Below are 57,671 nucleotides of genomic sequence, written 5' to 3'. Positions count from 1 at the left end.
GACGTGGAAGCAGCAGAGATTCAAGTTATTGAAGCTTTCCTGCCTACCCCTCTTACAGAGGCGGAAATCGCGGCGCTCATCGATGCAACTATTGTAGAAGTAGGTGCATCCGCCATGGCGGATATGGGCAAAGTAATGGGAGCATTGAAATCTAAAGTGCAAGGACGTGCAGACATGGGCGCTATCGGCGCTATGATCCGTGCTAAATTGCAATAATTAGCGTTTCACTGTATGAACAAGCCGTGCCTATGCGCGGCTTGTTTGTTTAAATTCGCGCAAGGCGGGATTTTAAGCACTCAATGGCAATACCTCGTGATTTTATCAATGAGCTAATCGCTCGCACTGACATAGTCGAACTTATCGATCGTAAGGTGCCCTTGAAAAAGGCGGGTAAGAACTACTCGGCCTGTTGTCCTTTTCATAGCGAAAAATCACCTTCGTTTACCGTCAGCCGTGATAAACAGTTCTATCATTGCTTTGGCTGCGGTGCTCACGGCAACGCCATCGATTTTGTGATGGAGTATGACCGACTCGATTTTATTGATGCCATTGAAGATTTGGCGGGTCAGCTTGGATTAGAGGTTCCTAGAGAACAAGGCACAGGCAAACGACATGATGACGGTTTAAGCCGTGACTTATATCAACTCATGGAAGAAGCGAGCCTTTACTTTCAAAACCAACTTAGACAACACCAAGATAAACAAAAAGTTATCGATTATCTTGCCTATCGCGGTTTATCCGATGATGTAGTAAAACATTTTGGTATTGGCTTTGCGCCAGACGGTTGGGATGGCTTATTGGGCCGCTATCGTCAGAATCAAGATGCGCAGGATAAGTTATTGACTGCGGGGATGTTAATTAGCAACGACAGTGGGAAACGTTACGACAGATTTCGTGACCGCCTCATGTTTCCTATCCGCGACAGGCGCGGACGAGTCATTGGTTTTGGTGGCAGAGTTTTAGGTGATGGCACACCCAAATACTTGAATTCTCCAGAAACGCCCATATTTCATAAGGGCAATGAGCTTTATGGTCTCTATGAACTAAAGCAGCGCTATCGCGATCCAGACAAAGTACTGATCGTTGAAGGCTATATGGATGTGGTGGCATTGGCGCAATTTGGCGTCGATTATGCTGTCGCATCATTAGGCACCTCGACCACAGCAGAGCAATTTCAGCTTTTGCTGCGCAGCGCTAAAGAAGTGATTTGCTGTTACGACGGCGACAGAGCAGGTACTGAAGCGGCATGGCGCGCCTTAGAAACAGCATTGCCATTATTAAAGCCGGGCGATCAAGTGCGATTTATGTTCCTGCCTCAGGCCGAAGATCCTGATTCTATGGTTCGTAAAATTGGTAAAGATGCATTTGAAACCTTAATGGACTCTGCCATTGCACTACCCGAGTTTCTATTTGACACGTTAGCGACAAAATACGGTACAGATAAAGGCAACTTAGCGAAACAAGCTTTTATCTTAATTGAAAAAATTCAAGACACTGTGCTGCAAAATTTACTGCTTGAGAACTTAGCTCACAAGTTAGGAATGAACAGCTCAGAAGATATGAAAAAGAAGCTAGGCTTTAGCGTGAAACAAGCTAAACCAATGGCAAGTAAAGGATTAAAAGGACGCGGTACACCATTGCGACTCGCCATCGCACTGTTAGTACAACATCCTAAACTGGGTATGGGTTTACCCCCACAACCCGCACTCGCCCACTTGCAGATGCCAGGCATAGAATTGCTGCCACTGTTATTGGAGATGACTCGAGAGCAAACGTTAAACAGCGCACAACTACTTGAACAATTCAGAGAGCACCCCTACAGCGGCACTCTCCATAAATTGGCCCAATGGGACCATCAAGTGGCGGATGAAAACTTGCTCGAAAAGTTTAAACAAACCCTGGTTTGGTTGAACAATCAATATATTGAACAACGATATCAGGAATTGAGTCTAAAGCAGACTCATACAAAAGAAGAGAAGATGCAGCTCTCGAAGCTGATCTCAGTCATGAAAGGGTTAAACTGAGGCAAAAATGTCCTCATTCGCTACCCCAGTGACTAGCACAGACATGTGCACACGGCTATAATTGACGATTTGCGCGGCACTTGGCTTATGCTAAGTGTCCGTCGTTGTAACAGTTTCCCAACTTGGATGATATCTATGGATCATACTCCGCAGTCGCAACTTAAGCTGTTGCTTGCCAAAGGTAAAGAGCAAGGTTACTTAACCTATGCAGAAGTGAACGATCACTTACCTGCAGACATGGTCGATTCTGACCAGATCGAAGATATTATCCAGATGATAAATGACATGGGTATCCGGGTGTTCGAAGAAGCCCCCGATGCCGATGACATGATGATGTCGGAAGACAACACAGACGAAGATGCAGCAGAAGAAGCCGCCGCAGCACTGGCAACAGTAGAAAGCGAACTTGGCCGCACAACCGATCCCGTACGCATGTACATGCGTGAAATGGGTACCGTTGAGCTTCTGACCCGCGAAGGCGAAATTGTTATCGCCAAACGCATCGAAGAAGGCATCAACACAGTTCAAAGTTCAGTCGCCGAATACCCACAAGCGATCGCTATGATCCTTGAGCAATTCGACCAATTTGAAGCCGACGAACTGCGCTTATCTGATATTATCTCTGGATTTGTAAACCCGGACGAAGATGACGTCGCCCCGACCGCCACTCACATCGGCTCAGAATTATCTGAGGAAGAACTGGACGATGAAGATGACGAAGAGGATGACGATGACAGCGAAGATGAAGAAGAAGGCAACAAAGGGCCTGATCCTGAAGAAGCTCGTGAAAGATTCGGTCAACTCAGAGCCGCTTACGAAAGCGCACTGAAAATTATCGAAGCTAAGGGCCGTGAACACCCAGAATCGGTAAAAGCCCTCTTCGAAATCGGCGAAATTTTCAAAGAATTCCGCTTAGTGCCTAAGCAGTTTGACCGTTTAGTCAAAAGCATGCGCACTATGATGGACCGCGTGCGTGTTCAAGAACGTTTAGTATTAAAACTGTGCGTTGAACAAGCCAAAATGCCGAAGAAAAACTTCGTCAAATTCTTCACTGGCAACGAAACCAACCTCGATTGGTTCAACACTGAGAAAGCCTCAACGAAGCCTTATGCCGAAGGCCTAAGAATGGTTGAAGATGACGTCATTCGTTGTCGCAGTAAACTTGCAGCAGTAGAAGAAGAAACTGGCTTAGCGATTTCTGCCATAAAAGACATCAACCGTCGTATGTCAATCGGTGAAGCCAAAGCACGCCGTGCGAAGAAAGAAATGGTTGAAGCGAACTTACGTCTGGTAATTTCTATCGCGAAGAAATACACCAACCGTGGTCTGCAATTCTTGGACTTAATCCAAGAAGGTAACATTGGCTTAATGAAAGCCGTGGATAAATTCGAATACCGTCGTGGTTACAAATTTTCGACCTATGCAACTTGGTGGATCCGTCAGGCGATTACCCGTTCTATCGCCGACCAAGCGCGCACAATTCGTATTCCAGTACACATGATCGAAACGATCAACAAGCTGAACCGTATCTCTCGCCAAATGCTACAGGAAATGGGCCGTGAGCCTTCACCTGAAGAACTGGCTGAGCGTATGATGATGCCGGAAGATAAGATCCGTAAGGTACTGAAAATAGCTAAAGAACCTATCTCCATGGAAACCCCAATCGGTGACGATGAAGATTCGCATTTAGGTGATTTTATCGAGGATACAACCCTCGAATTACCACTGGATTCTGCGACCAGCGAAAGCTTGAAAAACGCCACTCACGAAGTGTTAGCAGGTCTAACCGCCCGTGAAGCGAAAGTACTGCGTATGCGTTTTGGTATCGATATGAACACTGACCACACACTTGAAGAAGTGGGTAAACAGTTCGACGTGACCCGTGAACGTATTCGTCAGATTGAAGCTAAGGCACTGCGCAAACTGCGTCACCCTTCACGCTCAGAAATCTTAAAATCATTCCTAGATGAATAGGCCGTTATAAACCTAAAGTCATCTAAGTAAGATCTGAAGCCCTGCCCATGCAGGGCTTTTTATTACCTTTTCAACACCAATATCTGCATAAGCACGGCATAGAAGCATTAAATTTAAGCGACGATAGCGTTTAAGTTGATTAACAGATAAGCAATTGAATCAGTTGCGTGAATTTCCAGCCAAAACACGGGTGACAAGCGTAACTAAGCTTAGTATACTTCCTCCCGCTTCAGGTAATGACGATTACCTTAAGTCGGCCCCTTAGCTCAGTTGGTTAGAGCACACGACTCATAATCGTTAGGTCCACGGTTCAAGTCCGTGAGGGGCCACCACCCGATTCAACGAAAAAGCCCATTGATTCAATGGGCTTTTTTGTATCTAAAAACTGATCTCCGCTAGTTATCACACAATATCCGTGTATTTACACATTCCCCTCGCTGAACTGTTTTAAATTTTTAGCCTATTCGATGTTATTTAAATATCCATAAAAATAGGCTCTTTGATAAGTGTTAAGCAGCTACACAATCAAAGAGCCTATTTAAAATCAATGAGCTAATTCCACAAATATCTGAGTGCTAGGTTTTTAACTTGCCTAACTGCTCATGTTGCTGCTTCACTAAGTTTGCTAAAACTACACTGCTTTGCTGTGCTTCACCCGCAAGACGCGCAAGTTCAGAAGCCGAATCAGAAATGCCTGTAATATTGCGATTAACCTCTTCAGTCACCGCGCTCTGCTCTTCTGCTGCTGCCGCGATATGGGTCACTTGGCCCGAAATTTCTTCAATCTGACTCACCATAGAGTTCAATGAGTTCAGCGCTTGCTCAGTTTGAGATACGGCCATTTGTGCCCGTTCAGCGCCTTTATCTATGATGCCAGAAGCACTTTGAACTTCTTTTTGCAGTGCATCGATAAGAGTACTAATATCATTCGTCGAGCTTTGAGTCTTAGATGCCAGCGCACGGACTTCGTCCGCCACCACAGCAAAACCCCGTCCTTGTTCACCCGCCCTCGCCGCCTCAATCGCCGCATTTAGTGCCAGCAGGTTTGTTTGTGCGGCAATAGAGCTGATCACCTCAAGAATACGGCTAATATTCATACTGCTGTCTGCGACTTTACTCACGGCCAGCTTAGCTTCCATTGACTCTTTAGACATAGTCGCCACAAAGCCCATCGCCTTAGTCAGACTTTCTTCACTGTGACGAATGTTGCGTGACATAGCTTCTGTTTCTGCAGCAGTTTGCTCAGACGCCTTAGCAACCTCAAGTGCGGTGGCACTCATTTGGTTTACGGCCGTTACCACACTCTCAATTTCACCATATTGACGATTGACACTATCACGCGTGAGCTGGGCAATTTTCGCTGAAGCTTGGCTTTCTTCCTGAGAACGACTCGCGAGGGTTTTAAGCTCGGCAATCAAGTTTTTCAGTTTATAAATAAAGGAGTTGAAACCTTTTGCTAACGCAATCAACTCTGCATGGGAGTCCACTTCTATTGATTGCGTTAAATCGCCATCAGCGCTTGCCAAGTGTTCTACACGGCCTTGGATCATCTTTAAGGGTGAAATAATGCTACGGATCACTAGGCTAATCGTAATCACAGCAGCAATCGACACGACAACACCGACCATGAGCAACAAACTCCCCAAGGAAGTTGCCATTTCATCCATATCATTATTCAACACAATCGAACTCTTGTACGCCTGCGCAGTCGGCACTTGGATCACTAAGGACCACTCGGCATTCGCTAAAGGGATCTTAATTGGGTAGGCAACAATAATTTCATCATCGTTAACCATGTAACCCGAGTTCTTATGTAACGAGATGATTTGTGAAGCAATAGCTGGATTTATTGACTCAGCTAAAGGGCGTGCCTTTTTACTGTAATGACTTGCTGCAACCACTAAACCGCGGGTACTTAATAAGGTCACTTTTGCTTGCCCATCGTAGAGGCTCTTAGATAACTTATCGATAAGGGTTTGAAAGACGGGTAAGTTTAAATCAACACCGACCACACCGATAAACTGTTTACGCTTAAGCACAGGCACAGTTAGCGAGGTCATTAATGCTTTATTACCGGGAGTGATTTCGTATAAATACGGCTCCATTAGACAGGGCTTTAAGGTTTCTTTACCGCATAAATACCATTCTGCATCACGGATCCCAAATTCATTTAGGCTAGTAAGGTATTTTTCTGACGAATCTTCAACCTGTTGATGTGCAACAGTGCCATTGTCATCACGGGTATAGTAAACCTCTAGGGCACCTGATGTCGTGACACTGTGGCTGGAATTAATATTCAGAAACTCAGTATCGAGCCCATCATAACCATTAGGTTCAAACTGGGCATACATGGAGGAAACTTGCGCATTTTTCTTAAGCACAGCCGCCACAGTGAGTTCTAAACGATCACGCTTTAAGGGAAGTTCTTCTGCCGTACTCTCCACCATACCGGCAAAAGAGTAAGGAATACGATAGGCTTCGTTAATAAATCCAGCGACCATTTCGCCATATTCACCAGCGCGGGCTTCGAGTTTATCCCGCGTTTCAGTTTGTAGGGTATTTTGAACTTGATCCGATAATTGCGCGTTTTGAGCCGACAGTGTCCACCATAAACTGATAGATAAAATAGCCACTATCGATAAAAATAATGCTGATGTAATCCACAACAACTTAGTACTGATGGACAAATGCTTCATCTAGTAAACTCCCAAGAGAACGACAATAGCGTAATTATTTTGATCTACTTTATTTTTATACTTTCTATACAGCATTAAAAATAGCACTTAGGGTAAGAATTACCAGTACTTAAGATAAAGAGTTGTCAATGGAATGTAAAACTTTTGAATGACTAAATCAAAAAAGGCCAAATTCAAATAAATAAATTCAGCCTTTAATATCAAACACTATTCTTGATTGAGTCTAGGATTAGCGTCCCCACAACCAAGCGGCGCCACGCACTCCCGATGAAGCACCATAATAATTTTTAACAACGGGAGTGTGGCACTCTCGGCCGACCACATATAGCGGCAAAATTTTTGGTAATTCGGTGTAAATAGCATCAATGTTAGACACACCGCCGCCAAGGACGATAACATCAGGATCCATCATATTGATCACATGGGCCAATGAACGGGCTAAACGGTCAATAAAACGGTTAAATGCTTGAGTTGCCAGCGGATCTCCCGCTTGCATCATTTGGGCAATTTCAATACCGCTGTCAGCAACACCGCCCGCAGCGCGAAAGTCGCGAACAAAGCCTGTTCCAGATATAAACGTTTCGATACAGTCTCTATTACCACAAAAACACGTCGTGGTATTAAATTCATCTGCTTTCATCCACGGTAAAGGATTATGACCCCACTCACCACCAATACCATTGCCACCATCATGTACTTGGCCTTTGATGGCGATACCAGCACCACATCCAGTTCCAATAATGGCACCAAATACAACTGACTTTCCTGCGGCAGCGCCATCTACCGCTTCTGATACGGCAAAACAGTTCGCATCATTAGCAATTTTTACTTTACGATTTAATCGAGTCCCCAGATCCACATCAAGTGGATGACCATTGATCCAAGTTGAATTAGCGTTTTTTACTAGGCCAGTAAAAGGAGAAACAACCCCAGGAATACCTATTCCGATAGTGGCGGTTTGCTGCAGGCTGTCTTCGACTTCAGTTACCAATGCAACCAAAGCATTGACTGTCGCAACATATTCTCTCGGCGTCGGGATGCGTTTACGAAAGACTTCGTTACCATCGCTATCTAATGCGACTACCTCGATTTTTGTGCCACCAAGATCGATACCAATTCGTAACATTCATATACTCCGTTTAAATATATTTAACGCAAAGCGGTGCATTAACAACCTGATGCATATCTGCAACTGTAGAGACGCTGCTAAGTAGAACTTTTCGTTTTAAAGTGATCTACATTAGAATTTCCAAGCGCACTATGCCTGTTGGACAAACAGCAATCAACCTCAATGTATTTAAATACACCATAGCGCATAACCGCACATGCCATTATCTGCTTATCCGATAGTACTGCGAATGTTCCTTGATTTATCCGCAGCAGAAAAACTTGGATAGAACTGTCCCCACTTAAATCCACCTTAAAATTGATAAGGTCATTTGTAACAAAGTCTGTTTTTGCCTATGTCTGCCATTGGTTTGAATTGGTTATCGCCTTATACTTTTGAGCTCAAATATTAAAACAACAATGTTGGAAGCAAGCGATATGACTATTGGGACTGCTCCGGTAAGTAAAACACATTCATTTATGACTGTGTCTCTTATCGAATTATGGGAACGCTTTGGTTATTACGGCATGCAAGCGCTGATTGTGTACTTTATGGTGCAGCGCCTTGGCTTTGATGACTCACGTGCAAACTTAGTATGGAGTGCCTGTGCGGCACTTATTTATGTATCACCGGCAATTGGTGGCTGGGTTGGGGATAAAATCCTCGGCACCAAACGCACTATGCTGCTCGGTGCGGGGATCCTCTCTCTGGGTTATGCGCTAATGGCCATACCCACTGAAAATACGTGGTTTATGTTTTCAGCGCTCGGCGTGATTGTGGTCGGTAACGGCCTATTCAAGCCGAATGCGGGTAACTTAGTCCGTAAGATTTACGAAGGTGACGATTCTAAAATCGACAGTGCGTTTACCATCTATTACATGGCGGTAAACGTGGGTTCGACCTTCTCTATGTTGCTCACGCCTTGGATTAAAGATTACGTTAACGCCCAATATGGCAACGAATTTGGCTGGCACGCGGCCTTTGCTGTGTGCTGTGTCGGTATATTGGTGGGGTTAGGTAACTATGCACTCATGCGTAAGAGTCTAGTCCATTACGGTTCTGAGCCAGATACTCGCCCTGTGAACAAGAAAAACCTCGCGATTGTATTGGGTCTATCCGCATTGTCGGTTGTCGCTTCAGCCATTATTCTTGAATACGAAGCTGTTGCGCGCGTCTTCGTTTATGCAGCAGGCGTAGCCGTATTGGCAATCTTCTTCCACTTGATCCGCACCAGCGAAACCAGTGAAAGAGCTGGACTGATTGCAGCACTGATCCTTACGGTGCAAACCGTGTTCTTCTTTATTTTCTATCAACAAATGTCAACGTCACTCGCGCTGTTTGCCCTGCGTAACGTGGATTGGGATTTTCAAGTTTTTGGTACCCACTTGTGGACTTGGTCACCTGCCCAGTTCCAAGCATTAAATCCATTATGGATTATGGTATTAAGTCCAGTACTCGCATGGAGCTATTCGTGGGCTGGACGCAATGATAAAGACTTTTCTATCGCGGCGAAGTTTGCCCTCGGTTTTGCCGTTGTGGCGATAGGCTTCTTTATCTATGGCTTTGCGGGCCAATTTGCAGTCAATGGTAAAACCTCTTCATGGATCATGATCTGGGGCTATGCCTCTTACTCTTTAGGGGAATTGCTGGTGAGTGGTCTTGGACTTGCCATGATTGCTCGCTACGTACCTGCACGCATGGGCGGTTTTATGATGGGTGCCTATTTCGTCGCATCAGGTATTTCACAGTATCTGGGCGGTGTAGTTGCTAACTTCGCCAGTGTACCCAAGGATTTAGTCGACCCACTGCAAACCTTACCCGTATACACAAGTCTGTTTAATAAACTAGGTATAGCCGCTGTGGTCTGTACCTTTATCGCACTTGCGGTATTACCTCTGATGCGTCGCCTGACTGAGACTCACCATTCACATAACAATGCTGCTGATCATGATCTTAATGAAAGTGCTGCAGCATCGCTACGGGATGTGAAAGCCGAGCAGTAATACTCGACTGACAATAGCGATTTTTCTATTGCATAACATTAACTGCCGATAGCCCTGCTATCGGCAGTTTTTTTATCACTTCATTCAACATCGTTTATACACTTATATTGCTACTCATAACCAAATGAACTTTAGCAAAAGTCATCAATCCCACTGTGACTGGCTTAGCACTGAGTTGCTGAGAATAAGAACTTCAGTTCCACATTATCGGCCCTCACACGCGGATGACTTCAGCCGCTCAATTTGTTACAAAGCGAGTACACACTCAGTTGTATGGCGCTGCTCAAGTGCAAACTCAAATTGACATGACTAATGAAATAACGAAGGGTAAAGAGTTAGCGGTTCAAGCTTGAGAAGCACGGAACTTAGCCCCATATCAATAACACTGAATACCTTTTATTCATCAAGGCTGAGCCGTTAACGCTTTATCTTAGCAATGAGCCTAGCAACAACAAAACGCCTAACACTGTTAGCGCCTCTTGTTGTTGCTAGCAAAAACGGCAGTCACTTGGAGACACTATGTCACAACAGACATCAATATTGGCCGATATTCCCTTCTCGCTATTGGAACTCGCGCCTATGCGCCAAGGCTCGACTGTGGGTGAAACGCTGCACAACAGTTTGCAGTATGCCAAGGAAGCCGACAGACTCGGCTTTAATCGTTTTTGGTTTGCCGAACACCATAATATGCCCGGTATCGCTAGCGCGGCGACCTCGGTATTAATTGGCTATATTGCTGGCAATACTCAGCGTATTCGCGTCGGCGCGGGTGGGATTATGCTGCCAAACCATGCGCCTTTAGTGGTCGCCGAACAGTTCGGTACCCTTGAAAGCTTATATCCTGGTCGAATCGATTTAGGACTAGGCCGTGCGCCCGGCAGCGATCAAATTACCAGCCGAGCACTGAACCGTGATACCAGTCGCGCCGAACAATTCCCTGAAGAAGTCAGTGAATTACAAACTCTACTTGGCCCTTACAATGGTCGTCATGCGGTGCGAGCGATTCCCGGAGAAGGTACTAATGTGCCAATTTGGTTATTGGGCTCGAGTCTCTTTAGCGCACAGTTAGCGGCGCAGCGCGGTTTGCCCTATGTGTTTGCGGGCCACTTTGCCCCACGTTTTCTCTACGATGCGATTGAAATCTATCGCCGCGACTTTAAACCTTCTCAAGTGCTTGATAAACCCTATGTGATGCTTGGCTTACCGTTAGTTGCCGCCGATACAGATGAAGAGGCGCAATATTTGGGCACGACCTCAAAACAGCGCGTGCTGGCACTTATCCGTGGTCACGAGTTATGGCTAAAGCCACCAGTTGATACTATGGATGGCTTATGGAGTGCGCAAGAAGAAACCTATGTCGATAACTTCTTAGGTTTATCAGTTACTGGTGGCCCAGCGACGATTAAGCATCGTTTGGAAATGATCGTCAAAGAACTCGGCGTGAATGAGTTTATCTTCACCAATGACTTGTATGATCTTGATAAACGCAAAAAAGCATTACAGATCCTAATGGAGATTAAAAAGTGGTGATTCATTTAACTAATGAGTGCTGAAAGTCACTGGCAGTAAAAACAGCCAATTCCAAAACAATCGCCCCCAATAAAAATCCCGCCGAAGCGGGATTTTTATTATGCAAAACTGTCATCTAAAACCGTTTTATATCAAAGCAATATTAGCTTTTCAGTACGGCATTAAAGCTGGCGCTAAGAATACCAAGGCCTGCATCAATTTGTGCATCCGGCGCCGTTAATGGCACCAAAATGCGCAGCACATTACCGTAAGTACCGCAGGATAATAAAATCAATCCACGGTCACGGGCATCGCTCAACACTTGCGCGCAATAGTGCGGCGCAGGTTTACCTTCTTCCATCAATTCAATGGCGATCATAGCGCCTAAACCACGCACATCGGCGATTTGCGCATGTTCGACCTGCATTACATTCAGGGCAGACTTAATGCGCTCACCAATGGCATTGGCCCTTTCTAGCAACTTTTCTTCTTCAAACACTTCAATGACAGCAAGCGCAGCGGCGCACGCTAACGGATTACCACCATAAGTACCGCCAAGACCACCGGGACCCACTGCATCCATGACTTGGGCGCGGCCGGTAATACCTGAGAGTGGAAAACCACCCGCAATAGATTTGGCAAAGGTCGTGATATCTGCAGCAACACCCATTTGCTCCATAGCGAAGAAAGTGCCAGTACGGCCCGCGCCTGTTTGCACTTCATCGGCGATCAGCATAATGCCTTCACGGTCGCATAGTGCGCGTAAACGTTGCATAAAGGCGGGCGATGCGGCGTAAAAACCGCCCTCGCCCTGCACTGGCTCTAAAATAATGGCGGCGATATCACTCGGCTCGGCATCATTTTTAAAGATACGTTCAATCGAGGCCATAGCATCATCATCGGACACGCCATGCATTTCGCACGGGAACTCAGCGCGGAACACATTCGCCGACATCAGTCCCATACCTTTACTGTAAGGCGCGACTTTTCCGGTCAATGCCAAAGCCGCAATAGTGCGACCATGGTAGCCCGAGGTAAACGCAATCACGCCAGCACGTTTGGTATAGGCACGCGCCACTTTAACTGCGTTTTCAACCGCTTCTGAACCACTAGTGAATAGTGCCGTCTTCTTGGCAAAATCCCCAGGAACCAGTTGATTGAGCTTTTCACATACTTGGATATAGCTCTCGTAGCCGAGCACCATAAAACAAGTGTGGGAGAAATTATCCAGCTGAGCCGCAACCGCCGCCTTCACTTTAGGGTGAAGATGACCGGTATTAAGCACAGCAATGCCGCCCGCAAAATCGATAAACTCGCGACCTTCAACATCCCACACAGTCGCATTTTCGGCGCGGGCGGTAAAAATAGGGTGAATTTGCCCGACACCACCCGCAACTGCGGCTTGGCGACGTGCCATCAATGAATCATTGGTTGTTGTCATTTAGTCTTCCTCACTCGCCAAATCGGACCGTATTAAACGGACATGCAGATGTATTTGATTTCTAGATATTCTTCGATACCGAACTTAGAGCCTTCACGGCCAAGCCCTGAAGATTTCATCCCACCAAAGGGCGCGACTTCCGTCGAAATCAAGCCAGTGTTGACCCCAACCATGCCGTACTCCAAGGCTTCGGCGACTTTCCACACCAATGAAATATCGCGACCATAGAAATAGGCGGCGAGGCCAAATTCAGTATCATTAGCTTGTTTAATCACATCGTCGACATCGCTGAATTTAAACAGCGGCGCGAGTGGACCAAAGGTTTCTTCGCGGGCAACAAGCATGCTTTTATCGACATTGGTGAGCACGGTTGGCTCGAAGAAATTACCGCCAAGATCATGAACTTTGCCGCCCGCGAGCACAGAGGCGCCTTTGGCGATAGCATCGATAAGGTGACTCTGCACTTTTTCGACTGCGGCAGCATTGATCAACGGGCCCGTAGTGATGCCCTCGTTGATGCCCTCTCCAACCTTAAGCTTGCCAACAGCAGTGCTAAGTTTTAAGGCAAACTCGTCGTATACACCGTCTTGCACATAAATGCGGTTAGCGCAGACGCAGGTTTGTCCGGCATTACGATATTTAGCTATCATGGCGCCTTCGACAGCGGCATCGATATTGGCATCGTTAAATACGATAAATGGTGCATTGCCGCCAAGCTCTAGCGACAGTTTTTTTAAGGTAGGCGCACATTGCGCCATTAATTTAATACCGATATTGGTTGAGCCAGTGAAAGACAGCTTACGCACTATCGGGTTGCTGCACATTTCATTACCAATCTGCACCGCATCACCCGTTAACACACTAAATACGCCCGCAGGAATACCGGCACGCTTAGCAAGTTCAGCCATCGCTAATGCGGTAAAGGGTGTTTGGTGCGCAGGTTTTACCACCATAGTGCAACCCGCAGCTAACGCTGGAGCGGCTTTGCGGGTGATCATCGCGGCAGGAAAGTTCCACGGCGTAATCGCGGCGGTTACGCCGACAGGCTGCTTAATTACCATCAAGCGCTTATCTACTTGATGCCCAGGAATGGTATCGCCATAAATACGTTTCGCTTCTTCGGCAAACCACTCGATAAACGAAGCGGCATAGGTTACTTCACCTTTCGCTTCTGCCAGCGGTTTACCCTGCTCAGTCGTCATGAGCAATGCTAAGTCATCACTGTTTTCATTGAGTAATTCAAACCAACGCCTTAACTTAGCGCCGCGCTCTTTGGCTGTGAGCGCTCGCCATGCAGGTAAAGCCGCTTCTGCCGCCTTAATCGCCATTTCAGTTTCAACTTGTCCCATATTAGGAACGTAGCCAATTACGGCATTGGTTGCGGGATTAAACACCTTTAGCGTGTCACCAGAAACGGCATCACACCATTGACCATTAATAAAAGACTGTTGACGTAGCAAACTCGGATCATTTAATTGCACAAGGATTTCCTCGTATTGTGAAGCTACCTAGCTTCTTAAAAGTGATGATGTTAGAGACCTAGTTTGTCTCTTAACGTGTAATACCAAGCTCCGATAGCACTAAAAGGGACGCGAAGTGCGTGACCGCCGGGGAAAGGATAATGTGGCAATGCAGCGAAGGCATCGAAGCGCGTGGCTTGGCCGTTAAGCATTTCAGCCAGTAACTTGCCTGCCAGATGGGTATAAGTGACACCGTGACCACTACACCCCTGTGAATAATAGATGTTCTTACCAATACGACCGACCTGTGGCAGGCGCGACAGCGTCAGTAGGAAGTTACCCGTCCACGCATAATCGATCTTCACATCTTTTAATTGCGGGAAGGTTTTGAGCATGTTAGGAATAATGATCGATTTGATATCCGCCGGATCGCGGGCGCCATACACTACGCCGCCGCCGTAAATCATCCGCTTGTCACCAGACAGACGGAAATAATCGAGCAGATAGTTACAATCTTCGACGCAGTAATCCTGTGGTAATAAGCTCGCAGCCAGATCGGCACTCAAAGGCTCTGTGGTAATCACTTGCGTGCCGCAGGGCATAGATTTCGCCTGCAGCTCAGGCATTAACTTACCTAAATAGGCGTTACCCGCCACCACCACAAACTTGGCTTTCACACTGCCCTGCGCCGTATGCACAACAGGGCTATCGCCCTCATCGACACTCAGCACTGCTGAGTCTTCATAAATCTTACCGCCGAGGGATTCGACCGCGCGCGCTTCGCCAAGAGCTAAATTAAGCGGGTGAATATGGCCACCGCTTTTATCCAGTAGACCACCGACATAACGCTCAGTATTTACCACACCGCGAATACCTTTAGCATCGAGAAGTTCGAGCTGATTAACATGGCCGTGGCTTTCCCACAGTTGTTTTTGATGGCGTAAATGGCCCATTTGCTTTTCGTTCATCGCGGCAAACACGCCGCCATCTTTTAGATCGCATTGAATATTATACTTAGCAATACGATCGCGGATGATTTGCCCGCCCTCAAAGGCCATTTGGCCAAAGAGTTTACCTTGTTCTTTACCGACTGTTTTTTCAATAGTATCAATGTCACGGCTATAACTATTAACGATTTGTCCGCCATTACGGCCCGAGGCGCCCCAGCCAATGCGAGCGGCTTCTAACACCACCACACTCATGCCCGATTCTAATAAATGCAGCGCGGCAGAAAGGCCTGTATAACCTGCGCCAATCACACAAACATCGGCTTCAATCGATTCCTGTAGACGCGGACGTTCAACCTTATCGTTGGCCGATGCCGCATAATATGATCCAGCGTGAGCTATGGCAGACATGTTGTTCCCTTGAATTCTAATGTTCATTATTTTAAACAGCCATCACATCCTACACCTTCATAAAACGAAACACTAGCCAGAAAAGCGCAATAATTTACATTTTGTTTGATATATCAAACACGAGATTATTTTTAGCTCAGTGATTCAATTCTGGTGATCTTGAGTAACAGGACTAGCCTGCAAAGCAAAGCGGGTGATGGGAGCGGTGACAAATATCAAGGATGGCTTTGGCAATACCAAAGCCATCCCAAAATTAAGCTAACTAGTTCATTGGTGTACGGTCGCGTTTCTCTGCCCGTCTTGCCATATACCAAGAAAGGAAAGCGATGAGTGAAACACACAGTATGATCAGCGTCGCTAAGGCATTGATCTTAGGAGAAACTCCTAAACGTACCGAAGAGAACACCACCATAGGCAAGGTCGTTGCACCAGGGCCTGAGGCAAAGCTTGCGATCACTAAATCGTCTAAAGACAAACTGAATGACAACAACCAACCCGCCACCAGCGCTGGCGAAATCATAGGCACAGTGATCAAGAAGAAAGTCTTGAGCGGTGTTGCCCCTAAGTCCATTGCCGCCTCTTCGATTGACATATCAAGCTCGCGCAATCTTGAAGACACCACCACAGCCACATAGGCAGCACAAAATGTTGAGTGTGCAATCCACACTGTCATCATGCCACGCTCCCTAGGCCAGCCCAACAAATCTGCCATGTGCACAAACAGTAAAAGCAAAGACAGACCAGTGATCACTTCAGGCATTACCAGCGGTGCAGTAATCATGTTCGACAGGGTCAGTTTTGCCCATGAACGCTTAAAGCGTGTCATCACAAAGGCTGCCATAGTGCCGATAATGACCGCCATAGTTGAGCTATAAAACGCTATCCGCAGGCTGGTCCATACTGCATCTAAAATCTGTTGGTCTTGAAATAACTCGCCATACCATTTAGGTGAAAATCCACCCCATACCGTCACTAATTTAGAGTCGTTAAAGGAATAAATCACCAGCACTAACATAGGTGCATACAAGAAAAATAAGCCAAACCAGAGCATCACTGAAGAAAAGCTTAATTTTTTCATAGGTCTTTCTCCAAACTACGCGCCTGATAGCGATGGAATAAAGTGATCGGAATAATCAATAGACCCAACATCACAATCGCCAGTGACGAAGCCACAGGCCAGTCGCGGTTATTGAAAAACTCTTGCCATAACACTCGACCTATCATCAAGGAATCGGGACCACCGAGTAGCTCTGGGATCACAAACTCACCCACGGCAGGAATAAACACCAGCATAGAACCAGCAATCACACCACTTTTTGACAGCGGGAAAGTGATTTTCCAGAAGGTATTCAAACGGCTTGAACCTAAGTCAGACGCAGCTTCAATCAAACTCATATCAAGTTTCACTAAGGTGGCGTACAAGGGCAGAATCATAAAGGGTAAATACGCATAGATAATGCCGATATACACGGCAATATTGGTATTGAGGATCTGTAACGGCTCAGAAATAATCCCCAACCACATCAGTGAATTATTGATGATCCCTGTGTTACTTAAGATCCCCATCCAAGCGTAAACGCGGATTAAAAATGAGGTCCAAGAAGGCAACATAACTAACAGCAGCAGCACGGTTTGCAACCGCGCAGGGGCACGGGCAATGGCATAGGCCATTGGGTAGCCAATAATCAAGCAGCCCAAGGTCGAAATTAACGCCATTTTCAATGAGCTGAGATAAGCCATGTAATATAGCGAATCATCAAGCAACATCAAATAGTTACCCAAATGCAGGAAGATATTTAATACATCGTCAGCATATTGGAATGTTGCTTCATAGGGCGGGATAGCAATCGCCGCCGTCGAAAAACTCAGTTTAAGGACAATCGCAAACGGTAAGGCAAAAAACAGCAGCAGCCAAGCGTAGGGAATACCTATGGTCCAGAAGCGGCCCTTAAGCCACTTTACTTTAATGGGTTTCTTCATGATCTCAACACCACGCCACTGGTGTCCTCCCAACTAATGAACACTTCGTCATCCCATGTGGCATGATCAGCGCGGCGTTCACGGTTAGTCATACTGCACTGTACGATTTGACCATTCTCTAAACGAATGTAATAGACTGAAATACCGCCTAAATACGCGATATCATGCACGATTCCTTTCGCCCAGTTGTACTGACCTTCAGGCTGCTCACGGCTAATAATGGTCTTTTCGGGACGCACTGCTAGCCAAACATTCTTATCTTCAACGTTAGTCGTGACGCCATAACCGACATAGAAAGGTTGGGCCAAATCATTAGACTTAATGATCAGATGGTCGACTTCATCTACTTCAATCGCGCCACCAAACAAATTCACAGTACCGATAAACTCAGCAATCATGCGGCTGTTCGGGCTTTCGTAAATATCCATTGGCGAGCCAGTTTGAGCAATCCAGCCATCACTCATGATCGAAATTCGACCAGCCATTGTCATGGCTTCTTCCTGATCGTGGGTCACCATCACGCAGGTCACGCCGACACGCTCAAGGATTTCAACCACTTCTAGCTGCATTTGGGTACGCAGTTTTTTATCTAATGCGCCCATAGGCTCATCGAGCAGTAATAATTTAGGTCGTTTCGCCAATGAACGGGCCAGTGCAACACGCTGGCGCTGACCACCAGATAACTGATGCGGTTTACGCTTACCATATTGCTCCATATGCACGAGTTTCAGCATATCTTGCACACGCTGTTCAATTTCGGCTTTAGGCAGCTTGTCTTGCTTCAAACCAAATGCAATGTTTTGTGCCACTGTCATGTGGGGAAACAAAGCATAGGATTGAAACATCATATTAATGGGACGTTCGTATGGTGGTAAATCGGTGATATCTTCCCCATCAAGGAAAATACGGCCAGAGGTGGGCTTTTCAAAACCCGCCAACATACGCAATAGTGTTGACTTACCCGAGCCCGAGCCGCCAAGTAAGGCAAAAATTTCGCCTTTATTGATAGTTAATGACACATCGTCGACAGCCCGCACGTCATCGAATAATTTGCTTACCCGCTCAATCTTGAGCAGTACTTTTTCTTGCGTCTTTGTTGTCGGTTTATTGGTGACGCTCGAGGTGATTGCCATAGTACTTCTCCACCCGAAAATGAGGCGTAGATACGCTCAAACTCTAGGTTCAACACGATTAATGAATGAAAAGTGGTTAAACAAACTGTGTCAAATCCTATACGTGGATTAACTATGCATAAGATTGGACATAGAAGTTTGCCAAGCTGGGGGCAAGCTAGGCTTGCCCCCTATCGACTATTGTCCTGACTTCACTTTGGTCCAAACACGGGTTAATACGCGCTGAATTTTCAAAGGACGAATTTCACCGATATAAAGTTTGTCTAACACTTCTTGTGGTGGATAGATCGCAGGATCGGTACGGATAGCCTCATCAACCAGAGGTTGAGCGGGATCGTTCGGGTTAGCATAGGCCACATAGTTAGAGATAGGCGCTATGACTTCTGGACGTAGAAAATAGTTAATCAGCGTGAGTGCATTATCGACGTTCGTTGAATCAGCAGGGATAGCTAACATATCGAACCACAGATTGGCACCTTCTTTTGGAATGGAGTAGCCAATCTTATTGCCATTTTTTGCTTCTTCAGCACGGGCCTTCGCCTGGAATACGTCACCGGAGAAACCGTAAGCGACACAGATGTCACCGTTCGCTAAGTCAGAAATATAACGTGAAGAATGGAAATACGTCACATAAGGACGAATTTTTTCCAGTAACTCACCCGCTTTTTCATAGTCTTCAGCCTTAGTACTGTTAGGATCTAAGCCTAAATAAATCATCGCCTGTGGCACCATGTCGTCGGCAGAGTCCAACATAGCAAAGCCACACTTAGAAATTTTTTCAGCGTATTTAGGATTGAAGATCAGTTCCATTGAGTTAAATGGCGCATCTTCCCCCACAGCGGCTTTCACTTTATCGATGTTGTAACCAATGCCATTGGTTCCCCATAAATAAGGCACGGCATATTGGTTACCCGGATCGGCTTTTTCAAGCAACTTCATCAGGGCTGGATTTAAATTTTTAAAATTAGGTAACTTAGCACGGTCTAAAGGTTTGAAAGCACCCGCTTTGATTTGCTTAGCGAGAAAGTGGTTAGAAGGTACAACGATATCGTAGCCACTACGACCAGACAGTAATTTAGCCTCAAGCACTTCATTACTATCAAATACATCGTAAATTACCCTAATGCTCGTTTCTTTCTTGAAGTTTTCTAAGGTATCTTCCGCGATATAATCTGACCAGTTATACACGCGAACCACTTCTTCCGCTTGGGCCACTGCGCTTGCAAATACGCTCGCAGTTACCAGCGCTAATGTGGTCATCTTATTAAATAGCTTCATGCTTTCTCCTTTCTCGGGTAGCAGAACTGCTTAAGCAAATTCTGACATTGTGTCACCGGGCTGCCCGGATATTGTTGTTATTTTCGACCAATGCTACACCTTAAAAACCGCATCGGCAGTCTCTACGGCATGATAACCATGCCTACTTTATATCTTGCTGCAATTTGTTAAGTATCAGGTTTCGTGCCAAATTTTCGAGGCATCGGTATTGCATTAACACTCAAAAAAATAGACTAGATATGACACTGCTTGTACATTTTGCAACATTAAGGCAAATGCCTCAAGTCCCTAAGCAATCGCAAAAAAAAACTTAGATAAACACATTTTAAATATGACTAACAATTAGTTAGTAACGCTAGTAAGCGAACAACCTAAAATTGTTAAGCCTATTTTACTTCCCTTGCAGACAAGCAATGGAATTGAATAATCACTTTAACGGACAAGCCATTAAAAACCATCATATTATTTAACAAGCGAGTTGCACCAGTTAAGTGCAACCTCACTAAAACAGTGCACGCATCAGTATCGTTATGGCCAACGTTAACCCCTTATTCCTTGAGTTAACGCGGCAACACGGTCAGTGCAATCAATCCAAAACATTACACAGTGAGTAATAGGAATTCACGTTCCCATGAGCTGACAACACGGCGGAAGTTTTCAAGTTCAGCCTGTTTTACCGCAACAAATCCAGTGGTGAAGGATTCGCCTAAATATTGCTTACAGGCATCACTTTCTTCCATCGCCGCTAATGCTTCCTCTAATGTCAGCGGTAAACAATGGGTATTATTGCTACGGCTTTCATTGGCTTTACCTTGCACAGGAGTCGAAGGTTTTAGCGACTCAACCATGCCGATATAGCCACACAACAAGCTCGCGGCAATCGCCAAATAACAGTTAGCATCGGCGCCGGGAATGCGGTTCTCAATGCGACGGTTTTGTGGTGAAGATTCTGGAATGCGTAAACCACAGGTACGGTTTTCATCGCCCCATTCTAAGTTTACAGGTGCCGAAGTGCCGGGGAGGAAACGACGAAACGAGTTCGCATTTGGCGCCATCAGTGGCAGCAACTCAGGAATGAATTTTTGTAAGCCTGCAATATATCCCAAGAATAGCTTGCTCTTAGTACCATCTTCATTGGTGAAAATATTCTTGCCCGTCTCTTTATTGATCACGCTTTGATGAATATGCATCGCACTGCCAGGTTCATCCGTCACGGGTTTTGCCATAAAAGTGGCGCACACATCGTGCTTCAGCGCGGCTTCCCGTAAAGTGCGTTTAAAGATAAACACTTGATCAGCTAAAGATAATGCATTGCCATGACTGAAGTTAATCTCCATCTGTGCGGGACCATCTTCATGGATTAAAGTATCGATATCTAAACCTTGAAGCTCACACCAATCGTACATGTCTTCAAACATAGGATCGTATTCGTTGGCAGCATCAATAGAGAATGACTGGCGACCCGCTTCGGGGCGACCTGAACGACCAATTGGAGGCTTTAAGGGTAAATCGTGGTCGTCACTACGACGAGTCAAATAGAACTCCATTTCGGGAGCGATAACAGGTTCCCAGCCCTGTTCGTCATAGAGAGACAACACTTTTTTCAATACGTTACGTGGTGAAAGCTCAATAGGATTACCCATTCTGTCGTAGCAATCGTGGATAACCTGTGCCGTGGCTTCGATGGTCCAAGGCAACATAAAGACGGCATTTTCATCGGGTACACAAACAAAATCGATGTCGGCTGCATCGAGCAAACTGTAGTAAATCTCTTCGTCGACAAAATCACCCGTCACAGTTTGCAACAACACACTTTCGGGCAAACGCATGCCTTTTTCATCGAGAAACTTATCGACTGGAGCAATCTTGCCGCGGGCGATGCCAGTCATGTCACTGATAACACATTCGACTTCTGTGATTTTTCGTTCTTTTAAAAAAGCGATTAGCTTATTCATTATTATTTCACTCGAGTTGTAGCCCTACGTCGGCATGCATCACCGAAGGCATTGAAAATGGAGAGGTAAAACGGATTCTCGCTCACCTTCCACTCTGGATGCCATTGCACACCGAGGGCAAATTCTTTAGTACCAATTACGGAGAAAGCCTCCACTAACCCATCTGGAGCATAAGCTTCTGGCCGCAACCCAACACCCAGGCGCTCCACGCCTTGAGTATGTACAGAGTTAATCTCTGCAGAGTTACGGCCCCAGGCCTCGTAAATAAGCCCCCCGGGCTCAACAGTAATACTGTGAGAAGCCCCATACTGCACATCTAAGGATGTGGTTTTATCTTCTCGATGTTCAATAAAGCCACCCACCTCATGGAGCTTCTGATGCAAACTGCCACCAAAAGCCACATTCATTTCTTGAAAACCGCGACAAATACCTAATACAGGTACCCCAGCAGCAATAGCAGCGTGGATCAGCGGCAAAGTTGTCGCGTCACGTTTAGGATCATGGTGTGTACCAAGCTCACTCGGCTGGCCTGCATAAAGATGGGGTTCTACATTAGAAGGAGAGCCAGTAAACAAAATACCGTCAAGACGCTCTAAAATAGCGTCTATCGGTAAATCACTACCTAAAGATGGGATCACTAACGGCCAGCCTTTCGCGCCATTAACTACACCTAAAAGGTATTTTTCACCAACAATATTAAAGGGGTGTGATCCCAATTGTTGATTGCATGCAATAACACCTATGAGGGGTAAATCGGCTGACATATCTCACCTTTAGAATAGATTTTACTAGCATAACGAACACTTTGCCTTTAAATGTTCATTTTTTCACACAGTACACCGAAATTTAGCACTAGGCAAGAGGTTAAACACTTGTTAAAGGTTATTTAATCCACTTATTCTTAATAAGCATAGATAACATGTAGTTAAATGTATATTTACCCCATTTCTCGCTAATTCATGTATATAAACCAGCGGTTACACCAGCATAAAGCTCACTTTTTACAGGGTAAATTAAACCGTATTCGAACCAAATTTGAACCAATATTATTTACACAAAGAAGAGGATATATAACCAATATGACAGGGTTAGAAAGTAGGTAATACCAATCGTATTAAATATCTGTTCATTCAGCGGGAGTTCAACGCGCTTTAGACAAGGCGAAGGCTTGAAGGCATAGTGGTGCTCTGTCGAAAGCCTTAAACGCAGTATAAAGTGCGTTGAAACCCGCCCTTCGGGAGCCTCACAGGCATCCCACTCCCGTGTTGCATTGACTTAAAAGGGAATGACCATTTCTGCGTCAATGCGCCTTGGATTGAAATGCCTGTGAGGCTCTGAACTGATTAGATATTTAATGTGATTGGTATAAATCCGCAGTAATGTTGAATAACAGTATTACGCCACTCACTTTTAGTGAGTAAGTGGCCTAATATGTTGAATAATAGGGTAAGTTAATGACTTAATTAGAAGTTTGCAGGTGTAGTCGCACTCACTAGGCGACAAGGTTCATCGAAGGGATTGCGGAATCTATGGGGCAATTCACTGTTAAAATAATAACTGTCACCCGCTTCCAAAATATACACTTCATCCCCAACAGTGAGTTCGAATTTACCTTCTATCACCATAGCGGCCTCTTCACCTTCGTGCTTTAGCATCTCTTCACCCGTATCTGAACCGGGTGGATAAATCTCATTCATCACTGACATTGCGCGGTTCGGGTAATCACGACCGATCAGTTTAAATTCAAGTGGTCCAGTACCGATATTCAGTAATTCATTGGATCGATAGACGACCTTTTGCTCACTATCCGTTGAGGCTTCAATGGAGAAAAAGTCCACTAAAGACATCGGGATACCCGACAGCACTTTTTTTAAAGAGCTGACTGACGGGCTAACACTGTTTTTCTCGATCATTGAAATCGTACTGTTAGTCACACCAGCACGTTTGGCTAATTCTCGTTGAGATAAGCCTTTCATTTTTCGAACAGTTTTGAGGCTGGCTCCAATATCCAAATTTCACATCCCCCTAAAGGCTCGGGTCAATCCCGATAGATGACGAACAGGTTGTTCAGGATAAACACCATCCAGAACGCATTTTCGCCCAAAAAGCGCGTGTTTTACTGCTTTCATTGTATTCTACATAAAAAGCGTGTTAAATAAAACGAACACTTTTTTGCGTCATGTTAAAAGTGTGATGAGTATACTGAGACAAGTCCAATTTACAATAAAAACAATTTTTGGGAGCCATAATGGCAAGCAAACCTCCAGTGCACAGCGAACAGTATCCACACTCTTATTATGTTGATACTGCTAAAGAAATTTACGCGCACCCACAACTCGAAGGCAATATCAGTGCCGATGTCTGCATAGTGGGCGGCGGCTTTAGCGGTATCAATACCGCCATAGAACTCGCACAGCGCGGTATGAGTGTCGTGCTGTTAGAAGCGAGGCGAATTGGCTGGGGCGCATCGGGGCGTAATGGCGGCGAACTCATTCGCGGCATAGGCCATGACCCTGCACAATTTCAAAGTGAAATCGGCACTGAAGGTGTTCAAGCAATTCAACAGATGGGCTTTGAAGCCGTCGAGATAGTGCGAAATCGCATACGAGAACACAGTATCGACTGCGATCTGCAAATGGGTTATTGCGACTTAGCGGTTAAACCTCGTCACATGGATGAGCTTGAAGAAGAATTTAGCGCACTCAAGGCCATGGGTTATCAGCAAGAAATCAAGCTGTTAACTAAGGCGCAATTAGGTGAAGTCATAGGCTCAGATTTTTATCAAGGCGCGCTAGTTGATATGGGTAGCGGTCATCTGCACCCACTTAATCTTGCCCTAGGTGAGGCCCGCGTCGCCCGTAATCTCGGCGCTAAGTTGTTTGAGTACAGCGCTGCTGAAAAAATCATTCAAGGCGCCAAACCTAAGGTCATTACCGCTAAGGGCGAAGTCACATGCCAATACTTAGTGCTGGCGGGCAATGCCTATATCGGCCACAAACTTAATAGCTTTGTAGGGGGAAAAGTATTACCTGCAGGCAGTTATTTATTGGCGACAGAGCCCTTAACTGAGGCCCAATGCGCGAGTATTATCCCGCAAAACATGGCCTTCGCGGATATGCGAATTGCCCTAGATTACTTTCACTTATCGGCAGATCGTCGTTTGCTATTTGGCGGCCTTTGTACCTATTCGGGTAAAGATCCGAAAGACATTGAAGCGGCACTAAGACCGAATCTTGAGAAAGTTTTCCCGCAATTAAAAGGGGTACGTATCGATTATGAATGGGGCGGCATGATAGGTATCGGTGCTAACCGTATGCCACAAATTGGTCGCCTTCCTGATGCAAATAATATTTTTTACGCCCAAGCCTATGCGGGACACGGCGTGAATGCCACTCACATGGCGGCAAAACTGCTTGCCGAGGCCATTTGCCAACAGGCGGGACATTTCGATGTATTTGCTAAAATCAAACACATCACCTTCCCCGGCGGCCCGACGTTCCGCTCACCTATGCTCGCTGCAGGCATGCTATATCACAGATTTAAGGACTTGTTTTAAGTCGCTTGTTACGCCTTGCCCACAGGATAAAAGGGATAGACCCAAGATAATGCACGACTAAAGCCACCAAGACGCCAAAGCCAATACCACTAGAAGTTAAAGGTATCCCTGGCTTAAAGTTACTGATGGTTTTCTCAAGATAATCAAAGCGAACAGGGTTAAACATATAGGCAGTTTTCTCAAACAAATTGCCCGTATTAAAAATCGCCACGCCCTGTGTTAACGCTTTATAAAGCGCCAGTGTCTGTACCTTTTGCTCAGCGTCGGCACGCACACTTGGCTCCTCATTTTGCTGGTGGCGGGCAATCATGGCATCAACATCGGCGTAATGATATTCCTTAGCCGTTGCCTCGTAACCTTCTACCTGCCATCGAGTCGATTCATAAAGGCCTGATAAAAATTGCTGATAATGATCAGCCAGTTGTGGTAACTGTAAGGCAATCACTAAAATAAATCCAAATACCAATTTATCGATCAATCTCGCTATCAAAGGTTTCTCCTTGGCATTTCGCCAAACGACGTAAAAGTCACATGATGTTCAACAAAAACCACGGCTAACTTAATTAATCTACAGCACTAATTTCAATGGTGATACTCAATTAACACTTATCGGCAGATCGTTACGGCTGCCCCAATCCGCCCATGAACCGTCATAGAGGATAGGATGTGTATGCCCCGCGGCGACCGAAGCTAAGATCAAAATACACGCCGTAATCCCAGAACCACAGCTGAATATCCTTGCGGATTTATCCGCTGCTAGCCCTTGATAAATAGACTGTAGCTCACTGACCGTTTTGATTTTATTACCATCGAGCACTTGAGCGAAGGGTAAATTAACCGAGCAAGGAATATGTCCTGAGCGCACACCTGGGCGCAGCTCACTCACTTGCCCTAAAAAGCGTGGCGCACCACGGGCATCGACAATCGCCGTTCCGGCATCTTCAATTCGTGATAACACGGCCTCGGCATCCATCACAAGCTCGGGGTGGTATTGCAGCACATCCGCCAAAGTATCGATATCCGTCGGGCCATAATCGACGCCTTCGGCTTGATAACGCGATGAGGTAATGCGGTCTTCTTCAATCCATTGAGGCAAGCCACCATCGAGTACATAGACTCGATTAAAGCCCATGACTTTAAAGGTCCACCACGCCCGTGGGGCTGAATAAATGCCTTGGTTATCATAGATAACGATAACACTGTCGGCTTCAATCCCAAGTTGCGCTATCCCTTGGCTGAATTGCTCAAACGTCGGCAAGGCATGGATTTGAGTTGAAGTTTTATCGCAAAACACATTTTCCAAGTCGAATCGACGTGAGCGCGGAATGCAAATAGGCTCATCGTAAACTAGGGGTTCTTTACCAATAACGGTTTCCATACTGGCATCGAGTAAGACTAAATGGGGATCGGTGAGGTGTGCTTCGAGCCACTGCGTACTAACAAGTGGGTATTCCATAGCGGGTCCTTTTACTGTTATCCAAATCTGCCGATAGTCTCTCACCAAATGCCGTAAAGCCCAAATATCAGCTTAACAAATTGTCTGCTTTGGGATTTTATTTAAAAGCGCCGACTCGGTTTTATGCGCTCAATTATTAGTGCATTCAATCATTAGATTGCAGCGAAGCCGTGTTTTGAAGAGAGTGCTTTCAAACTGCTCATTTTTAATGATGCCGCTTTCAAAACGATCCTGTCGATATGGCCGTGTTCGAGATAGCCGTTTTCGCAACAGTTCTTTTCGAGACAACTGTTTTCAAAATAGCCGCTATTTAATGACTTCTATTTTCACGTCAATCAAGCCAGAAGAAGTATTGCCTATACTACTGAACGCCGATTTAGACAGATCAATAATGCGGCCACGCACGAAAGGCCCTCTATCATTGATTTTCACAATCACACTTTTGCCATTATCGACATTGGTGACCTTAACACTCGAGCCAAAGGGTAACTTTTTATGCGCTGCTGTCTTTAATTTATGTTTGTAAAGTTCACCGCTGGCCGTCTGCTTATTCTGATGTTTATCCCCATAAAATGAAGCCTGACCAGCTTCCGTGAATCCCACCCAGTTTCCATTCTCACCCGTCTGCAGTGAAGAACAGCCAGCCAAAAAACTTAACAATGCCAGCACAGCTAGTTTGACGACATTGAACTGCCTAATTGGGTTTTGCAGTGCATTCACATGACACCCTCTCTAATGAGTGAACGCTTTGCTGACGAGCGAAAGGCTCAGCAAAAGTCTCGGGGAAAATAACCAACAACCTTAGATGGCAAAGCTCTAAGCTTGCATCCTAAAAGATCAAAATAAGAAACAATAAATTTCCACGAGGCTACAGCAGTTGCACGCTAAAATCACGTATTTACAGGTGAATGCTCTTACGTTGAGATAAAATATGCAGTCATAACGAGGCTTTGTTTCCTAATTTAGATCGGTAAACAAAGCCCTAACGAGTTAACACTTTATGGATAATCTCAAATTTGGGTTCTTTACCACTTGGCCATGTAGGTTTCTTTATGGGGTTTTCAAAGGTGGTCAGCCAAATATCAAGATCACTGGAACCAGACAAACAACCCATAAACGCAAAATACATTCCACTATTTATCATGTGACGGGCAAACTGAATAGCGTCTTCAAGAGTGCCCTCTTCCCAGTTATGTGTGAACGTTTCATCATCCCATACCCATTTAATGGGGACTCCACTTTCATCACAAGCGAAGAACCTTACATTTCGATAACCTTTACTTGCTGTTTTTAGAGAATTTAAAAAACTTTCTCTGGTGTTATCGAATCTTTTTTTGAACTCTTCAATATCTAGATCTTTGCTAATAAAGTTCTTCATACTTGCCCTAGAGGTAAATACTACCAACGGTATGACATAACCACACACAAAAAATTCTATCCAATGAGCCCAGTGACTGATGTCGTTTAGCTCTGTTAGAAGCTAATTATGCCAAAGATTGGTATTCATTGCTGCCATTATGAAATAACCTAATTTCGATACATTTTATTTCTTTTTTAGAGGAATTTAATTGCTCCACCAACCAAATATAACCGATTTCATATAGCTTATTTTGTAGGGAGAACAAATCATCTTCTGGCATATTATCTATATCAACATTCAATAATTGATACCAATTAAAGGCTTTAAATTCAGAAGCATCCTCAAACTCACATACTGCGGTTAAAAGCCATGCGCCATTCATCATAGAGGCTATATCGACAAAAAAATCACAATATGCTTCACCTTTATTTTTACAAGAAATCGCATATTCCCTAACAAGTTCCATAAAATCGGATTTGTAACTATCGAGGGCTTTACTGACGATTGCCCCACACTCTTCTACATTGTGCATACTTGCCTTCTTATTCAATGCTCTAAGCACCCTATAATATCACAAATAACTTACAACACTTTTCACACTATAACTAAATGCATTAATGGTAATGTTTGAAAGCCACAAATTTATAAGCGATAACTTACGATATTTATGAAGCAGATAAGAATGGAAGTAAATTGAGATATTAATGGGAGTGTTTAAAGTCAATATTCTATCGGGTATGAGTGAGCAACAATATAATGAATCAAGACTGTAACATCTTATCCACAGCAGCAGATACAGATTTTACAAGTAAAATATGGCTTAGAAAAAATGGGGACGGCTTGAGCTCCAAAAAATAAAAAAACTCTTTCCATGTACGATGAAAAGAGGTTTTAGTATTGAGCGAAAGCGGCTCCTTCTCTTATATAGACAAAAAAGAGCGGTTATAAAAATAGTCCGCTTATAGCACGATCCAAGTCGCTTTCAGTTCTGTGTATTTGTCGAAGGAGTGCAGAGATTTATCTCGGCCATTACCAGACTGTTTATAGCCACCGAATGGCGCTGTCATGTCGCCGCCATCGTAATGGTTGATCCATACCATACCAGAACGCAGGGCTTTAGCGGTTTTATGGGCCTTGCTGATATCCGATGTCCACACGCCAGCGGCTAAACCGTAGATGGTATCGTTGGCTATTGATATCGCTTCTTCCATGCCATTAAATTCAATAACAGATAACACTGGGCCAAAGATTTCTTCACTGGCAATTTTCATCTGATTGTTTACGTTAGAAAATACCGTTGGCTGCACATACACACCGCCAGTGTCGGCCATAACTTGGCAGCCACCGTGGACTAAGGTTGCACCTTCATCTTTACCCGCTTTAATGTAACTGAGCACTGTGTCTAACTGTTGTTTATCAACAACGGCGCCGCTCACAGTGGCAGGGTCGAGTGGATGCCCTGGATGCCATGAGGCTAGCTCCTCTGCGATAAGCGCGATAAGCTCATCTTTCACCCCGGACTCCACCAGCAAACGCGAACCTGCGGTGCAAACTTCACCTTGGTTAAAAGCAATGGCTTCGGCAGCAGCAACAGCAGCGGCTTTGAGATCTGGCGCGTCATTAAAGACGATATTAGGGCTCTTGCCTCCCGCCTCTAGCCACACGCGTTTCATGTTCGAGTCACCAGCGTAAATCATTAATTGCTTGGCAATTTTGGTGGAACCTGTGAAAACCAGCGTATCCACATCCATATGCAACGCTAAGGCTTTACCCACAGTATGACCAAATCCTGGCAACACGTTGAGTACGCCTTGTGGGATCCCAGCTTCGATAGCCAATTGCGCCATACGGATAGCCGTTAAGGGTGACTTTTCAGAGGGTTTTAACACTACACTATTACCCGTGGCCAGCGCGGGCCCGAGCTTCCAACACGCCATCAGCATTGGGAAGTTCCACGGAACAATCGCGGCCACAACCCCCACAGGCTCACGGGTGATCATGCCAATTTCATTGTGAGCCGTTGGCGCGAGTTCATCGTAAATTTTATCAATCGCTTCACCAGACCAGCGAATCGCACGGGCAGCCCCCACTACATCCACCGCTTTAGAGAAACGAATCGGTTTACCCATGTCGAGGGTTTCTAACAGCGCGAGTTCATTGGCATTTTCTTCCAGTAACTCGGCGAAACGTATCATCACTTGTTTGCGCTTTACCGGAGACTGCTGCGACCAAACACCAGACTCAAATACGCTGCGGCCATTAGCAACCGCAAGATTGGCATCCGCCAGATCGCAACTCGCCACTTTTACCAACAAGCGACCATCGATAGGACTAATACAATCAAAGGTGTTACCCGAAACGGCATCTTGGTATTCGCCATTGATAAACGCCTTACCATTAATAGACAGGCTGGCAGCCAGACTTTCCCATTCGCTGCGTTTCTTCGGTGTGCTCATGATGACCTCTTAATAATTCGTATAGGTGTGGTTTATCGTTCATCGACAAGAAAATAGTGGTCTGTGACGACTTTAACGCAAATGCTAAACATCATCACAGTCATAATCCGAGCTTCAGGTTACGCTGTTTAAGCAATAAAATTCAATATTTTTTACAAAAATAGCTTTTTTGCCACAAATAACTGCACACGGCTCTTCCATGTTCATTATTTCTAACATAGCATAGCAAATATTAGCCACCCTAAAACAAGACCTGAAAATACAGGACAAGGTAGACACTATGGCCGATTTGCCGCTCAATTCCTCAAGCGCACCCTCACTTGAACATTTCTGGATGCCTTTTACCGCCAACCGCCAATTCAAAACCAACCCGCGGTTACTCACCAAAGCGGAAGGCATGTATTACACGGATATTGATGGTAATAAGGTATTAGATGCCACCGCCGGTTTATGGTGTTGTAATGCAGGCCATGGTCGCAAAGAAATCAGCGAAGCGGTCAGCAAACAAATTAAAGAGATGGACTACGCGCCCTCCTTCCAAATGGGTCATCCTATCGCCTTTGAACTTGCCGAGCGGTTAGTCGAGCTCAGTCCTGAGGGATTGAACAAAGTCTTCTTTACTAACTCAGGTTCTGAGTCCGTCGATACTGCGCTTAAGATGGCACTTTGCTATCACAGAGCCAATGGTCAAGCCTCACGCACCCGCTTTATCGGCCGCGAAATGGGTTACCACGGTGTCGGCTTTGGTGGCATCTCTGTGGGGGGATTAAGCAATAACCGCAAAGCATTTAGCGGCCAATTATTGCAAGGCGTCGATCACTTACCGCACACCTTAGATATCCAAAATGCGGCATTTACCCGCGGACTCTCGCACTTTGGCGCTGAAAAAGCCGAAGTATTAGAACAACTAGTGACCCTGCATGGCGCCGAGAATATTGCCGCCGTGATCGTTGAACCAATGTCAGGCTCAGCAGGGGTGATATTGCCGCCACAAGGTTACTTAAAACGTCTGCGTGAAATCACTAAAAAGCACGGCATCCTACTGATTTTTGACGAAGTCATTACCGCTTTTGGCCGCGTTGGCGCCGCTTTTGCGAGTCAACGTTGGGGCGTTATCCCAGATATAATCACCACGGCTAAAGCCATCAATAACGGCGCCATCCCTATGGGCGCAGTGTTTGTGCAAGATTTTATCCACGACACTTGCATGCAAGGCCCTAATGAACTGATTGAGTTCTTCCACGGCTACACCTATTCCGGTCATCCAGTGGCTGCGGCTGCGGCGCTTGCCACCCTATCAATTTATGAAAATGAGCAATTATTCGAACGCAGTTTTGAGCTTGAACGCTACTTTGAAGACGCAGTACACAGCCTCAAAGGATTGCCGAATGTGATTGATATTCGTAACACAGGGCTCGTCGCTGGGATTCAATTCTCCCCTAACGCTCAAGGCGCGGGTAAACGGGGTTACGGCGTGTTTGAACACTGCTTCCGCCACGGCACTTTAGTACGAGCCACGGGCGACATTATTGCCATGTCACCGCCACTGATTGTCGATAAACGCGAGATTGACCAAATGGTTAATAGCCTAAGCGATGCCATTAACGCCGTTGGATAATAGCATCAGCGGTTCGTTCCACTCTCACATTTAACACCCCGCTGCGGCGGGGAACTTCAAAGGTTAACTATGCTCAAGATCACTCATTTTGTTAATGGTCAGCACACCCCTGCCAGTATAAGAACCCAAGATATTTTTGAACCCGCTACGGGTGAGCTACGTGGCCAAGTCTCACTGGCAAGCGAAACCGAAGTCGGTGAAGCCATCGCAATCGCTAAAACCGCCTTTGAAACCTGGTCGCAAGTCACGCCGCTCAACCGTGCTCGAGTGCTTTTTAAATTCAAAGCCTTAGTTGAGCAGAACCTAGATGAAATGGCGCAGCTTATCACCCGCGAACACGGCAAAGTGATCGACGATGCTAAGGGCGAGTTGATCCGAGGTCTCGAAGTGGTCGAATTTGCCTGTGGTATTCCGCACTTGCTTAAAGGTGAACACACCCAGCAAGTCGGTGGCGGTGTCGATTCTTGGTCAGTTAATCAAGCTTTAGGTGTTGTCGCAGGCATAGCGCCCTTTAACTTCCCCGTGATGGTTCCCATGTGGATGTTCCCAATCGCGATTGCCTGCGGTAACACCTTTATTATGAAACCCTCGGAAAAAGACCCAAGCTCGGTGATGCGGATTGCCGAGCTGCTTAAAGAAGCGGGCCTTCCCGATGGCGTGTTTAACGTGATTAACGGCGACAAAGAAGCCGTCGATACCTTACTCACCCATAAAGATGTGCAAGCGGTGAGCTTTGTAGGCTCAACGCCGATTGCTGAATACATCTACAGTACAGCCTCTAAACATGGCAAACGCGTGCAAGCCTTAGGCGGCGCGAAAAACCATATGTTACTCATGCCAGATGCAGATTTAGATCAAGCTGTTAGCGCCTTAATGGGTGCCGCTTACGGCAGTGCTGGTGAGCGTTGTATGGCAATTTCAGTCGTACTCGCGGTAGGCGATGTGGGCGACGCATTAGTGGAAAAACTGCTACCGCAAATTCAAACCTTAAAAGTCGGCAACGGCCTGACGCCAGAGATGGAAATGGGGCCACTGATCTCCAAACAGCACCTTGCCAAGGTCACCCAATATGTTGAAGCCGGTGTGCAAGAAGGCGCAGCGCTGCTGGTCGATGGCCGTAAACTGAGTGTTGAAGAAAATCCACAGGGTTATTTCCTCGGCGCCTGTTTGTTCGACCACGTCACGCCTGAAATGAGCATCTACCGCGAAGAAATCTTTGGCCCAGTGCTGGCGATTGTGCGCGTGAAAGATTATCAGGCGGCGCTTGAGCTGATTAACCGACACGAATTTGGTAATGGCACGGCGATCTTCACCCAAAGTGGTGAAGCGGCAAGGCATTTCTGTCACCACGTGCAAGTCGGTATGGTTGGGGTGAACGTGCCGATCCCGGTGCCGATGGCGTTCCACAGTTTTGGCGGTTGGAAGCGTTCACTGTTTGGGCCGCTGCATATGCATGGCCCCGATGGCGTGCGTTTTTATACCAAACGTAAGGCAATTACTGCCCGCTGGCCCGTGGGTAAACAGACTCAAGCCGAGTTTGTGATGCCAACGATGAAATAGCCGAATATCAGCTCAACAAGGAAATCGCAAATGACTGTGAGTATCAACGCCATTATTCGCTTTGCTACGGTGCAAACACCCGTCGAAACCTACCAGTTACCGGCGGAAAAGTTGTTAACTGGCAATCCAACTCAAAGGTTAGAGAATCATTATTCTAGCCCTTGTGATCAATTTCACAGTGGGATTTGGCAAAGTGAATCAGGCGCTTGGAAAATAAACTACACTGAATACGAGTACTGCGAAATCCTCGAAGGGATGAGTGTTATCACCGATCTTCAAGGTCAATCGCAGACGTTCACTGTGGGTGACAGGTTTATCATACCCGCGGGTTTTCAAGGCACTTGGGAAGTCGTGGAGCCCTGCCGCAAGGTTTACGTCATTTTCGAACAAAAGTGAGATCAACGAGGCTAATGTTAGCCTCAAAAAAGCTAAGTTATCTTAGCAATAACTCGCCATGAGGTCACAGCAACGGGTTTTCCTAGGCTGTTGTTTGGCAAACCAACGGATGCACTGGCGCAATTGAATAATCATGGCCGCCAGTAACACGTCCGAGTCAACAAAGAAAATGGGAGAAATACCGTGCATAACAATCTGAAAAAAAAACGGCTGGTACAGCTTGTCGGACTCGCGCTAACCACGACCCTATTCTCCGGCATTGCCGCCGCCGAAGTGACAGGGGAAATTAGTCTTACTAACGACTATCGTTTTCGCGGCGTATCACAAACCGCTGGCGATCCTGCCCTGCAAGGTGGTATCGATTGGAGCTTCGATTCGGGTTTCTCTGTCGGGGCTTGGGCAAGTAACGTGGACTTTGATGAGCCAGGTTATAACGGCCCAGCGATCGAATACGATTTCTATGTAGCCTATGGTGGTGAGATCAACGAAGATCTGACCTACGACATCACCCTTAACCGTTATAACTACTCAGGCGAGAGTGATATAGGTTATTTCGAAGTGATTACGGGTATGGAATTTAAGGGCTTTCGCCTAGCCTATTGGTTTACCAATGATTACGGTGGTACTGACTTAGATTATCACTATGGAGAACTAAACTACTCCTACGAATTTGTTGAAAACTGGAGTCTCGATCTGCACTACGGCTATAACGTGGGTGATGCCTTAGATGATGGTGAAGGTTTTGATAGCTACTCAGATTACTCTGTTGGCGTATCGACCGAATTGGCAGGCTTTGGGCTTTCTCTCGCTTGGTTAGGCACAGATCTCAGCGGTGACCAAAAAGTCTCTGACGGTGCATTTAAAAACTCAGATACCGTGCTTGCGAGCGTAAGCTACGCGTTCTAATTTCGCCTTAGCTTGGTCCAACTAAGACACAAAAAAGCCCTCATCATCGAGGGCTTCTTTTTAGCTGTTCAAACAGACTTGACTACCAACTACGCATTTTATGGCCTTTCACCGCGTAGAAAAGGATGAACAAGTAGCATGGCAACATCACAATATAACCGCCCTGCATGCCCATATCTGTCGCCGAACTCATTAAGCCCCAAGACACTGGACCAAAGGCGCCACCTGCAATCCCCATGATGAGAAGCGCAGAACCTGTACTGGTCAATTTACCCATACCAGATAAAGCTAGCGGCCACACCGCAGGCCAAACAATCGCATTAGCTAAACCAAGAAAAGCAATCATCAACAAAGTATCGGGCAGCGCCACACCGCCAAAAGGCACTAACAAAACATTAGCAATAGCGTAGGAATTATTGTCGCCAAACAAAATACCGCACGTCAGTAACAAACCCAGAATAGCCGACACCATCAAAGCCTTAGGCTGTGAAATAAAACGAGGAATTAACAGGATACCTAAAGAATAACCCAACACCATACACACCATAGTATAGGAAGTCATAACACCGTATGACTCTATGCCTAAAGACAAAGCAAATGTACCAATGGTATCGCCAGCAATAACCTCTACAGCAACATAAACAAACAGCGCTAACACGCCAAAGGCTAAGTTAGGGTGAGATAATGCCGCTTTAAGTTGCCCTTTATCCGTATTTTCAGCAGCTTCATCTTCATTCAACAACTCTGGCAAAGGTGATTTTTTTACCGCGAGCGCTAAGATACCGATAAAAATGGCCATGCCTAAATAGGGGAATACTAAACCGTCAGCCATTTCTTCAATTTGTACTTGAGTTAGCTCAGTACCAATACGGTCTTTAAAGCTGTCTAAAATCAACGCCGAAAACACCAAAGGCGCAATCACACCTGCACCTTTATTCAAAATCCCCATCACACTGACGCGCGCGGCCGCAGATTCTTCAGGCCCCAAACGCACCACATAAGGGTTAACCGCAGTTTGTAATAGGGTTTGGCCTGCGCCCATCACTAATTGGGCGAAAAGGAATAAGGCAAATATTTGTGTTTCCGCAGCAGGGATAAACAGTAAGCCCGCCAACATCATCACGCCCATGCCTATCGCCATACCATTCTTATAGCCGACTTTGCGAATAAGCCAAGCGGATGGCAAGGCAGTAAAGGTCACTGCAATGTAGAAAGAAAACAGGATCAACGACGCTTGAAAGGGATTGAGTTGCAATATTTGTTTCAAATAAGGCATCAAAGAACCATTCAACCAAGTGGCGAATCCGAGGATGAAAAAGAGAGCGGCCACTATGGCCATGGGGAGAAAGCTGCTTTTCTGCTGGCTTTTATCGAGTGTCATTTCCATAAACCTGCTTCTTATAGTAATTAATTATTTAGGTGATAACGGGGTTTAAATTAATGCCTAAGTTCCCGAATATCCGTATCGCGACTCGTCCGCAATGGCTAATGTTATCATCCAAACGCACCATTGTTTCAGTGATGTTAAAACAAATAATACAAAAAGACAACGCTGTCATTTAATAAATTCTCGCGAATATTCCCTCGTAATCGTCAATTGGCCGACAGCTAAGTTATAAGTAAGTGATGACTCACATCCAGAAAATAATGTAAAAAAAGCCGCAGACACTGAGTGCGTGCGGCTTATCTCAAGCGATTAAGCTAACTGACTAAATTCTGACAAAAATATTGCGGCGATACATCCAATATAAAACCAGCCACTGCACCGCAAGTAAGCTGATAACCGCAGCTAACGCTTGAGCGCTTTCAGGCAAGACCATCACTAAGCCGCCAAATACGCTTTGGGCGATATATTTCCAATCCACTAAACTCGAGGCTAGGTAAATAATGATGGCGTTGGTGCCTATCACCACGAAGAAAAATGCGGTTTTTTGCCACTTAAGCACATCGACTAGTGCATAGAATACCGCCAGCAGGAGCATGCTCCAGCCCGACGTCACCAGCACAAATGAACTGGTCCACAGCTCTTTATTGACCGGAATAACGCCATCCAACAGCCAACCTAAGGCTAAGCAAGCACCACCCGCTGCAGCGAGTAATCCCACTTTGGCCCACTCACCTTTAGGATGGGATTTAACAATAAAGTGCCCGACAAACACACCCGCTAACGCATTGACTATGGCGGGGATGGTCGACAATAAACCTTCAGGATCGGGCGTGCGCCCCAGATAGCTTATGCCGGGTAGTAAAATCGAATCGACATAGGCATTGATGGATTCCGTTGGCGAGAGCACGCCCGCCTGTCCACCGGGGAAAGGCAACCAAAGTTGCATTGCGCCATAACCGAGCAAAATGCCCAAGGCGGCAATAACTTGCGTTCGTAGACTCGTATGCCACACCAGTAATGCGGCAAAGAACCATGCAAAGGCGATTCGACCTAACACACTGGCATAGCGAATTTTTTCAGGATCGGCAGGCGCGCCCGTACCCCAACCGTGATTATATAAAATGCCCAGTAGCAGCAATAAAAAGAGTCGTTTAATCCCATGCCGATACACAGGTAATCGATCCTTCATCGGTAATTTATCTAAACGTTTGGGAGATAAACCTAAGGCCACACCAGAGAGGAAAATAAACAGCGGAAAAATCAAATCGTAGAAGTGAAAACCATGCCATTGGCTATGGTGCATTTGTTCATCGCCCCATTGCCAACCTGCCCAGCCAGTTAAAATAAGCAAGCCACCAAATAGGGCCTCGCCGCCAAAAATCCAAAACATATCGAAGCCGCGCAGTGCATCCAGAGACATCAACCTGGGTTTATTCACCTTTGCTGGCATAATTGCGTTTGTCTGTGTAGTCCCCATGCCATCATCCTTTATTATTGTTATTAAAAGCTTTTATAAAAGTTGAGCAAAACTAATACTGTTTAAAATGAGTGCTGTACAATAAAAAAACTTAGCCCCTGTCATCAAAATACGACAAGGGCCAATTGTTACACATCACCTAAACTGCGAAAGCGATTTAAGGGTGTGCCCCTATTGCCTGGCCCGCATAAATCGGCCCTGAATAGACTGCCCGTCCCGCAATGTAATTTGCCTGCACTTTGTTCTGCGCATCGAGCAAGACAAAGTCAGCCCGATGTCCCAGTGCTAAACGGCCAGCCTTATGGTCAATCCCGAGGAACTGCGCGGGATATAACGCCGCCATTCTCAAGGCTTCCGCCAAAGGTAAACCCAACAAGTTGACGGTATTATTGACCGCAGTCGCCATATCGAGCACACAACCCGCCAGCTCACCTGTCACGGCATTTAATCTGTCGCCGACTCTCAGCACTCGAGTACCAAAAAGCTCAAAGCTAGTCTCATCGTCCATACCGACAGGCGGCATAGCATCTGTGACTAACATCATTTTGCCTCTAGGTTTTACCCGTAGTGCGACCTTTGCCGCCGCGGGATGCACATGGTGACCATCGACAATCAAACCACACCAAGCGGTTTCACTCTCAATCGCCGCGCCAACCATGCCTGGCTCACGGGAACCGAGTGGTGACATCGCATTATAAAGATGGGTAAAGCCCGTCGCGCCTGCCGCTAATGCCGCAACCACAGTATCGTAGTCAGCATTAGAATGACCCAAACACACCTTAACGCCCGAGGCGACAAGCGTGCGGATCACCTCTGGTGACACATTCTCAGGCGCAAGCGTGACCACTTTAATCCCCAGATCTTGACGACAAAATACGGCGAGTTCAGCCTCTGTGATTTCGCGAATAAAGCCCTGTGGATGCACACCTTTTTTAGGCACAGATAAATGTGGCCCTTCAAAATGCACCCCTAAAACGCCAGCGCTACCTTTGACTAAAGCCTCGGCTACGGCATCAGCCGCATTGGCCATCACGCTGACATCATCGGTGATAAGTGTGGGTAAAAATCCTGTTGTGCCAAAACGCGCATGGGCACGGCCGATAGTCTCAATGCAATTAACACTCGGATCGGCATTGAATAACGCCCCGCCGCCGCCGTTCACTTGTACATCGATAAAACCCGGCACCAGCGTTCCGGCTTGGCGGATTTCCTTCGCGCCAACAACCGTATCAAACGCCAGAATGTGCCCGTCTTCAACAGTCACAGGCACATCTTGATGGAAATATTCACCATCAAAAATACGCTCAGCGATCAAGGTGATTTTCATCGCAAACCTCTTTCAATAAATAACGCGGTTAGCTTAAGGCTTAAATTAGGTTAACCACATGGGCTTAGCTGCAGATGTTTAATCGTGCAGCCTACCTAGACCTCTTACACTTTGCCGCTTAAAGCTAGGCAACTTAGAGCGTTTGGGTCACTTTTTTAAGGCCAGCAGGTTGATCGGGATCGATACCGCGGGCAATCGCAACCGCAGCCACATCGATATAGAAACGTTGTAATAACGCTAACGGCGCCACACGTGGGTGAATGTCAGTCGAGGTTTGATTCAGATGCACTAAATCGGCGCCGCGTTGGCTCACGTTTTCAATCTGTTCGATATGGCTAGCGTAGGATTCATCGCCAATGCACACATCAACAATAGTGAGTTTTTTCTCAACTAAGGTCACAGGACCGTGGAGGAACTCGGCGCTACTGAATGCTTCAGCATGGATTGAACACACTTCTTTTAACTTAAGCGCGATTTCCTTAGATACCGCATAACCTAAACCACGGCCAAGTACGACCAAGTTCTTCACGTCGGCAACGGATTCTGGCGTGAGTTGTGGCTCAGCGTCCACCGCCGTTTGCAGCGCTTGGGGTAAAGAAGCGACCGCGCTAGCAAGCGATTCGCTTTGAGTCCAAGCGGCGGCGAGTTGTAAAATCGCCGACAAGGTCGCGAGGTAACTCTTAGTCGCGGCAACGGCTTTTTCTTCACCTGCACGTAAAGGCACAACGACATCGACAATATCTTTAATCGGTGCACTTTCATCATTCACTAAGGCAACACAGAAAGCACCGGCATTTTTTGCCATACGCGCCTGCGCCAAAATATCAGGGCTACGGCCAGATTGTGAAATCACAATCACTAATGCGCCTTCGAGTTTCAAGGTCTTACCATACACACTCGCCACTGAAGGTGCGGCGGCGAAGGTCGGTACACCCGCTTCAATTTCAAATAAGTATTTAGCGAACACTCCCGCATGATCCGATGAACCACGACCAACGATCATTACAAAACGGGGCTCGAAGGCGCGCAGTTTCTCACCTAACTGCTGCATGATTTCAGCGTTAGCTTCTAACTGGCCAGCGATTTTTTGCGGTGCAGTGCGAGCTTCTTGCTCCATAATAGTGTTTGTCATGTCTTTTACCTTCACGTTCAAATACAGGATTTGGCTTCAGTGCCTATTTGCACTGACAACGACTTATTAAATTCTTGTTGGGCGAAATACATAGCACCGAGTTCGGGTGGGGCTAAGGTTTCTGAAATTTTGGCGACCACATCGGCACAGAGCCAAGCTTGTAAAGGCTCTGCAAGGCCACCGATCATCGAAAAACGCACCGGATTTAGGCTAAATAGCTTACGCGCCATGTCGCTAATATAATCTGCGCCTTCTTGTACGATAGCAGTCGCTACCGCGTCACCTTCATTGGCACAATCGAGTACGCTTCTGGCTAATGCGGCGTAGCAACTTGATGATTTACCGGCTAGATTTTCGACAATGCCGAGCGCATCGGTGACGCCAAACTCATCCAGCAGCATATCGGTTAATCGGGTCGGTACGGCAAAACCATCGAGCGCTAACAACACGTGTTCGGCGGCTTTCAAGCCCAGCCAAGCACCGCTGCCCTTATCACCTAGTGCAAAACCATGGCCACCAATACTTAAACTGGCATCGCCCACATGGGCATAACCGCAGGAGCCTGTACCCGTGATAATCACAGCACCATCGGCCCCGCGGTGGGCACCGATACAAGCGGTATGCAGATCTGTAGTGACATACATGGCCGCAAAAGGATGCTGCCAGTTAATAACATCTTGATATAACCTAGGGACATTTACGCCAGCAAGACCGAGACCCGCCACCAGCAAGTGGCTCTCGCTCTCATTCATGCCCGCATCCAGCAACGCCAGGCCAGTCGATGCTTGAATAGATTCAAATGTTTGCGCAAGACCATGCAGTGGATTTGCGCGTCCAGCAACACCTGTCCCTAAAACGGTACCGTCTGCGCAGTAGATGGTGGCCCGGCACTTACTGCCGCCGCCATCGATACCTATAAACAGCTGTTGATCTTTTGTCTGGACTAACCCCATGACACCCCTCTTCACCTATCAATGCAGCGCTACCGTTGCTTATTATTTGCCGTTAATACAGCGCTCAACTTTAGTTAACTCAATGTTACAGCAAGAATGACAGCGTTGTCATTTACTTTTTAAAGCAATTTTTCATCAAAAATAAAATTGAGGAAATCACTGACACAGAAAAACAAAAAAGCTGTATTTTATCTTTAAAATACAGCCAGATATAAAAATGATTTAGTTAACGATTAAACTTCGGCCTTTACGAATACCATCGGCCGCAATGGCGCGGATCTCAATCGGTGCAGTAACCGCCAATCCCGCTTGATAAGCTTGCCATTGCCCATTGAGGCTTCGGTATTCGAGTTTAAGCCCGGGATAGGCAATATTGGCAAACAGTTTTCCGTCACGGATCTCGGCGCCGACCGTCGGTACGCGATAATCAATCCCCGCTTTATCTAGCTTGATAAACTCTTTGTGGCCCAAGGTATTCGAAAGTTGTTGCCACTCCTTTGCCTGTGCATCACGCATGGCTAAGGTAAAAGCCCCAGAGCTTTGGTTATACACAGCGCCTTGATATTGATAAGGCACTTCCCACGTGGCTTGATGCCAAGCACGCTCAGCCAGCATCAACAAACGCGGAAACACCATGTATTCAATCGTATCGTCACTGCGAATCGACTCACTCCAAATCTGCCCTTGCAAGCCAGTAAAAGGTTTGCCTTTCTCCCTTGGACCCGAGACTTTTTTACCCGCCTCATCAAGTTTTATTCTGTCATCCGCTTCGAATGGCTGATTTTCAATATCGGTCCATTGCTCGGCGTTAGCGGCTAAATTATCAGGCATAAAGCTAAAGACTTTATGGCTGTTGGTCGCACGACTCGCCCAGTAATAACCATGCTCCTTAGGGTCGGCCTCATAGGGGAAATCAAAGTACAGCACCTCAGGATTAGAGAGCACGGTTTCCCAACCAAGATTCGCCTGCTGATTGGCGCGCGAATGACCTTTGTGGGCAATCACATCCCAAATATTAGACTGCACCTTAGCGGGCATATTCTCAGGGCGAACATGGCTCATACCATCGCTCCATCCTGCTGCTTCAATGCCTTTTGCCGCTAACATAGTCGAAATTCGTTCAATAAAATAAGCGCCTAAGTCATCTATCGACTTAACGCCTTTATCGTTATTGGCGACAAATGCTAAACACTGCGGAGATTGTTTCCAAGCTCCCGCCGTTTCATCGGCACCAATGTGGTAACGCGTCAATGGTTGACCCGCGGCTTGGTGTAACATGGCAATTTCATCAATCACTTTATCGACAAAGTGATAAGTCGATTCCATGCATACGTTAAGCGTGTTGTCGTCGTAATATTGCACTGAAGAATAAACTGTTTTGTCGTTTGCATCGGATAACAAATATTGCTCAGCTGCAGTGGCTTTCCCTTCAGCTTGTAATTGACGAGCGCCCGCATCTAACGCTTTTACCGCTGTGCTAGCTTGATTTGCCGTTTTCTGCACAGGAACAACCTGCACTTTGCCCGTGTTTTTAAGCTCTACGTCTTCAGCCTGTAATCGACGAAAACGCGCATCCATCGCTTTAATCGCGGCGCGGCTATGACCCGGCATATCCATCGACGGGATCACCTGAATTTGACGCGCCTCGGCATATTTCACTATGTCGATATAGTCTTGTTTAGTATAGAAACCATTAACGCTCGACTCCGCAAAAGGACCACTGCCCAGTTGCGGTAACAGACAGGTATTTTCAGCAAGATCATGACAACGTTTACTACCGATGTCGGTCAGCTCAGGTAGCCCGTCGATTTCTAAACGCCAACCTTCATCATCAGCCATGTGTAAATGCAGTTTATTGAGCTTATAAGCCGCCATTTGGTCGAGCAAATCCAGCAACAATTGTTTGCTGTGGAAATTACGAGCCACATCAATGTGCATGCCACGGAACGGATAGCGTGGGCTGTCTTCGATGGTCATGGCATTCATTTTCAGCGAATTCACATCCACAAGGCTTGCTAATGATGACAAACCGTAAGAGAAGCCCGCCGCATCATTGGCAGCGATCACAATTTCAGTTGGCTGAATATCTAAGCGATAACTGCCCTCATCCCCTTTTTGGCTGGCAAATTTCAGCGTAATGCCACTCGCAGATTCAGCCACACCCAGACGAGCTAAACGTGCCACCGCTACCGCAACTTGACTCTTTTGCTCTGGGTTATCTTGCTGATATTCGAGCTTAATACCACCAGCAAGAGATACTGGTGTATCGGTTGAATGGATCTTCACCTTTTGTGGCGTTGGGATAATGGTATCCACAGCCAAGGCGGCATCTTCACTCACGCTTTGATTGGCTTTAAATAATTGCGCGGCATCGGCTGGCGCGAGTTTATCCGTTTCAGTGCGTTGATATTGGGTTTTAACATTCGTAAACCCTTCAACATACGGACGCGTCTCTAAACCCGTTTCGGCATCTTTACCCACTTGAGTGCTGGCGATAATGACAGGTTCTAATCCTTTTGCTGCGAGGTAATAGTTTGGCATAGCATCGGTTTCAGCCAATTGCCACGGCTCACCACGGAATGTCAGTTGCTTTTTCTCGCCCTTAACAAATCCCTTAAAAGCAGCCGTTGGCGTAATACGATGTAAATCGCCTTTAACGTGCGTTATCGTTAATTCACCGCTTTCAACCGATTGCACCGGGCGCATTTGGCTTAAATAAATTTCCCAATCTTGGCTGGCTAAATCCATACCAGGCACGAAATCAATTTGAGCGACAAAACAGCGACCATCGGCTTTATCTTTTAGGCACTTATCGTCTGGCACATTGGTCACAACACGGTAAGTTACGACTAACGAATCCCCAAGTTGTTGTAACTGAGCTTGAGTTAATGCGTCCTGATCTTGCTGTGTTTGAGCCACAGCCTTACCGGCTGACGCTGTGGAAGGCGTCACTGGCGCCTCGGAACAGGCCGTTAATCCTAAAGCCAGTAAAATGGCGCTTGCTGAGAGTGTTTTTTTCATGATTATCCTTATCTAGCTCCAGAGATGGCTACAATCTGAAGGAAGTTACTAACGTCCGCAGTCTTTCCCCTTGGTGAAACAGTCGCTCGCTCGAGTGCGCTAAGTGCTCGCTATCGAGTGACGCTGAACCTGAGGCATTGGCAAGATCATTTAACGTACGAGAAATCGCTTCGGTGACGCAGGTTTGCTCCTGTGCCGCATGGGAAACTTCGATGTTCATATTACTGATATTTGAGACTAAATCAGTCACTTTAGTGAGTACTAACTTAATTTCTTCCGAGCGGTTCACGCCTTGAGTTGAAAGGGCTTGGCTCGCTTGCATCACAGTGACCGTTTCAGCCACGCGGCTCTGAACCTGCTGGATCATTTTCTGTATTTCACCTGTGGCCTGTTGAGTTCGGCTCGCCAAGGTGCGCACTTCGTCGGCAACAACAGCAAACCCGCGCCCTTGTTCACCCGCCCTTGCCGCTTCAATCGCAGCATTAAGCGCCAGTAAGTTGGTTTGTTCGGCAATACTGTTGATGACTACAACGACTTCATCAATCTTTTGCGTTTCTTGCTGTAACTGTGAAACAGACAGTGCCGAGCGGGCTAATTCAGATGCCAACTTACGGGTAATATCTAATCCCGAATCGAACTGCCGCTGACTGTCATCGACCGCTTTATCGGCCTGACTCGCCGCATCCGCGGTGCGTTTGGCATTAATGGCGACTTCATTGGCACTGGCGCTCAGCTGAGTTACAGCCGTCACTGCCGCCTCGGTTTCTTTTAATTGGGTTTGCACGCGATCATTGTTGGTTTGCGACAATGAACCAAGCGCTTTGGCATCGCCCAGTAATTGCCCTGAGGTTTCGTGCACTCTGGAAATCGTGCCGTGAATTTGCTCAACAAAACCATTAAATGCCTTGGCAAGCTGGCCAATCTCATCCTGACTCTCGACGGGTAATCTGTGGCATAAATCACCGTCACCGCTGGCAATTTCTTCCATAGCACGGACCACATTTTCAAGTGGATTAATCACTAAACGTTTAAGAATAATGAAGATAACAATTAAACTGCCACCGAGAATTAACAACGCCTGCAAGAAATAACCTAAGAGTAAATCTGACAACTGAGCGCGAATAGGCAACATAGAAAACTGAATAGCCAATTGGCCCGTTGGGTTACCTTGATCAGCAAATTGAATTTCACGTTTCACTAGATACTCATCGGCCACTGTTTGAGCCTGTTGACTCTCGGCTAACACTTTACCGCGATGGTCACTCACGACAATATGATAAATTTGCGCAGATTTAAGCATCACAGATAGCACCGCACGGATCTGCTCATAGTCGTAGGTGAAGATGGGCTGCGCCATAGTGACTTGCAAATTGGCGACGGTATTTTCTTCGAACTCAGTTTCACTGGCGGCCAATTTATCGCTCGCCAACCAGTAAGATGCACCGAACAGAACGCTAACAATCATAAAAATCGCTGCCGCTAATCCAATCTGTACTTTTAAGGCTAATGTTTTCATTATTTTGCACCTTGCATACTAAAAAGATCTAACCATAATTCTGTGCGTTCTATTGGTGTTAATGGACTTAAATCAGGTGTATCAAGACGGATAATCACCCGTTGTTCAAACTTAGCCTCACGGTACAGTTGCTCAATTTTAAGCTCGCGATTAAACATCTCATCAAAAGAGCCGTCGCTTACCATACTTTCAAGCCCGGCTAAAATGGCCGCAGCAAGTTCGGGGCGCTTAGGGGAAACAAAGAAATAAGCTGGCGAACGATATTGCAGCAGGATATGGCTATCGACCTTAAGTGCGGGATCGGGGTGATTTTCGAGTTCTTCGCCAATTTCCTGGGCACCGAGGGCAAGATAATCGAAACGCCCGCCTTCTAACATGGGGTATAAATTGGTGTACTGATAGCTAGTGACGACGGGTAATCCATTGACTTCTAAAATCGTTGCATCGGGCCAATAACGATTTTGCCCCGCCTTTAACTGCCTAAAATCCGCCATGGTTTTCACATTAGCAAATCGTGCCTCATCCGATTTACGGATAATCAGCAGCCGATTACCGAGTAAACCTTTAAACAATGGAATGCGCACGGGAAGCACAGTTTCTTCCAATTCTTTTGAGGTCATGCTCCAAAACACGTCGACTGTCCCAGCGAGAGCTTCTTCAACCTTGCGCTTTTGATTCATTTGAGTCGACATTTCTTGCGCTTGATAACCCGAATCCGAGCGCCGCAGTGCTTCATCAAGTAACTTTAGCAACCATTCCTGCTGTATCGCGGTGGTGATTTTTTTTGAAACCTGTGCAGACGATTTAGACACATCAGAATTTGAAGCTAAATGGTTTATAGCTGTGTCGGTAGCAAATACAGCAAAAGAGGAAAATGCCGAAAAAAACGCTAATGCCATTATAAACAGGGGTATGCAAGCCGTTCTTCTTGTCATGATGAGTGCGACATGGCCAATGACACTCGACATGCCAATTGCAATGACACGCATCGCAGCCGTTAAATGAATCGCCATAAATTGCAACCTCTTTTATTATCTGGTTTATACCAGTGAGTTTTATTTATCTATGCCGCTAACGTTCAAGTGCTGAGGTAGGCAGTTGAGTAATACCGTAAAAACATCCTAAAAAAATGGCTGGGCACTGCTTACAGTACCCAGCCCACGCTAGTTTCTGGGGAGAGACTATCAAAATATCAAAGACAAACGTATCGCCGCCCGACAGCAATACTCCTGCCAAACACATGATAAGGAGACCTCATCCTCTCATGCAGACCTTACAAACAACGCGTCACACAAGCAGATGACAGCGTTGTCATTATTAAAGTACACAAGAAAGAACAGGATTTCTACATTTTTTTGACAATTATTGTTATTTTTTATGAATAGACATAATTAATGCAAATTATTCAAATACTTAAAATGTTTATTTTATTTATTCAAGCTTATGTGACAACGCTGTCTTTCATTGATAACATAGCGATAACATGACAAGGATCACGGTAGCTATTGATGAATCCCATTAACACACTTGTGCCCAATAATACCCAGCCTGCTCCGCGCTTAAATCGGTATTACCTAAACCTCAGTTTGGTATTACTACTCTGTGGAGCTTGGTTATTTTGGGCTAACCATTTTCATTCGCTATTTGATCTTATCCAAGAATATGGACGCTTCGTTTTTCTAGGAATCACAGGAGCGATATTTGCAAACTCGACGGGAGCTGGCGGTGGAGTAATCTTTATTCCGGTATTTTCGAGCCTCAACTTTAGTGAGTCTCAAAGTGTTGCGACTTCATTTATGATCCAATGCTTTGGCATGACAGCAGGCGCGATTTCATGGTCACTGCATTATAAAAAGCACCACCGAGAAGATGATGCATGGTCTGGTTTTGTAAAAGCATCATTACTTGCAGCCTTCTTTTCTGTCTTAGGTTTCTGGAGTAGCCAATTACTACAACTCAATTCGCCCTCTTCGCTACACACCAGCTTTAGCATTTTCTCGATAGTGCTTGGTATCGCCATCATTATCAGTAGCAAAAGTAGCACACAAATCACTCGCTCTATAATGCCGGTCGATTTTCTTTGGCTCGCTCTCATTGGCTATTTCGGAGGTATTATCACAGCTTGGTTATCGGTAGGCGTTGGTGAATTAGTCGTCATTTATCTCATGATAAGGGGACTATGCGCCAAAATGGCGGTCGCCACTGGCGTTGTTGTTTCTGCGATTACAGTCTGGTCGGCAAGCCCTATCCATATTTTTTCAACAAATAGCCATGCCCTCTTTGAGCTAGTGTTATTCGCAGGTCCTGGCGCCATTATCGGAGGATTACTTGCTCGTAAATTAGCACTCTTTCTCCCAGTAAAAGTATTAAAACTCTTTTTCTCCATTTGGATCATTTTGACGGGAGTTGTTATGCTATAACATATTTCTTACTGAAAGTTATAAACACAAAAAGTTAAAACAAACAATATAAATAATAAAAAACCAACCCAGAAAATAGTATTTAATTATTAGTTTAAATACTACTCACTCAAATAATACACTAGAATAAATCTTGATTAAGTTGCTATTTATTTAATGGTGGAAAGCCAACTTCAATAACTAAGCATGTACGTGGTAAGTGACTCTTGTGTACCGTTGTTCCATGTAAAAATCTTGCGTCATGGCACACAAGTCGTCCTGTTTTTGATTTGACAAGATATTGTTTCTCAGCAGGATATTCATAACAATGATGCCCTCGCATAATGTTGTTATCTCTATCATTAATAAAAACCAAATCGGCACTTTCATCTGGCACATCTGTATAATATATTGCGACTAGATGAGGAATCGTCCAGTCATTATTAGCATGTCTATGGGCAATTGCATCACAATTATACTCCATCCTATTCGCCCAAGTTCGGTGATACTTAAGCTTCTTTACATCACGAGTATTATGGAGCCCCAATAAAATAGCGGATTCAAATATACGTCTCAGAATCCAATCCCCTAAAGGGTTAGTTTTGAAGTTTAATAATTGTGGAATTGGATGGGTTTTATAAAGATGTGCAGTTGATAATGCCCGTCCTCCTTTCGCATCAGGAACGTTCCCTTCATTGATCACATCAAGAAGTGAAAACAGAAATTCAAGTGTATTGTATGTTTCGCTTTTACCATCAAAACTATCATATTCATCGAAATCAAACACACAAATAGCTTGTTCAAATACAGGAACTAACATTTAACATCCTCATTACTATCGACTTACTACTTAAGCGTCTTACTTTCAACAGCGCGCATTAATCCTTCCAACCATTCTCTATGATTTAAGAGTAACGTTCCAGCTCGCCCTACTAAGAGGTCATTATCAGAGAAAAGTGTCTCACAATGTTGGATTTCTTGCTGAGATAAAACTGAATGATTCGTTTTAAATTTCATTCCATATAGAACATACAAAAAATTCTTATTATCAAATAAATCAAAACGACTAAAAAAGTCAGACTGATGCGGAGGACGTAATTTGAATCTAGCTAAGCGCTGTTTTAACTCAAATGAAATAGTATCCTCTTTTTGATTCTCTAACCAAAATGATGAATCTTTCCGGTCAGAAATACAATAGTGCAACTTAATGAAGTCAACAACACGCTCCCAAACATACGTAATAACACTATTATAATATGAAGTCGAGACGTTAATATCTTCTATAGTTCGAGGAAAATGACGAGCTAACAGTTCAGCAGAAAAATCGGAAACTAATATAGATGTCGCCTCAAGAGGCTCAACAAAGCCTTGGGCCAGTCCTAAAGCAACACAGTTTTTATGCCAGAACTCCTTCCTATAACCAATCTCCATCGGAATTTTCCGCGGCTTGAATTGAGCTTTATCGACTTGTAAGTAATCGGCATATAACGTTAAAGCCTCCTCATCACTCATGTGCCGACTTGAGTAAACAAAGCCAGTTCCGCGACGCGTAGTGAGTGGAATATCCCATATCCAACCAGCCTTATGGGCAGTTGCAGTTGTATAGGGATTGATATTTTCTTTATCATTCAGAGGCACTTGCTGCACCAAAACAGTATCCGTCAGTAACTCGCTTGATTTACTTTCAAAAGGAACTTTCAGTGCTTTATCAATTAGGATTGAAGAAAAACCACTACAATCCACATAAAAATCAAAAGCTAACGATGAATTATCAGCAGTGATTAAATGTGAAATCAGTCCAGCTTGATCCTGTTCAACTCCTACAATGGTGGCAAATTGATGCTTAACATTAAACTTTTTTTGTGCGTTCTTTGCCAATAACCCAGCAAACTTTAATGCATTAAAATGATAGGCGTAAGATAAGGCCCCATCATAGTCTCCCGAGCCTTTAAGCTTAGGGGATAAACCTAAGTCACAAATCCTTGCCTGAATGCCAACATCATCAAATGGACGTTGACTCGCGTGAGAAACCCAGTAACTTGAGACATCAATACCTGCAGGGTAAGGGGCATCGAAAGCATGATAGTAATGGTTGTCTCCATGCTCGTTTTTATCGAGCCAATTAACAAACTTGATCCCTTGCTTAAAAGTCGCATCGCAAGTCAGCAATAGCTCTGCTTCGGAAATGCCAAACCGCTTCAATCCCTTCGCTAGATATGGAACACTTCCTTCACCTACACCGATTGTTGGCACATCTAACGACTCAATCAAAGTAATCTCTATTTCAGGATCATGGCACAACTCTGCCCCAAGGTGATTTGCAGCTAACCATCCAGCTGTTCCGCCCCCTATAACTGCAATGCGTTTGATTTTCATAGTGTTTATTAACCTATAAAAAAGCCCAGTCAAGACTGGGCTTTTGAGTTAAAACAAAGTGTTAGAAAACAAAGCTAGCACCTAGTTTATATGTAGTTTCGCCTTTAAATGACCAAGCAGGGAAATCATCTTGAAGCGCAGGCTTAACTTCAGTACCTACGCCAGCAGCACCATATTGAACGTCATCTTCAGCTGTTAAATTAACAATTTCAAGACGTAATGCAATAGCTTCTGTTACATTCCATCCTAAAGTCACATCGAGTGTACCAAAGGCATCATGCATACGGTTGCCGTAATACTTACCATATTCACGAACCATGTATTCAGAACGCCAGTTATAAGCGGCACGTGCTGAGAAATCATCATTCTCCCAGTAGCCGACTAAGTTAGCACTATGCTTTGATGACTCAGTAAACATACCTATGTTGTCAGTATAAACTTCTGAAGGTGCACTACCATCAGCATATGTATAGTTCGCATTAACACCGAAACCGTTATCAAATGCATGGTTTAGCTGCAGTTCAATACCATCGATCTCACCACCACCAGCATTTTCATATGTATTAACGGTCCAACTATCAGCTGGCACCTCTAAATCTTTATTTATGATACCAATTGATTGATTAAACTCTGACGAAGCGACAATAAAATTACTTATGTCTTTTATAAAGTATGTAGCAGAAACAAGATTGCCATCACCATAGTAATATTCAAGACTCAAATCAGCCTGTGAGGACTTCATCGGTTTTAGGCCTGGAGTTCCTTTCGTTAAGGCTTCATTCCCTTTACGATCATCAGGGAATCCAGTTAAAGTTGCTAGGAACAAATTATCGTAGTTAGGACGAGTGATCGCTTGTCCTGCGGACATACGTAAGATCAAATCCTGCGCTAAATCGAATAAAATGTTAAAGCTCGGTAAGACATCACTATAGCTGTCTTTAACGCTATGAAGCTCTTCACTCCAACCTTGGTTAACAGCTAAAATATCCGCTGGTGAGTTATCAATAACATGGCCGCTCGAAGTTACATCAGTTTGGATATAACGTAAGCCAAAGTTACCGCGGAAACCTTCACCATCAAACGAGAACATGCCATACATAGATAGGTTATCTTCTTCGATCAAACCATAAGCAGAGCGGCTATAGGCAAATTGATCAACCAGAGACTCTGTGGCATTAATCATAGCGTCTAGGTCAGCTTTAGGAATCGTCCAACCGTCATAACCTAACTTCATTGTGCCACTGTAAAGATCAGAAGTTTTAAATTCATTTGTTTTGGTTGGATCATAGATGGCGCGGTATTCGCTCTTCTCGAACTCATGTTGTGTGTAACGAACACCTGTTTCAAACTTATTGATAACACCTAGGTCAAGGTCAAAATCAACATCTAATTGAAGATAAGTTTCTTCATCAGAGTTAGGTCCTTTAATCCCCGTCCAAGTTGATGTTCCAACAGTTGTATCCAGTTGGTCTTGGGTAAATCCCATATCACGACCATTAATATCTACTTGTTTACCAGTAGCATCAACAGTACCTGCCCACTTAACCTGACCAAACTTATCACCCCACCAACCATAACCAAAGTTAGCACTCATTTGAGTACCGCCTTCAGCTTTTGTCTTTCCTGCAACGCCTGAAATCGCGAAACCATCACCTTTATAGTCAGCGTTCAACTCAAAGGTATCTGACGTCATCTCACCTTTACGCGCCCAGTTTTGGAAGAACACATCTGATGGCGCATTTTCAGGAGTGACACTTAACGTACAAACACCCGCAGCATTAAATTGTTTACATGCCGATGGATTAGTTGTATTACCAGGTCCAGCGGTGCCATCTTTAGGTGCGCCAGCCCAGTTTGTATCGGTTTCAATATACATGTTAGCGCCAATACTATCTGCACCGAGTTTCAGTGATAGTATGTGCGCACCTAATTCTAAATTATCCGTTGGTCGGAATTGTAATGTTGCATCTAGCGCAGTGCGCTCTTGCTGCTGCAAGAAACTAGATGGCTGAACAGAAGAACGTCCACCCCAATCTAAATCCGCTTCAGTACCAGTCCGTAAATACTCACGGTCAATATATGAACCCGCAACTAAAACACCAAATGTCTCATCATCATTTTTCCAGCTATACAAACCAGATAATTCAGGTGCTATATCTTCATTTACAGTTCCATATTCACCCTTTGCAGAAACAAATACAGAATTAGCATCCATATCAAGAGGCTTACGGGTTTTAACGATAACTGTACCACCAATACCACCTTCTACAAGGTTGGCTTGAGTCGACTTATACACCTCCATACCACCAATTAGCTCAGAAGGCAGCATAGAATAGTTAAATGAACGGTCGACGTTCATTTGATCGTACCAACCAGTAGACGCTACGTTCTGGCCATTTAAGGTGGTCAGAGTCATTAAAGGATCTGTACCACGGATAGAAACTGAACTACCTTGCCCAAATGTACGACCCACAGTTACGCCTGGGACACGACCGAGAGCTTGGCCGACATCAGAATCAGGAAATTTACCAATATCTTCCGCAGTAACAGCATCCACTACTGCGTTAGAAAATCGTTTTTCATTGATATTGGCTTTATTTGAAGCGCGAATACCGCGAACTTCAATTTTTTCAATATTTTCAGGTGCTGCGGTGGTTGCCACGGCGTCTGCAGCAACAGCGCTGATGGATACAGCACTACCAAGTAGGATAGCAATATTTGTAGCTAGTACGGTTTTCTTAAAGGTTGATGGTCGCATCTCGTTTCCCTTCCATAACTTTATTATCGTTTTAGTATTCATAACCATTCCCTGCGGAATGACAACGCTGTCATGTCTAGTGCAAACATTACACAATAATTAACAGCCTTGCCACAACAAAATAACGATGGAAGCAAAAAAATGTCATAAAGCAGAATTTTGAATCAGTAGTCTTATTAAAAACCATTATAAAACATGAGCTTTAATATTATGACGTAAATTTACAACTCCCAGCATAATTGTAACAATGATAAATTAACGCCAATTTGTAACAATTCAGGATTGCTAAGCACATCAAAAGCTCGCACTATAAGATGTATAAGTCAGAAAAAACTGATAAAAAATGTAAGCTTGTAAATTGCAGGTAAAGAATTTACGTTCATAGATCATAGAACAGTTAACCCCTCGCGACCTTAGACAAAGAGTTTTTACATCAATGAAAGTCACTATCAACGACGTAGCTAAATATGCTGGAGTGTCTATCAAGACTGTATCCCGTGTAACCAATAACGAACCTTCAGTGAAACAGGCCACCGTTGACAAAGTAAACGAGGCGATAAAAGCACTTAACTATCAACCTAATTTAGCGGCAAGAAATCTAGCAGGAACTAAATCCTATGCTATTGGTTTTATTTACGATAATCCAAACGCTTACTATATTATTGATATGCAAAATGGGATCTTGTCAGCCTGTAAAGACAAGGGCTATGAACTTGTCATCCACCCTTGCAATGCCAAATCAGAGACCATATGTGATGAACTTACAGCACTAGTCAAATATTCTAGGCTCGCTGGATTAGTACTGACACCTCCCTTGTCAGAAGATCCTAAAGTACTCAAAGCACTCACTGAAATTGATGCTAACTATGTGCGCATTATTGCGGGAGAAAAGGACAACGATCAGAATGGGTTGACTATTTTAGTCAACGATAAATTCGGTGCAGTTCAAATCACCCAACATCTGATTGATTTAGGCCACAAGCATATCGCTTTTTTAAGCGGAGATTTACACCATGAATCTACCAAAGAGCGATTACTTGGTTTTAAACAGGCATTAACAATAAACAACCTAAAGCTGAATGAAAACTACATAATTGAAGGGAAGTACTCATTTGAGTCCGGTGTTGATGGTGCTAACAAGCTCATCAAACTAAAAAATCGCCCGACGGCGATTGTTGCTTGTAACGATGAAATTGCCGCTGGTGCACTTTTTGCGGCTCGTTTAGCGGGTTTAGACATACCCGTTGATTTATCAATTGTCGGTTTCGAAGATAGCCCATTCTCACGTCAAACCTGGCCTAAACTTACCACAGTACATCAGCCAAACGCAGAAATAGCTCAGGTTGCTACTGAATTATTAATAGCAAAACGTCGCGAGCAAGATGCCATATATTCTAGAACCTTTACTCCTGAACCTATCATTCGTGACTCGTCGGCAATTCCTAAACAATAAAAAAAGAGAGCATATATGCTCTCTTTCTATCTCCTAAATCACATAGAAATCAATGTAATTTGAGCTTCGGACGCTGCCACTTCAATAACTTTTGTGCCACTCGATACACAATTGCCGAAAACCAACCATAAAGGCTGGCTAAATGCCTCTGATACAAAGAGATATACATCAATCTTGCTATATGGCCTTCAACAAAGAAAGTGCCAGAACGTAGGTTCCCCATTAAATTGCCTACCGCAGAGAAGCGGCTTAAAGACACTAATGAGCCGTAATCTTTATAAATAAAGGCCTTTTCAGGCTTACCTTGTAATCGATTAACGATATTATCAAACAAGGTATCAGCCATCTGAGCTGCTGCTTGCGCCCTTGGTGGAACAGGCTGGCCAGAACTTTGGATCAATAGAGCGCAATCGCCAAGGGCGTAGATATCTTGATGACCTTTAACTCGCATACAATCATCAACTTCTACCTGATTTCGCGGAGTAATGGGCAATTTTGCAAAATGCTGAAATGCTTTTGGCCCTTTTACACCGGCAGCCCATACTTTTAAGCCTGCTTTAATCACATCGCCATCTTGGGTAATGAAACCATCACGAGTCACTTCTTTAACTTGAACACCGATATGTAAACGTATACCAATCTGATCAAGAACAGCTTGAGCCCTAGCGCTTACACGCTCTGGTAATTGAGGAAGGATTTTGGGGGACGCTTCAATCAAATGCACATCAAGATGATGCTTAGCGATATTCAGATAGCCGTACTCTTTAACAGATTCAATGACATGATGAAGCTCTGCTGCCAATTCAACCCCTGTCGCACCCGCACCGACAATACCAATGCTGACTCTTTCTTGCGTTTCATTTAATTGGAGTAAAGCGTCGAGTAATTTATGATGAAATAAATTGGCATTTTCAAGGCTGTCTAAGAAAATACAATGCTCATCAGCACCTAATGTATTGAAACTATTAGAAACTCCACCCAATGCAAGCACTAAAAAATCATAATCGATTTGTCGCTGCTCTAAGAGCAACTCGCCTTCATCATTATAGACTGCGGCTAACTGAATCGATTTAGCATCCGGCTCACACTGCTCTATCTCACCACGAATATAGCGATAACCGTTTTTAAGTCCATGATCGCGATAGAGTAAACCTTCAATAGATTGATCTATCACACCTACAGCGACTTCGTGTAATTTAGGCTTCCATATATGAATAGGACTTTTATCAATTAAGCACACATCGACGACATCACTACCGCCCCATTTACGGCCCAACTTCGATGCAAGCGCTAAACCAGCAGCACCACCACCCACGATCACTATTCTTTTTGTAGCCAAAATGACAACCTCATAAAACTCATTTGCGAGGCTAAGTTATACCATGTTACAGATAAGAGATAACTACATTAGTTGAGTAAAACAGGCGATTTTCCATTAAAGATATTTCAGAAACCCAGCAGTACTATTTAGTTTTTCCATATGCTTAGGCAACAAAAAAGGGCCACTAGGCCCTTTAGAATCGTTCGTAAGCAGTTTATACCGCTTCTTCGTTTTCTTCACCCGTTCGAATACGGATAACACGTTCAACATCAGTGACAAAAATTTTACCATCACCAATTTTGCCTGTGCGGGCCGTTTCAACAATGACATCAATTGCTTGGTCGAGCAGATCGTCTTGGATCACTAACTCTATTTTTACTTTTGGCAGAAAATCCACCATATATTCGGCACCACGATACAACTCTGTATGCCCTTTCTGACGACCAAAACCCTTAACCTCCAGTACCGTCATCCCAGTTATACCAATTTCTGCAAGTGATTCGCGCACATCATCTAACTTAAATGGCTTAATAATGGCTTCAACTTTTTTCATTAAAAATTCCTCATCCCTTGCAATAACATAAACAAACAGAATAACACTAGCTTACACGGGGTTACGTCAATATTGAAGTGAATGTAGTGCTTTACTCATAAAACACAGTTTCTATAAAATCGCTTTTAGCACATAAAAGTCTAAAAAAAGTACTATGAATATTGCCTCAGATTTTATACTTACATTCTAACCAGCACTAACTCGCTCGCGGGATGCAAGCGTAAAATAACAAGGATCTGTTATGAACTTCCATCGAAAAGGCTTTAGCCTGATAGAACTTATCACTACGATATCGATTTCAACAATCTTGTTAACAGTTGGAGCTCCTTCCTTGACCGAGCTCAGCGATCAGATAAGAGCTGATACTAATATTAAAACTATCCAGCAGACACTTCAATTTGCGCGAAATACAGCTGTTAGTTATGGTTATAGGGTCACAGTATGCCCACTCGTAAATGGAAAATGCACTCAAGATTGGCAAAAGGGATTAACAATTTTCATTGATACAGGTGTAGTCGAAAGCTTCGATGCTAACGATAAAATTATTAAGGTCATTGATGAATTCGATTCGAAAGATTTTTTAACATACAATAAAAGTTCGATAAAATTTCAACCTGATGGGTTAGCTTCTGGAAGTAATGGTACTTTCAAGTATTGCCCACGAACAATTGATAGCAAAAACTCCCGTGCAATCGTTGTTAATCAGGCGGGTAGAGTTCGCCTTTCTACCGCAAAAAATATCAATTGCGATTAAATTTAAATATATACTCC

Annotated in this window: 44 protein-coding genes and 1 tRNA gene (1 of these 45 running past the window's edge); 14 read left to right on the top strand and 31 right to left on the bottom strand. The window is 45.0% G+C overall.

From position 1 onward, the window contains the following. From KFE26_RS06595 to KFE26_RS06580, 4 genes are all read left to right on the top strand, one after another. Nucleotides 1–216, top strand: partial view of a GatB/YqeY domain-containing protein gene (locus KFE26_RS06595; protein WP_028760869.1) — the final stretch only. The gene continues 228 nt to the left of window position 1, outside the view; only the last 216 of its 444 coding nucleotides appear in the window; its start codon lies off the left edge, out of view; its stop codon occupies nt 214–216. Between the two features lie 83 nt (nt 217–299). Continuing rightward, nucleotides 300–2,024, top strand: a complete 1,725-nt coding sequence (gene dnaG, locus KFE26_RS06590) for a DNA primase (RefSeq protein ID WP_212599961.1) — start codon at nt 300–302, stop codon at nt 2,022–2,024. Between the two features lie 135 nt (nt 2,025–2,159). After that, nucleotides 2,160–3,998, top strand: a complete 1,839-nt coding sequence (rpoD, locus tag KFE26_RS06585) for an RNA polymerase sigma factor RpoD (RefSeq protein WP_131523063.1) — start codon at nt 2,160–2,162, stop codon at nt 3,996–3,998. A gap of 255 nt (nt 3,999–4,253) precedes the next feature. After that, nucleotides 4,254–4,330 (top strand) — tRNA-Ile (locus tag KFE26_RS06580). Nucleotides 4,331–4,573: 243 nt separating this feature from the next. Here the strand turns inward: KFE26_RS06580 and KFE26_RS06575 are convergent. Both KFE26_RS06575 and mak read right to left on the bottom strand, forming a co-directional pair. Beyond that, the gene (locus tag KFE26_RS06575; RefSeq protein ID WP_105249900.1) at nt 4,574–6,694 is read right to left on the bottom strand and encodes a methyl-accepting chemotaxis protein; all 2,121 of its coding nucleotides are present in this window, start codon (nt 6,692–6,694) and stop codon (nt 4,574–4,576) included. Nucleotides 6,695–6,923: 229 nt separating this feature from the next. Next, entirely contained in the window at nt 6,924–7,820 is an 897-nt protein-coding gene (mak, locus tag KFE26_RS06570) for a fructokinase (RefSeq protein WP_028760873.1), read from the bottom strand. Between the two features lie 419 nt (nt 7,821–8,239). On the opposite strand from mak, the gene KFE26_RS06565 reads away from it, so the two are divergent. Then, on the top strand, nt 8,240–9,805 hold the full coding sequence (locus KFE26_RS06565) for a peptide MFS transporter (RefSeq protein ID WP_212599960.1): 1,566 nt from the start codon (nt 8,240–8,242) through the stop codon (nt 9,803–9,805). Nucleotides 9,806–10,324: 519 nt separating this feature from the next. Next, nucleotides 10,325–11,335 (top strand): LLM class flavin-dependent oxidoreductase, encoded by a 1,011-nt coding sequence (locus KFE26_RS06560; protein ID WP_212599959.1) that lies wholly within the window; start codon nt 10,325–10,327, stop codon nt 11,333–11,335. 142 nt (nt 11,336–11,477) lie between these two features. Here the strand turns inward: KFE26_RS06560 and gabT are convergent, their stop codons facing one another. From gabT to KFE26_RS06510, 10 genes are all read right to left on the bottom strand, one after another. Next, nucleotides 11,478–12,755 carry a 4-aminobutyrate--2-oxoglutarate transaminase gene (gene gabT, locus KFE26_RS06555; RefSeq protein ID WP_113941280.1) on the bottom strand — a complete coding sequence of 426 codons (1,278 nt, stop codon included), beginning with the start codon at nt 12,753–12,755 and terminating at the stop codon, nt 11,478–11,480. A gap of 32 nt (nt 12,756–12,787) precedes the next feature. Further along, nucleotides 12,788–14,236 (bottom strand): NADP-dependent succinate-semialdehyde dehydrogenase, encoded by a 1,449-nt coding sequence (gene gabD / locus KFE26_RS06550; RefSeq protein WP_212599958.1) that lies wholly within the window; start codon nt 14,234–14,236, stop codon nt 12,788–12,790. Between the two features lie 50 nt (nt 14,237–14,286). Continuing rightward, nucleotides 14,287–15,573, bottom strand: coding sequence for an FAD-binding oxidoreductase (locus tag KFE26_RS06545; protein ID WP_212599957.1), 1,287 nt, complete (start codon nt 15,571–15,573; stop codon nt 14,287–14,289). Between the two features lie 262 nt (nt 15,574–15,835). Beyond that, nucleotides 15,836–16,651 carry an ABC transporter permease subunit gene (locus tag KFE26_RS06540; RefSeq protein WP_105249905.1) on the bottom strand — a complete coding sequence of 272 codons (816 nt, stop codon included), beginning with the start codon at nt 16,649–16,651 and terminating at the stop codon, nt 15,836–15,838. Then, nucleotides 16,648–17,553 (bottom strand): ABC transporter permease subunit, encoded by a 906-nt coding sequence (locus KFE26_RS06535; protein ID WP_212599956.1) that lies wholly within the window; start codon nt 17,551–17,553, stop codon nt 16,648–16,650. Before KFE26_RS06535 ends, KFE26_RS06540 begins: the two co-directional genes overlap by 4 nt. Then, nucleotides 17,550–18,686: a polyamine ABC transporter ATP-binding protein gene (gene potA / locus KFE26_RS06530; RefSeq protein WP_028760881.1), complete on the bottom strand. Its 1,137-nt coding sequence runs from the start codon at nt 18,684–18,686 to the stop codon at nt 17,550–17,552. The genes KFE26_RS06535 and potA overlap by 4 nt, the downstream gene beginning before the upstream one ends. Before the next feature lie 177 nt (nt 18,687–18,863). Beyond that, nucleotides 18,864–19,964, bottom strand: coding sequence for a polyamine ABC transporter substrate-binding protein (locus KFE26_RS06525; RefSeq protein ID WP_028760882.1), 1,101 nt, complete (start codon nt 19,962–19,964; stop codon nt 18,864–18,866). Between the two features lie 599 nt (nt 19,965–20,563). Beyond that, a complete protein-coding gene (locus tag KFE26_RS06520; RefSeq protein WP_028760883.1) occupies nt 20,564–21,919 on the bottom strand; it encodes a glutamine synthetase family protein in 1,356 nt (451 codons plus the stop codon). A gap of 2 nt (nt 21,920–21,921) precedes the next feature. Next, the gene (locus KFE26_RS06515; protein WP_168823491.1) at nt 21,922–22,683 is read right to left on the bottom strand and encodes a gamma-glutamyl-gamma-aminobutyrate hydrolase family protein; all 762 of its coding nucleotides are present in this window, start codon (nt 22,681–22,683) and stop codon (nt 21,922–21,924) included. 699 nt (nt 22,684–23,382) lie between these two features. Next, nucleotides 23,383–23,931 carry a cupin domain-containing protein gene (locus KFE26_RS06510; protein ID WP_028760885.1) on the bottom strand — a complete coding sequence of 183 codons (549 nt, stop codon included), beginning with the start codon at nt 23,929–23,931 and terminating at the stop codon, nt 23,383–23,385. 236 nt (nt 23,932–24,167) lie between these two features. Here KFE26_RS06510 and KFE26_RS06505 point away from each other — a divergent pair, with 236 nt between their 5' ends. Continuing rightward, entirely contained in the window at nt 24,168–25,475 is a 1,308-nt protein-coding gene (locus KFE26_RS06505) for an FAD-binding oxidoreductase (protein WP_212599955.1), read from the top strand. Here KFE26_RS06505 and KFE26_RS06500 read toward each other — a convergent pair. From KFE26_RS06500 to KFE26_RS06475, 6 genes are all read right to left on the bottom strand, one after another. Further along, nucleotides 25,459–25,965 carry a DUF2937 family protein gene (locus KFE26_RS06500; RefSeq protein ID WP_028760887.1) on the bottom strand — a complete coding sequence of 169 codons (507 nt, stop codon included), beginning with the start codon at nt 25,963–25,965 and terminating at the stop codon, nt 25,459–25,461. The genes KFE26_RS06505 and KFE26_RS06500 overlap by 17 nt on opposite strands. A 105-nt stretch (nt 25,966–26,070) precedes the next feature. Continuing rightward, entirely contained in the window at nt 26,071–26,931 is an 861-nt protein-coding gene (locus tag KFE26_RS06495) for a sulfurtransferase (RefSeq protein ID WP_212599954.1), read from the bottom strand. Nucleotides 26,932–27,237: 306 nt separating this feature from the next. Next, nucleotides 27,238–27,651, bottom strand: coding sequence for a septal ring lytic transglycosylase RlpA family protein (locus KFE26_RS06490; protein ID WP_212599953.1), 414 nt, complete (start codon nt 27,649–27,651; stop codon nt 27,238–27,240). Between the two features lie 262 nt (nt 27,652–27,913). Next, a complete protein-coding gene (locus KFE26_RS06485) occupies nt 27,914–28,309 on the bottom strand; it encodes a hypothetical protein (protein ID WP_212599952.1) in 396 nt (131 codons plus the stop codon). Between the two features lie 106 nt (nt 28,310–28,415). After that, nucleotides 28,416–28,823, bottom strand: coding sequence for a hypothetical protein (locus KFE26_RS06480; protein ID WP_212599951.1), 408 nt, complete (start codon nt 28,821–28,823; stop codon nt 28,416–28,418). 427 nt (nt 28,824–29,250) lie between these two features. Continuing rightward, a complete protein-coding gene (locus KFE26_RS06475) occupies nt 29,251–30,747 on the bottom strand; it encodes an aldehyde dehydrogenase (protein ID WP_212599950.1) in 1,497 nt (498 codons plus the stop codon). A gap of 280 nt (nt 30,748–31,027) precedes the next feature. Between KFE26_RS06475 and KFE26_RS06470 the strand changes: the two genes are divergently transcribed. From KFE26_RS06470 to KFE26_RS06455, 4 genes are all read left to right on the top strand, one after another. Further along, complete coding sequence (locus tag KFE26_RS06470) at nt 31,028–32,365, top strand: aspartate aminotransferase family protein (protein WP_212599949.1); 1,338 nt, start codon at nt 31,028–31,030, stop codon at nt 32,363–32,365. Between the two features lie 69 nt (nt 32,366–32,434). Next, nucleotides 32,435–33,925, top strand: a complete 1,491-nt coding sequence (locus KFE26_RS06465; RefSeq protein ID WP_212599948.1) for a CoA-acylating methylmalonate-semialdehyde dehydrogenase — start codon at nt 32,435–32,437, stop codon at nt 33,923–33,925. Between the two features lie 30 nt (nt 33,926–33,955). Then, entirely contained in the window at nt 33,956–34,321 is a 366-nt protein-coding gene (locus KFE26_RS06460) for a cupin domain-containing protein (RefSeq protein WP_212599947.1), read from the top strand. Nucleotides 34,322–34,504: 183 nt separating this feature from the next. Continuing rightward, a complete protein-coding gene (locus KFE26_RS06455; protein ID WP_113941294.1) occupies nt 34,505–35,227 on the top strand; it encodes a TorF family putative porin in 723 nt (240 codons plus the stop codon). A gap of 82 nt (nt 35,228–35,309) precedes the next feature. Here KFE26_RS06455 and nagP read toward each other — a convergent pair whose 3' ends face one another. The 8 genes from nagP to KFE26_RS06415 all read right to left on the bottom strand — a co-directional run bounded on the left by nagP (nt 35,310) and on the right by KFE26_RS06415 (nt 47,053). Beyond that, nucleotides 35,310–36,608: an N-acetylglucosamine MFS transporter NagP gene (gene nagP / locus KFE26_RS06450; RefSeq protein WP_105252977.1), complete on the bottom strand. Its 1,299-nt coding sequence runs from the start codon at nt 36,606–36,608 to the stop codon at nt 35,310–35,312. 328 nt (nt 36,609–36,936) lie between these two features. Beyond that, nucleotides 36,937–38,091 carry a transmembrane glucosamine N-acetyltransferase NagX gene (nagX, locus tag KFE26_RS06445; protein ID WP_212599946.1) on the bottom strand — a complete coding sequence of 385 codons (1,155 nt, stop codon included), beginning with the start codon at nt 38,089–38,091 and terminating at the stop codon, nt 36,937–36,939. Between the two features lie 157 nt (nt 38,092–38,248). Continuing rightward, on the bottom strand, nt 38,249–39,418 hold the full coding sequence (nagA, locus tag KFE26_RS06440; protein WP_212599945.1) for an N-acetylglucosamine-6-phosphate deacetylase: 1,170 nt from the start codon (nt 39,416–39,418) through the stop codon (nt 38,249–38,251). Nucleotides 39,419–39,551: 133 nt separating this feature from the next. Further along, nucleotides 39,552–40,550, bottom strand: coding sequence for a glucosamine-6-phosphate deaminase NagB-II (gene nagB-II / locus KFE26_RS06435; RefSeq protein WP_212599944.1), 999 nt, complete (start codon nt 40,548–40,550; stop codon nt 39,552–39,554). Between the two features lie 17 nt (nt 40,551–40,567). Next, nucleotides 40,568–41,503 (bottom strand): N-acetylglucosamine kinase, encoded by a 936-nt coding sequence (gene nagK, locus KFE26_RS06430; protein WP_212599943.1) that lies wholly within the window; start codon nt 41,501–41,503, stop codon nt 40,568–40,570. 222 nt (nt 41,504–41,725) lie between these two features. Next, complete coding sequence (locus KFE26_RS06425) at nt 41,726–44,524, bottom strand: family 20 glycosylhydrolase (RefSeq protein WP_212599942.1); 2,799 nt, start codon at nt 44,522–44,524, stop codon at nt 41,726–41,728. A 28-nt stretch (nt 44,525–44,552) separates the two neighbouring features. Further along, the gene (locus KFE26_RS06420; RefSeq protein ID WP_212599941.1) at nt 44,553–46,040 is read right to left on the bottom strand and encodes a methyl-accepting chemotaxis protein; all 1,488 of its coding nucleotides are present in this window, start codon (nt 46,038–46,040) and stop codon (nt 44,553–44,555) included. Further along, nucleotides 46,040–47,053: an ABC transporter substrate-binding protein gene (locus KFE26_RS06415; RefSeq protein ID WP_212599940.1), complete on the bottom strand. Its 1,014-nt coding sequence runs from the start codon at nt 47,051–47,053 to the stop codon at nt 46,040–46,042. The genes KFE26_RS06420 and KFE26_RS06415 overlap by 1 nt, the downstream gene beginning before the upstream one ends. Before the next feature lie 495 nt (nt 47,054–47,548). Here KFE26_RS06415 and KFE26_RS06410 point away from each other — a divergent pair, with 495 nt between their 5' ends. Continuing rightward, nucleotides 47,549–48,460, top strand: coding sequence for a sulfite exporter TauE/SafE family protein (locus KFE26_RS06410; protein WP_212599939.1), 912 nt, complete (start codon nt 47,549–47,551; stop codon nt 48,458–48,460). 145 nt (nt 48,461–48,605) lie between these two features. Here the strand turns inward: KFE26_RS06410 and KFE26_RS06405 are convergent, their stop codons facing one another. The 3 genes from KFE26_RS06405 to KFE26_RS06395 form a co-directional block, all read right to left on the bottom strand. Continuing rightward, the gene (locus KFE26_RS06405) at nt 48,606–49,259 is read right to left on the bottom strand and encodes a putative 2OG-Fe(II) oxygenase (RefSeq protein WP_212599938.1); all 654 of its coding nucleotides are present in this window, start codon (nt 49,257–49,259) and stop codon (nt 48,606–48,608) included. A gap of 26 nt (nt 49,260–49,285) precedes the next feature. Continuing rightward, nucleotides 49,286–50,815 (bottom strand): tryptophan halogenase family protein, encoded by a 1,530-nt coding sequence (locus tag KFE26_RS06400; RefSeq protein ID WP_212599937.1) that lies wholly within the window; start codon nt 50,813–50,815, stop codon nt 49,286–49,288. A gap of 61 nt (nt 50,816–50,876) precedes the next feature. Further along, complete coding sequence (locus KFE26_RS06395) at nt 50,877–53,573, bottom strand: TonB-dependent receptor (RefSeq protein WP_212600012.1); 2,697 nt, start codon at nt 53,571–53,573, stop codon at nt 50,877–50,879. A 436-nt stretch (nt 53,574–54,009) separates the two neighbouring features. Between KFE26_RS06395 and KFE26_RS06390 the strand changes: the two genes are divergently transcribed. Then, entirely contained in the window at nt 54,010–55,026 is a 1,017-nt protein-coding gene (locus tag KFE26_RS06390; protein ID WP_131525952.1) for a LacI family DNA-binding transcriptional regulator, read from the top strand. A gap of 49 nt (nt 55,027–55,075) precedes the next feature. Here the strand turns inward: KFE26_RS06390 and KFE26_RS06385 are convergent, their stop codons facing one another. Together KFE26_RS06385 and glnB are read right to left on the bottom strand one after the other, a co-directional pair. Next, nucleotides 55,076–56,365, bottom strand: a complete 1,290-nt coding sequence (locus tag KFE26_RS06385; RefSeq protein WP_028760910.1) for an NAD(P)/FAD-dependent oxidoreductase — start codon at nt 56,363–56,365, stop codon at nt 55,076–55,078. Nucleotides 56,366–56,561: 196 nt separating this feature from the next. Beyond that, nucleotides 56,562–56,900, bottom strand: a complete 339-nt coding sequence (gene glnB / locus KFE26_RS06380) for a nitrogen regulatory protein P-II (protein WP_028760911.1) — start codon at nt 56,898–56,900, stop codon at nt 56,562–56,564. Nucleotides 56,901–57,141: 241 nt separating this feature from the next. Between glnB and KFE26_RS06375 the strand changes: the two genes are divergently transcribed. Continuing rightward, nucleotides 57,142–57,654: a GspH/FimT family pseudopilin gene (locus tag KFE26_RS06375; protein ID WP_105249932.1), complete on the top strand. Its 513-nt coding sequence runs from the start codon at nt 57,142–57,144 to the stop codon at nt 57,652–57,654. Nucleotides 57,655–57,671 lie beyond the last annotated feature (17 nt).

The sequence above is a fragment of the Shewanella sp. M16 genome (genome assembly GCF_018224605.1).
Classification (GTDB): Bacteria; Pseudomonadota; Gammaproteobacteria; order Enterobacterales; family Shewanellaceae; genus Shewanella; species Shewanella oncorhynchi.
This window is presented reverse-complemented; position numbering and strand designations above follow the sequence as displayed.

Excerpts from the sequence above, each read along its gene's own strand:
- dnaG (WP_212599961.1), top strand. The coding sequence starts at position 300 with ATGGCAATACCTCGTGATTTTATCAATGAGCTAATCGCTCGCACTGAC.
- rpoD (WP_131523063.1), top strand. The coding sequence starts at position 2,160 with ATGGATCATACTCCGCAGTCGCAACTTAAGCTGTTGCTTGCCAAAGGT.
- KFE26_RS06575 (WP_105249900.1), bottom strand. The coding sequence starts at position 6,694 with ATGAAGCATTTGTCCATCAGTACTAAGTTGTTGTGGATTACATCAGCA.
- mak (WP_028760873.1), bottom strand. The coding sequence starts at position 7,820 with ATGTTACGAATTGGTATCGATCTTGGTGGCACAAAAATCGAGGTAGTC.
- KFE26_RS06565 (WP_212599960.1), top strand. The coding sequence starts at position 8,240 with ATGACTATTGGGACTGCTCCGGTAAGTAAAACACATTCATTTATGACT.
- KFE26_RS06560 (WP_212599959.1), top strand. The coding sequence starts at position 10,325 with ATGTCACAACAGACATCAATATTGGCCGATATTCCCTTCTCGCTATTG.
- gabT (WP_113941280.1), bottom strand. The coding sequence starts at position 12,755 with ATGACAACAACCAATGATTCATTGATGGCACGTCGCCAAGCCGCAGTT.
- KFE26_RS06545 (WP_212599957.1), bottom strand. The coding sequence starts at position 15,573 with ATGTCTGCCATAGCTCACGCTGGATCATATTATGCGGCATCGGCCAAC.
- KFE26_RS06540 (WP_105249905.1), bottom strand. The coding sequence starts at position 16,651 with ATGAAAAAATTAAGCTTTTCTTCAGTGATGCTCTGGTTTGGCTTATTT.
- KFE26_RS06535 (WP_212599956.1), bottom strand. The coding sequence starts at position 17,553 with ATGAAGAAACCCATTAAAGTAAAGTGGCTTAAGGGCCGCTTCTGGACC.
- potA (WP_028760881.1), bottom strand. The coding sequence starts at position 18,686 with ATGGCAATCACCTCGAGCGTCACCAATAAACCGACAACAAAGACGCAA.
- KFE26_RS06525 (WP_028760882.1), bottom strand. The coding sequence starts at position 19,964 with ATGAAGCTATTTAATAAGATGACCACATTAGCGCTGGTAACTGCGAGC.
- KFE26_RS06520 (WP_028760883.1), bottom strand. The coding sequence starts at position 21,919 with ATGAATAAGCTAATCGCTTTTTTAAAAGAACGAAAAATCACAGAAGTC.
- KFE26_RS06515 (WP_168823491.1), bottom strand. The coding sequence starts at position 22,683 with ATGTCAGCCGATTTACCCCTCATAGGTGTTATTGCATGCAATCAACAA.
- KFE26_RS06505 (WP_212599955.1), top strand. The coding sequence starts at position 24,168 with ATGGCAAGCAAACCTCCAGTGCACAGCGAACAGTATCCACACTCTTAT.
- KFE26_RS06495 (WP_212599954.1), bottom strand. The coding sequence starts at position 26,931 with ATGGAATACCCACTTGTTAGTACGCAGTGGCTCGAAGCACACCTCACC.
- KFE26_RS06485 (WP_212599952.1), bottom strand. The coding sequence starts at position 28,309 with ATGAAGAACTTTATTAGCAAAGATCTAGATATTGAAGAGTTCAAAAAA.
- KFE26_RS06480 (WP_212599951.1), bottom strand. The coding sequence starts at position 28,823 with ATGCACAATGTAGAAGAGTGTGGGGCAATCGTCAGTAAAGCCCTCGAT.
- KFE26_RS06475 (WP_212599950.1), bottom strand. The coding sequence starts at position 30,747 with ATGAGCACACCGAAGAAACGCAGCGAATGGGAAAGTCTGGCTGCCAGC.
- KFE26_RS06470 (WP_212599949.1), top strand. The coding sequence starts at position 31,028 with ATGGCCGATTTGCCGCTCAATTCCTCAAGCGCACCCTCACTTGAACAT.
- KFE26_RS06465 (WP_212599948.1), top strand. The coding sequence starts at position 32,435 with ATGCTCAAGATCACTCATTTTGTTAATGGTCAGCACACCCCTGCCAGT.
- KFE26_RS06460 (WP_212599947.1), top strand. The coding sequence starts at position 33,956 with ATGACTGTGAGTATCAACGCCATTATTCGCTTTGCTACGGTGCAAACA.
- nagP (WP_105252977.1), bottom strand. The coding sequence starts at position 36,608 with ATGACACTCGATAAAAGCCAGCAGAAAAGCAGCTTTCTCCCCATGGCC.
- nagX (WP_212599946.1), bottom strand. The coding sequence starts at position 38,091 with ATGGGGACTACACAGACAAACGCAATTATGCCAGCAAAGGTGAATAAA.
- nagA (WP_212599945.1), bottom strand. The coding sequence starts at position 39,418 with ATGAAAATCACCTTGATCGCTGAGCGTATTTTTGATGGTGAATATTTC.
- nagB-II (WP_212599944.1), bottom strand. The coding sequence starts at position 40,550 with ATGACAAACACTATTATGGAGCAAGAAGCTCGCACTGCACCGCAAAAA.
- nagK (WP_212599943.1), bottom strand. The coding sequence starts at position 41,503 with ATGGGGTTAGTCCAGACAAAAGATCAACAGCTGTTTATAGGTATCGAT.
- KFE26_RS06425 (WP_212599942.1), bottom strand. The coding sequence starts at position 44,524 with ATGAAAAAAACACTCTCAGCAAGCGCCATTTTACTGGCTTTAGGATTA.
- KFE26_RS06420 (WP_212599941.1), bottom strand. The coding sequence starts at position 46,040 with ATGAAAACATTAGCCTTAAAAGTACAGATTGGATTAGCGGCAGCGATT.
- KFE26_RS06415 (WP_212599940.1), bottom strand. The coding sequence starts at position 47,053 with ATGGCGATTCATTTAACGGCTGCGATGCGTGTCATTGCAATTGGCATG.
- KFE26_RS06410 (WP_212599939.1), top strand. The coding sequence starts at position 47,549 with ATGAATCCCATTAACACACTTGTGCCCAATAATACCCAGCCTGCTCCG.
- KFE26_RS06405 (WP_212599938.1), bottom strand. The coding sequence starts at position 49,259 with ATGTTAGTTCCTGTATTTGAACAAGCTATTTGTGTGTTTGATTTCGAT.
- KFE26_RS06400 (WP_212599937.1), bottom strand. The coding sequence starts at position 50,815 with ATGAAAATCAAACGCATTGCAGTTATAGGGGGCGGAACAGCTGGATGG.
- KFE26_RS06395 (WP_212600012.1), bottom strand. The coding sequence starts at position 53,573 with ATGCGACCATCAACCTTTAAGAAAACCGTACTAGCTACAAATATTGCT.
- KFE26_RS06390 (WP_131525952.1), top strand. The coding sequence starts at position 54,010 with ATGAAAGTCACTATCAACGACGTAGCTAAATATGCTGGAGTGTCTATC.
- glnB (WP_028760911.1), bottom strand. The coding sequence starts at position 56,900 with ATGAAAAAAGTTGAAGCCATTATTAAGCCATTTAAGTTAGATGATGTG.
- KFE26_RS06375 (WP_105249932.1), top strand. The coding sequence starts at position 57,142 with ATGAACTTCCATCGAAAAGGCTTTAGCCTGATAGAACTTATCACTACG.